This is a genomic window from Pseudomonas profundi (assembly GCF_008638305.1).
In the GTDB taxonomy this organism is placed as follows: Bacteria; Pseudomonadota; Gammaproteobacteria; order Pseudomonadales; family Pseudomonadaceae; genus Halopseudomonas; species Halopseudomonas profundi.
In genome coordinates, this window is sequence record NZ_VTPZ01000007.1 from 1 (window position 1) to 57,671 (window position 57,671).

At 58.4% G+C, this 57,671-nt stretch carries 49 protein-coding genes and 1 tRNA gene (1 of these 50 running past the window's edge); 29 read left to right on the forward strand and 21 right to left on the reverse strand.

Going from position 1 to position 57,671, the window contains the following annotated elements; genetic code table 11:
• Window positions 1-57 precede the first annotated feature (57 nt).
• A tRNA-Glu gene (locus tag FZE95_RS10755) sits at window positions 58-133 on the reverse strand.
• A 341-nt stretch (window positions 134-474) separates the two neighbouring features.
• Here FZE95_RS10755 and FZE95_RS10760 point away from each other — a divergent pair.
• Both FZE95_RS10760 and FZE95_RS10765 read left to right on the forward strand, forming a co-directional pair.
• Complete coding sequence (locus FZE95_RS10760; protein WP_150300863.1) at window positions 475-1,245, forward strand: hypothetical protein; 771 nt, start codon at window positions 475-477, stop codon at window positions 1,243-1,245.
• A 106-nt stretch (window positions 1,246-1,351) separates the two neighbouring features.
• Window positions 1,352-2,026 carry a glutathione S-transferase family protein gene (locus FZE95_RS10765; protein WP_150300864.1) on the forward strand — a complete coding sequence of 225 codons (675 nt, stop codon included), beginning with the start codon at window positions 1,352-1,354 and terminating at the stop codon, window positions 2,024-2,026.
• 12 nt (window positions 2,027-2,038) lie between these two features.
• On the opposite strand, the gene FZE95_RS10770 is transcribed toward FZE95_RS10765, so the two are convergent.
• Window positions 2,039-2,920: an ATP-binding protein gene (locus tag FZE95_RS10770; protein WP_150300865.1), complete on the reverse strand. Its 882-nt coding sequence runs from the start codon at window positions 2,918-2,920 to the stop codon at window positions 2,039-2,041.
• A 128-nt stretch (window positions 2,921-3,048) separates the two neighbouring features.
• Between FZE95_RS10770 and FZE95_RS10775 the strand changes: the two genes are divergently transcribed.
• Window positions 3,049-5,427, forward strand: a complete 2,379-nt coding sequence (locus FZE95_RS10775) for a response regulator (RefSeq protein WP_190324550.1) — start codon at window positions 3,049-3,051, stop codon at window positions 5,425-5,427.
• Here FZE95_RS10775 and FZE95_RS10780 read toward each other — a convergent pair.
• Both FZE95_RS10780 and msrB read right to left on the reverse strand, forming a co-directional pair.
• Window positions 5,424-5,915, reverse strand: coding sequence for a glutathione peroxidase (locus FZE95_RS10780; protein ID WP_150300866.1), 492 nt, complete (start codon window positions 5,913-5,915; stop codon window positions 5,424-5,426). The two genes, FZE95_RS10775 and FZE95_RS10780, sit on opposite strands and share 4 nt — an antisense overlap.
• A gap of 18 nt (window positions 5,916-5,933) precedes the next feature.
• Window positions 5,934-6,332: a peptide-methionine (R)-S-oxide reductase MsrB gene (gene msrB, locus FZE95_RS10785; RefSeq protein WP_150300867.1), complete on the reverse strand. Its 399-nt coding sequence runs from the start codon at window positions 6,330-6,332 to the stop codon at window positions 5,934-5,936.
• Window positions 6,333-6,451: 119 nt separating this feature from the next.
• Between msrB and FZE95_RS10790 the strand changes: the two genes are divergently transcribed.
• The 3 genes from FZE95_RS10790 (at window position 6,452) to htpX (ending at window position 9,149) form a co-directional block, all read left to right on the forward strand.
• Entirely contained in the window at window positions 6,452-7,663 is a 1,212-nt protein-coding gene (locus FZE95_RS10790) for a pyridoxal phosphate-dependent aminotransferase (protein WP_150300868.1), read from the forward strand.
• 21 nt (window positions 7,664-7,684) lie between these two features.
• Window positions 7,685-8,122: a hypothetical protein gene (locus FZE95_RS10795; protein ID WP_150300869.1), complete on the forward strand. Its 438-nt coding sequence runs from the start codon at window positions 7,685-7,687 to the stop codon at window positions 8,120-8,122.
• Window positions 8,123-8,258: 136 nt separating this feature from the next.
• Window positions 8,259-9,149, forward strand: coding sequence for a protease HtpX (gene htpX / locus FZE95_RS10800; protein WP_150300870.1), 891 nt, complete (start codon window positions 8,259-8,261; stop codon window positions 9,147-9,149).
• Between the two features lie 411 nt (window positions 9,150-9,560).
• Here htpX and FZE95_RS10805 read toward each other — a convergent pair whose 3' ends face one another.
• On the reverse strand, window positions 9,561-10,694 hold the full coding sequence (locus FZE95_RS10805) for an ATP-NAD kinase family protein (protein WP_150300871.1): 1,134 nt from the start codon (window positions 10,692-10,694) through the stop codon (window positions 9,561-9,563).
• A 122-nt stretch (window positions 10,695-10,816) separates the two neighbouring features.
• Between FZE95_RS10805 and FZE95_RS10810 the strand changes: the two genes are divergently transcribed.
• On the forward strand, window positions 10,817-11,011 hold the full coding sequence (locus FZE95_RS10810) for a PA1571 family protein (RefSeq protein ID WP_223825031.1): 195 nt from the start codon (window positions 10,817-10,819) through the stop codon (window positions 11,009-11,011).
• Window positions 11,012-11,016: 5 nt separating this feature from the next.
• Here FZE95_RS10810 and pdxB read toward each other — a convergent pair whose 3' ends face one another.
• The gene (gene pdxB, locus FZE95_RS10815) at window positions 11,017-12,162 is read right to left on the reverse strand and encodes a 4-phosphoerythronate dehydrogenase PdxB (protein WP_150300872.1); all 1,146 of its coding nucleotides are present in this window, start codon (window positions 12,160-12,162) and stop codon (window positions 11,017-11,019) included.
• Between the two features lie 81 nt (window positions 12,163-12,243).
• Window positions 12,244-12,780, reverse strand: a complete 537-nt coding sequence (locus FZE95_RS10820; protein ID WP_150300873.1) for an elongation factor P hydroxylase — start codon at window positions 12,778-12,780, stop codon at window positions 12,244-12,246.
• A gap of 63 nt (window positions 12,781-12,843) precedes the next feature.
• On the opposite strand from FZE95_RS10820, the gene FZE95_RS10825 reads away from it, so the two are divergent.
• Window positions 12,844-14,253 (forward strand): MATE family efflux transporter, encoded by a 1,410-nt coding sequence (locus FZE95_RS10825; protein ID WP_150300874.1) that lies wholly within the window; start codon window positions 12,844-12,846, stop codon window positions 14,251-14,253.
• 71 nt (window positions 14,254-14,324) lie between these two features.
• Window positions 14,325-15,401, forward strand: a complete 1,077-nt coding sequence (locus FZE95_RS10830; protein ID WP_150300875.1) for a DUF3080 family protein — start codon at window positions 14,325-14,327, stop codon at window positions 15,399-15,401.
• 11 nt (window positions 15,402-15,412) lie between these two features.
• On the opposite strand, the gene tusA is transcribed toward FZE95_RS10830, so the two are convergent.
• A complete protein-coding gene (gene tusA / locus FZE95_RS10835; protein WP_150300876.1) occupies window positions 15,413-15,649 on the reverse strand; it encodes a sulfurtransferase TusA in 237 nt (78 codons plus the stop codon).
• Between the two features lie 188 nt (window positions 15,650-15,837).
• On the opposite strand from tusA, the gene FZE95_RS10840 reads away from it, so the two are divergent.
• Window positions 15,838-16,122: an antibiotic biosynthesis monooxygenase family protein gene (locus FZE95_RS10840; protein ID WP_150300877.1), complete on the forward strand. Its 285-nt coding sequence runs from the start codon at window positions 15,838-15,840 to the stop codon at window positions 16,120-16,122.
• Window positions 16,123-16,187: 65 nt separating this feature from the next.
• Here FZE95_RS10840 and rlmM read toward each other — a convergent pair whose 3' ends face one another.
• Window positions 16,188-17,276, reverse strand: coding sequence for a 23S rRNA (cytidine(2498)-2'-O)-methyltransferase RlmM (gene rlmM, locus FZE95_RS10845; protein ID WP_150300878.1), 1,089 nt, complete (start codon window positions 17,274-17,276; stop codon window positions 16,188-16,190).
• Between the two features lie 32 nt (window positions 17,277-17,308).
• Complete coding sequence (gene metE / locus FZE95_RS10850) at window positions 17,309-19,633, reverse strand: 5-methyltetrahydropteroyltriglutamate--homocysteine S-methyltransferase (RefSeq protein ID WP_150300879.1); 2,325 nt, start codon at window positions 19,631-19,633, stop codon at window positions 17,309-17,311.
• Window positions 19,634-19,743: 110 nt separating this feature from the next.
• Here metE and FZE95_RS10855 point away from each other — a divergent pair, with 110 nt between their 5' ends.
• The 5 genes from FZE95_RS10855 (at window position 19,744) to FZE95_RS10875 (ending at window position 25,107) form a co-directional block, all read left to right on the forward strand.
• Window positions 19,744-20,667, forward strand: a complete 924-nt coding sequence (locus FZE95_RS10855) for a LysR family transcriptional regulator (protein WP_150300880.1) — start codon at window positions 19,744-19,746, stop codon at window positions 20,665-20,667.
• A gap of 372 nt (window positions 20,668-21,039) precedes the next feature.
• Window positions 21,040-21,855, forward strand: coding sequence for an alpha/beta hydrolase family protein (locus FZE95_RS10860; RefSeq protein WP_150301039.1), 816 nt, complete (start codon window positions 21,040-21,042; stop codon window positions 21,853-21,855).
• A gap of 335 nt (window positions 21,856-22,190) precedes the next feature.
• On the forward strand, window positions 22,191-23,000 hold the full coding sequence (locus FZE95_RS10865) for an alpha/beta hydrolase family protein (protein WP_150301040.1): 810 nt from the start codon (window positions 22,191-22,193) through the stop codon (window positions 22,998-23,000).
• 236 nt (window positions 23,001-23,236) lie between these two features.
• Window positions 23,237-24,109: a poly(ethylene terephthalate) hydrolase family protein gene (locus FZE95_RS10870; RefSeq protein WP_223825032.1), complete on the forward strand. Its 873-nt coding sequence runs from the start codon at window positions 23,237-23,239 to the stop codon at window positions 24,107-24,109.
• 374 nt (window positions 24,110-24,483) lie between these two features.
• Complete coding sequence (locus tag FZE95_RS10875) at window positions 24,484-25,107, forward strand: QsdR family transcriptional regulator (RefSeq protein ID WP_150300881.1); 624 nt, start codon at window positions 24,484-24,486, stop codon at window positions 25,105-25,107.
• Between the two features lie 11 nt (window positions 25,108-25,118).
• Here the strand turns inward: FZE95_RS10875 and FZE95_RS10880 are convergent, their stop codons facing one another.
• The gene (locus tag FZE95_RS10880) at window positions 25,119-26,714 is read right to left on the reverse strand and encodes an ATP-binding protein (RefSeq protein ID WP_150300882.1); all 1,596 of its coding nucleotides are present in this window, start codon (window positions 26,712-26,714) and stop codon (window positions 25,119-25,121) included.
• The gene (locus FZE95_RS10885) at window positions 26,711-27,466 is read right to left on the reverse strand and encodes a response regulator (protein ID WP_150300883.1); all 756 of its coding nucleotides are present in this window, start codon (window positions 27,464-27,466) and stop codon (window positions 26,711-26,713) included. The genes FZE95_RS10880 and FZE95_RS10885 overlap by 4 nt, the downstream gene beginning before the upstream one ends.
• 346 nt (window positions 27,467-27,812) lie before the next feature.
• On the opposite strand from FZE95_RS10885, the gene FZE95_RS10890 reads away from it, so the two are divergent.
• Both FZE95_RS10890 and FZE95_RS10895 read left to right on the forward strand, forming a co-directional pair.
• A complete protein-coding gene (locus FZE95_RS10890; protein WP_150300884.1) occupies window positions 27,813-30,665 on the forward strand; it encodes a ribonucleoside-diphosphate reductase subunit alpha in 2,853 nt (950 codons plus the stop codon).
• A 237-nt stretch (window positions 30,666-30,902) separates the two neighbouring features.
• Complete coding sequence (locus FZE95_RS10895) at window positions 30,903-32,117, forward strand: ribonucleotide-diphosphate reductase subunit beta (RefSeq protein ID WP_150300885.1); 1,215 nt, start codon at window positions 30,903-30,905, stop codon at window positions 32,115-32,117.
• Window positions 32,118-32,321: 204 nt separating this feature from the next.
• Here FZE95_RS10895 and FZE95_RS10900 read toward each other — a convergent pair whose 3' ends face one another.
• Window positions 32,322-33,071 (reverse strand): class I SAM-dependent DNA methyltransferase, encoded by a 750-nt coding sequence (locus FZE95_RS10900; protein WP_150300886.1) that lies wholly within the window; start codon window positions 33,069-33,071, stop codon window positions 32,322-32,324.
• A gap of 401 nt (window positions 33,072-33,472) precedes the next feature.
• On the opposite strand from FZE95_RS10900, the gene FZE95_RS10905 reads away from it, so the two are divergent.
• Both FZE95_RS10905 and FZE95_RS10910 read left to right on the forward strand, forming a co-directional pair.
• Complete coding sequence (locus FZE95_RS10905; RefSeq protein WP_150300887.1) at window positions 33,473-33,829, forward strand: hypothetical protein; 357 nt, start codon at window positions 33,473-33,475, stop codon at window positions 33,827-33,829.
• Window positions 33,830-33,958: 129 nt separating this feature from the next.
• On the forward strand, window positions 33,959-35,008 hold the full coding sequence (locus FZE95_RS10910) for a DNA topoisomerase IB (protein WP_150300888.1): 1,050 nt from the start codon (window positions 33,959-33,961) through the stop codon (window positions 35,006-35,008).
• A gap of 169 nt (window positions 35,009-35,177) precedes the next feature.
• Here the strand turns inward: FZE95_RS10910 and FZE95_RS10915 are convergent, their stop codons facing one another.
• Window positions 35,178-35,462 (reverse strand): hypothetical protein, encoded by a 285-nt coding sequence (locus tag FZE95_RS10915; RefSeq protein ID WP_150300889.1) that lies wholly within the window; start codon window positions 35,460-35,462, stop codon window positions 35,178-35,180.
• Window positions 35,463-35,813: 351 nt separating this feature from the next.
• On the opposite strand from FZE95_RS10915, the gene FZE95_RS10920 reads away from it, so the two are divergent.
• From FZE95_RS10920 to FZE95_RS10955, 8 genes are all read left to right on the forward strand, one after another.
• Window positions 35,814-36,467, forward strand: coding sequence for an ABC transporter ATP-binding protein (locus FZE95_RS10920; RefSeq protein ID WP_150301042.1), 654 nt, complete (start codon window positions 35,814-35,816; stop codon window positions 36,465-36,467).
• A gap of 22 nt (window positions 36,468-36,489) precedes the next feature.
• Window positions 36,490-39,024, forward strand: a complete 2,535-nt coding sequence (locus FZE95_RS10925; RefSeq protein WP_223825034.1) for an ABC transporter permease — start codon at window positions 36,490-36,492, stop codon at window positions 39,022-39,024.
• A 153-nt stretch (window positions 39,025-39,177) separates the two neighbouring features.
• Complete coding sequence (locus FZE95_RS10930; RefSeq protein WP_150300891.1) at window positions 39,178-39,594, forward strand: hypothetical protein; 417 nt, start codon at window positions 39,178-39,180, stop codon at window positions 39,592-39,594.
• Window positions 39,591-40,445, forward strand: a complete 855-nt coding sequence (locus FZE95_RS10935) for an aldo/keto reductase (RefSeq protein WP_223825035.1) — start codon at window positions 39,591-39,593, stop codon at window positions 40,443-40,445. The genes FZE95_RS10930 and FZE95_RS10935 overlap by 4 nt, the downstream gene beginning before the upstream one ends.
• A 54-nt stretch (window positions 40,446-40,499) precedes the next feature.
• Window positions 40,500-41,186, forward strand: coding sequence for a DUF6064 family protein (locus FZE95_RS10940; protein WP_150300892.1), 687 nt, complete (start codon window positions 40,500-40,502; stop codon window positions 41,184-41,186).
• Window positions 41,187-41,233: 47 nt separating this feature from the next.
• Window positions 41,234-42,490 (forward strand): MFS transporter, encoded by a 1,257-nt coding sequence (locus FZE95_RS10945; protein WP_150300893.1) that lies wholly within the window; start codon window positions 41,234-41,236, stop codon window positions 42,488-42,490.
• A 187-nt stretch (window positions 42,491-42,677) separates the two neighbouring features.
• A complete protein-coding gene (locus FZE95_RS10950; RefSeq protein ID WP_150300894.1) occupies window positions 42,678-43,994 on the forward strand; it encodes a type II toxin-antitoxin system HipA family toxin in 1,317 nt (438 codons plus the stop codon).
• Window positions 43,991-44,476: a helix-turn-helix domain-containing protein gene (locus FZE95_RS10955; protein WP_223825036.1), complete on the forward strand. Its 486-nt coding sequence runs from the start codon at window positions 43,991-43,993 to the stop codon at window positions 44,474-44,476. Before FZE95_RS10950 ends, FZE95_RS10955 begins: the two co-directional genes overlap by 4 nt.
• 241 nt (window positions 44,477-44,717) lie before the next feature.
• Here the strand turns inward: FZE95_RS10955 and FZE95_RS10960 are convergent, their stop codons facing one another.
• The 4 genes from FZE95_RS10960 to FZE95_RS10975 all read right to left on the reverse strand — a co-directional run bounded on the left by FZE95_RS10960 (window position 44,718) and on the right by FZE95_RS10975 (window position 53,179).
• Entirely contained in the window at window positions 44,718-45,704 is a 987-nt protein-coding gene (locus FZE95_RS10960; RefSeq protein ID WP_150300896.1) for an LLM class flavin-dependent oxidoreductase, read from the reverse strand.
• A gap of 109 nt (window positions 45,705-45,813) precedes the next feature.
• The gene (locus FZE95_RS10965; protein ID WP_150300897.1) at window positions 45,814-46,530 is read right to left on the reverse strand and encodes a hypothetical protein; all 717 of its coding nucleotides are present in this window, start codon (window positions 46,528-46,530) and stop codon (window positions 45,814-45,816) included.
• 595 nt (window positions 46,531-47,125) lie between these two features.
• The gene (locus FZE95_RS10970) at window positions 47,126-52,207 is read right to left on the reverse strand and encodes an AAA family ATPase (RefSeq protein WP_150300898.1); all 5,082 of its coding nucleotides are present in this window, start codon (window positions 52,205-52,207) and stop codon (window positions 47,126-47,128) included.
• Between the two features lie 201 nt (window positions 52,208-52,408).
• Complete coding sequence (locus FZE95_RS10975) at window positions 52,409-53,179, reverse strand: HNH endonuclease (RefSeq protein WP_150300899.1); 771 nt, start codon at window positions 53,177-53,179, stop codon at window positions 52,409-52,411.
• A 131-nt stretch (window positions 53,180-53,310) separates the two neighbouring features.
• Here FZE95_RS10975 and FZE95_RS10980 point away from each other — a divergent pair, with 131 nt between their 5' ends.
• Window positions 53,311-54,366, forward strand: a complete 1,056-nt coding sequence (locus tag FZE95_RS10980; RefSeq protein ID WP_150300900.1) for a hypothetical protein — start codon at window positions 53,311-53,313, stop codon at window positions 54,364-54,366.
• 243 nt (window positions 54,367-54,609) lie between these two features.
• Entirely contained in the window at window positions 54,610-55,437 is an 828-nt protein-coding gene (nadE, locus tag FZE95_RS10985) for an ammonia-dependent NAD(+) synthetase (protein WP_150300901.1), read from the forward strand.
• Window positions 55,438-55,468: 31 nt separating this feature from the next.
• Here the strand turns inward: nadE and FZE95_RS10990 are convergent, their stop codons facing one another.
• From FZE95_RS10990 to eat, 3 genes are all read right to left on the reverse strand, one after another.
• On the reverse strand, window positions 55,469-55,774 hold the full coding sequence (locus FZE95_RS10990) for a ribbon-helix-helix domain-containing protein (protein WP_150300902.1): 306 nt from the start codon (window positions 55,772-55,774) through the stop codon (window positions 55,469-55,471).
• A gap of 36 nt (window positions 55,775-55,810) precedes the next feature.
• The gene (locus tag FZE95_RS10995; RefSeq protein WP_150300903.1) at window positions 55,811-56,392 is read right to left on the reverse strand and encodes a DJ-1/PfpI family protein; all 582 of its coding nucleotides are present in this window, start codon (window positions 56,390-56,392) and stop codon (window positions 55,811-55,813) included.
• A 187-nt stretch (window positions 56,393-56,579) separates the two neighbouring features.
• Window positions 56,580-57,671: the 3' portion of an ethanolamine permease gene (gene eat / locus FZE95_RS11000; protein ID WP_150300904.1), read on the reverse strand. It continues 315 nt past the right edge of the window; only the last 1,092 of its 1,407 coding nucleotides appear in the window; its start codon lies beyond the right edge, outside the window; its stop codon occupies window positions 56,580-56,582.

A 57,671-nucleotide genomic window follows, 5' to 3' on the forward strand; every position in this document is an offset into this window, starting at 1 on the left:
ACCTTGGCAAGGTCGTGCTCTACCAACTGAGCTATTCCCGCAAAACTGACGCCGAAGTGGCGTCCCCTAGGGGACTCGAACCCCTGTTACCGCCGTGAAAGGGCGGTGTCCTAGGCCACTAGACGAAGGGGACGTATCCGGACTTCACAGTGCCGAGGTAATTAACCCTGGCTACTTGCTGCTCCCGTGTTTCAATGTTCGCTGCAAGTGGCGCGCATTTTAGGCAGGGTCCGGAGAACCGTCAACCCCCCAACCTGATATTTTTTCAGGTTTTTTTCGTGCGCCGCGGAATCTCAGGGATTGCGGGCAGGCGGGCCTGGTTCAACGCTACCCTTCCCTCCCTGAACTGACGAGTCTAGTTATGCCTGTGATGATTTGCGAACTGCGACACAGAAATTCCTGCTTGCAACGTTTCCTGTTTAGTTCGATGCTTGGGCTTCTACCACGTACATCACCAAGGAAGAGAGATCGATCGTGTCCCCTTTAGTCATTGGAGCCCTGGTAGCTGGCGGCGTGCTGATCCTTATCAGCATCGGTTTCATCAGCCACAGCCTTGAACGCGCACGGCTAGAGCGCGCCCGGCAGACTGCCGAGCTGAACGCTCGCATCAGATACTGTTCTACCCTCAGCGGTGAATTGCCCGGCCAGTTCATGACAGTCGAGCTGAAGTCCCTGCTGCTGACCATTGAAGAATATCTGTTAACGCAACTCCTCAAGCTGGACCGGAAGAACGCCAAGGCTGACAACCAGCTGGCCATGGTCCGCCAGCAGCTGACCACCGGAGACCTGAGTATCGGCAACACGCCGATAGCCATCACCAGCGAAACACAGGCCCGCGACGTTCGCCTTCTGCTGGAAAACCTGCACAAGCTGCTTTCCCAGGCTCACAAGGATGGCCTGCTCGACAGCGCCACCCTGCAGCAATGGGTAGCCAGGATCCGCCAGCATATCGTTGCGATCAACCTGGAAATGTTCCAGTCGCTAGCCAACGAAGCTCTGCAACAAGGCAAGCCACGCGTAGCCAAATTGCAGTATGAGCGCGCAGTAGCGTTTCTTCAGAAGCAGAACGATCCAGCCTTTGCCGAGCTGCTTGCGCAGATGAGACAGAAGCTCAGAGAGGCCGAGCAGGCTGCCATCCGCACCGAGCAGACTACCGATCCGGCAAACAGTGAACTGCTCGCCGGATTGGACGCGCTTGAAGAAGACGATGAAGCCTGGAAAAAACGATCCGTGTACGATGATTAACGCCGTTAAGTACCGCGTGCGCGTGTTGCTGATGATCAGGATGTAGCTACGCACGCCATGTGAGACTTCGGTGGCCTTTTCCATAACAAGATAACGGAGCCCCCGCATGGCACTGACCCTTTATGGCGCGATTCTGTCTCCCTTCGTTCGCAAGGTCCGCATCCTGCTTGCCGAGGTCGGGCAGGAATACGAACTGGTCACGGTCAATCCCTTCGGACAGCCTGACTGGTATTACAAGATCAACCCGCTTGGCCGCGTCCCGGCCATACAGGATGGCAATCTTACCCTGGCCGACTCTGCTGTTATCGCCCAGTACCTGCATGAAAGCCGCGGCAGCTCGCTATACGGCACGAATCCGGAGCAGGCTGCCAGGATCCGCTGGCTGGAAAAATACGCCGATTATGAAGTGGCGCCCTTTGCCACCTTTACGGTGTTCTACAACCGGGTTGTCCGGCCACTCAAGGGCGAGACGACCGATGAACAACTGGTGAGCACAGCGTTCAACGAGACGCTGCCGCCGCTGTTTGATTATCTGGAGGCGCAACTGGGCGATAACGAATATCTGGTCGGTGAGCGCTTCAGCATGGCCGATATCGCGGTGGCATGTCAGCTGATCAATTTCGGACACGGCGGCGAAACGCTGGACCCGCAACGCTGGCCCGGCCTGGCTGGGTTACTCGAACGGGTCAGCACACGCCCCAGCATTGCCGATCGCCTGACCGAGGAGCGCGGCCTGCTGGCCAAGATAGCGGCGCGCTCGGCCCAGAAACAGCCCAGCTGAGATGGATCGAACCTAGAGCAAAGCCCGCCCTACCCACGAGCGGGCAAACTGGTAGGCGCAACGCCCGTTGCGATTCCCCCGCGCCAACGCCCAGCGTATTGCCTCCTTTTTCAGCTCCTCAGTCCAGTGCCAGGTCAGGTCATGCTCGCTCGCCAGCGCCGCGAGCCAGTGCTGAACCACTTCAAGATAATGCTCCTGGGAGAACGGATAGAACGACACCCACAACCCAAAGCGGTCCGATAGCGCGATTTTCTCCTCGATCGCTTCACCGGGGTGCAGCTCGCCATCAACCATCGCAGCCCCTTGATTATCGCTCCGCTGCTCGGGCAGCAGGTGCCGCCGGTTGGACGTGGCGTAGAGCAGCAGGTTGTCCGGTGTAGTTTCCAGGGTTCCATCGAGTACAGTCTTCAAAGTCTTGTATGCACTGTCATCCGCCTCGAACGCCAGATCGTCGCAGAACAACAGAAACTGCCAGGGCAGCGATCTTACCTGTTCAATCAGCGCAGGCAGATGCACCAGGTCATTCTTGTCGATCTCGATCAGACGCAGACTGCGACCTGCATATTCATTCAGCAGCGCCCTGATCAACGACGACTTCCCGGTACCACGCGCGCCCCACAACAAGGCGTTATTGGCAGGCAGCCCCCCCACAAACTGCTCGGTGTTGGCCCGCAACAGCTCTTTCTGGCTCTCAACGCCGACCAGATCGGCAAGCCCGGTATGCTTCCCGACGGTCAAGGGCCGTAGCCAGCCTCGATCCCCCTGACCCATCCAGCGGGCGGCCAGCGTCACCTTCCAGTCAATGGCTTCCAGAGCTGGCGGGAGTGTCTTTTCGAAGCGATCCATGAAACTCGCCGCACGTTTCATGAACTCTCCGGGAGTCAATTCGTTCATACCTGTATTCCTGTTCAAGAGAAATGACTTAGCATGCCACGTCTAACGCGAACGACCGATACCATCCCATCACCAGGCAGCGGGGAACCAAGCTAATCTGATGGCGAAAGCACACCGCAGGATGACCCGTGAACCATATTCGCTTTACTGATCGGCTTTCATTCAAACAGGCGCGACAGGGCGTTCTGGCGGCTTTTATTCTGGGCACCCTGCTAGGGCTGATCCAGGTAGCGCTGGATTACCGGGCCGAAGAGGAAGCTATCGACCATGAAATCGCCGCGCAGATAAACGTCAGCCTCGGGCCTGCATCACGGATCGCCTACAACGTTGATACCGAACTCGCCCGCGAGCTGACCATTGGCTTGCTGCAGTCCCCGCCAATCGTACGGGCCGAAATAATCGATGATACCGGCGTCGCCCTCGCCAGTGTGAATCGCCCGATGATCGAGAGCCGTTACCGCGCAGTCAGCGACGCACTGTTCGAGCCGTCACGCAATTATTCACAACCGCTATACATTGAACATGCGCCTAACGAGCTGCTCGGCCACCTGGTAATTGAAGTGGACACCTTTCACCAGGGTGCAAAATTTCTCCGCCGCGCAGGCCTGACACTGGTCTCGAACTTTATTCTGTGCCTGGTGCTATCGCTGATACTGGTGGTGCTGTTCTACGGCATGCTGACCAAACCGCTGGTGCGGCTGATTACCGACCTGCTCGGCATGACCGGCGAGCATGAACGTAGTCGGCTGCCCTGCCCTGCTGGCCATGAACGGGACGAAATTGGCGCACTGGTCGAGGTCATCAACCAGCAGTTGCAGAGCATCGACGTCAACCTTCGCCAGAAGCTGCGTGCCGAAGACCGGCTCCGCCAGTATCTCGAAGAACTTGAAACCATTGTCGAGGCACGCACTACCGAACTGCAGAACGCCAACCGTCAGCTGCGTTTGTCCAACCAGGAGCTGGAGCGCTCCCGCCAGGAGGCATTGGAAACCGCTAGCTCCAGGGCCGCGTTCCTGGCTGCCATGAGCCATGAAATACGCACGCCTATCAATGGCCTGCTGGGCATGATCGGTCTCGCCCTGGACAGCCCCCTGAACGACGAACAACGCCAGCAGCTATCCATTGCCTATGACTCCGGCAAGATCCTCGTTGAGCTACTCAATGACATCCTCGATCTATCCAAATTCGAAGCCGGAAAACTGCAACTGGAAGAGATCCCCTTCGATCTCGGTGCCCTGCTGGAAGACACAACCAGCCTGCTCTCCCAAAACGCTTACAAGCGCGATATCGAGCTCAGCTGCCGCATCGACCCAGCGCTGCCCGGGATAATGCTGGGCGATCCCACCCGTATTCGTCAGATCATCAGCAACTTGCTCTCCAACGCGTTGAAATTTACCGAGCAGGGTCAGGTCTCCGTTTACCTGGCCCTCCACCCTAACCGGGGCGGGCAACAATGGGTGGACATCAGCGTGCGCGATACGGGCATCGGCATCCAGACGGAAGCACTGGAATCGGTGTTCGCCCCCTTTACCCAGGCCGACGCACAGATTTCCAGACGCTTTGGCGGGACCGGGCTCGGCCTGGCTCTGTGCAAAAGTCTGGCAGACGCCATGCAAGGCACTCTGAAAGTCGAGTCGGAGCAAGGCCAGGGCAGCACCTTTACTGTGAGCCTACCGCTCAAAACGCACAGCACCGAACCCACCTTCGCTCTGCCTGCCCCGCGCAGCGTGTTGATATGGAATCGTCTGGGACGCCTGCAAGGCAGTTTTCTGCTCGAACAACTGGAGCACTGGGGGATGCGCTGCGCGGTAATCAATTACAGCGCCCAGGTTGAGCCACCGATGAACAACCCTCCCTTCGATCTCTGGCTGCTGGACAGTCCCCACGTCGCGCATCAGCTCGCCGGCCAGCGCATGGAGATACCGCGCTTGCTGGTATGCCCCTATACAGGCTGGCTGAGTTCAAGCGACGCGCGCGCCGCAGGCGTACGCCAGCATGTAGCGAGTCCGCCCGGGCGTGCCCGCCTCGCACGTGCAATCGATGATCTGTTCGCCCAGCCCCAGCTCAACGGCGAAGGAGCCGCACTGGCGCAGGCGCAAACCGGTCACACGGTGCTGCTGGTGGAGGATAACCTGGTCAATCAGATGGTCGCCAAAGGCATGCTGGGCCGCCTGGGCTACGACGTAGCCGTTGCAGAGCACGGCGAAGCCGCGCTCCAACAGCTGCATGAACATGAGTTCGATCTGGTGCTGATGGATTGCAACATGCCGGTCATGGATGGTTACCAAACCACCCGGCGCATCCGTGAGCAAGCTCAATGGGCGTCCTTGCCGGTCATCGCGCTGACAGCCAACGCATTGGAAGAAGACCGTGAGCGTTGTGCCGCGGCCGGCATGAACGATTATCTGGTCAAACCCTTTAAACGGGAGGACTTGCAGACCATGATGGACAAGTGGCTCGGAAACAACGACAGCCGCGCCAGTCTGGACAAAACGACTAGCACCTAGGCGAGCAGCGACTCGATATCCCGCGCTAGCTGCTCGGGCTTGGTAGTTGGAGCATAGCGCTTGATTACCCGCCCCTCGCTATTCACCAGGAACTTGGTGAAGTTCCATTTGATGCGCTTGCTACCAAGCAGACCGGGCGCCTGGGATGTCAGATGTGTAAACAACGGATGCGCTCCCCTGCCATTCACCTCGACTTTGCTGAATAACGGGAAAGTGACACCGAAGCGCATCTCACAAAACGATGATATGGCCTGTTCGTCCCCCGGCTCCTGCGAACCAAACTGGTTGCAAGGAAAACCGGCTACGCGCAACCCCTTGTCGGCGTAGGTCTTCCAGAGCGACTCCAGCCCCTTGTACTGAGGTGTGAAGCCGCATTTGCTGGCTGTATTGACCACCAGATAGGCTTTGCCGCCCAGCTCCGCCAGGCTGGTCTGCCGGCCGTCGATGGTTGTGCAGGGAATGTGCAACACGTTGTTCTTGTTATGCATTGACGTTCTTCCGTTGAGTTATTCGTTACGCGGGTGCAGCTTCAATGCCACCGAATTAATACAGTAACGCAAACCCGTCGGCGGCGGACCATCCGGAAATACATGGCCGAGATGCGCATCACAGCGCGCGCAAAGCACCTCGGTGCGCATCATTCCGTGACTGGTGTCCTGCTGCTCGGCAACCGCTTGTCCATTGATTGGTTCGTAATAGCTCGGCCAACCGCACCCGGCGTCAAACTGGGTGGCGGTATCAAATAATGGCGCATCGCAGCAGATGCAGTGGTAAACGCCCGGCGTCGTATTGCTGTTGTAGATGCCGGTATAGGGCCGCTCGGTGCCCTTGAGACGACACACCTGGAACTGCGACTCGTCCAGCTGTTCACGCCAGTCCTCTTCGGACTTGATGATCTTATCCATATTTCCTCCTAACACTTGCGTTTATCAGACTTTCCCGATTATGGCTGCACGACGTATCATGCTGTCTCATTTTTATGGCTTCGCGCTACGTCAGCCTTCAGGAACCCAAGGGAAACATCATGCAGGTTAGCAAGTCCAACAAATTGGCCAACGTCTGTTATGACATTCGCGGGCCCGTCCTGCACCACGCCAAACGGCTGGAAGAGGAAGGTCATCGGATCCTCAAGCTGAATATTGGCAACCCTGCGCCCTTTGGTTTCGAGGCCCCGGAGGAAATTCTCCAGGACATCATTCATAACCTGTCCACAGCCCAGGGCTACAGCGATTCCAAGGGTCTGTTTTCCGCGCGCAAGGCGGTCATGCATTACACGCAGACCAAGAACATTCCCGGCGTAACGATCGAGGACATCTATCTCGGCAACGGCGTATCCGAGCTTATCGTCATGGCCATGCAGGGCCTGCTGAACAACGGCGATGAAGTGCTGATCCCGGCGCCAGACTATCCATTATGGACCGCCGCCGTCAGTCTGTCCGGCGGCAAGCCGGTGCATTATCTGTGCGACGAGGAATCTGACTGGTATCCCGACATCGAGGATATTCGCAGCAAGATCACGCCCAACACCCGCGCACTGGTCATTATCAACCCGAACAACCCCACCGGGGCTGTCTATTCTCGCGATATGCTCGAGCAACTGGCGCAAGTTGCCAGGGAGCACCACCTCGTCCTGCTCGCCGACGAGATCTACGACAAGATCCTCTACGACGGCGTCGAGCATGAATCCATTGCAGCGGTTGCGCCGGATGTGTTCTGCCTGACCTTCAACGGCTTATCCAAGTCTTACCGGGTGGCCGGCTTCCGTTCAGGCTGGATGATCATCAGCGGCCCCAAAGCCAAGGCTCATAGCTATATCGAAGGCCTGGATATTCTGTCCTCGATGCGCCTGTGCGCCAACGTACCGGCGCAGCATGCCATACAAACCGCTCTGGGCGGCTATCAGAGCATCAATGATCTGGTGCTGCCTGGTGGCCGGTTGCTTGAACAGCGCGATACCGCCTGGGAATTGCTCAACGACATTCCCGGCGTCAGCTGCACCAAGCCCAAGGGGGCGCTCTACCTGTTCCCCAAACTGGACCCCAAGGTCTATCCGATCCATAACGATGAAAAGATGGTGCTGGACCTTCTGCTCAAGGAGAAAATCCTCATTGTCCAGGGCACGGCGTTCAACTGGCCGTGGCCGGATCACTTCCGCATCGTGTCGCTACCGCGCAAGGATGATCTGGAAGTCGCGATTGGCCGGATTGCCAATTTTCTCAAGGACTACCGCCAGTAGATACTGCCGGGCGAGGCGACCATGGCCGACCTGCACATCGACGATTTCTACCGGGACGTAGCGGGCATTTTGCTGAGCCTGTACAACAGCTTCCCGTCGCCGAGCATCCTTTTCGTTGAAGACCTCATCGGGCCCCATGAGCCCGATGCCTTTGGCGTTCCGGCGCCCCGTCACCTCGCCTGCTTCAACGCGATGTTGTGGATGGCTGACGAAGGCTTTCTGCGTTATAGCGACAGCATTCGCCAGGAAGGCCTCGATCAATGCAGCCTCACCGAGCGCGCCTTCCTGATGCTCTCGACACCTGCGGCCGACTGGCTGGATGAAGCACTGCCTGCAAGCATCGCCCGGCAACGTGCCACACCCGCCCAGCGGCTTCGTGACGCCCTTGCCAGCCAAAGCTCTACCGAGCTTGCAGAGATCGTTCAGCGCTGCTTTGCACGGGCTTCGGTACGCCGCTGAGCGATACACGATTTGAAATAGACTGCCGATTGAAAGCCGGACGGATTCGCCCAATATACCCACCAGCAAAACCGGGTTCGGATTGCGTATGAAGCAGGATGGAACCCTTATCGAATATCAAAGGAGTTATGAATAGATGATGCGCATTGTGCTGTTTCTGGCGACTAACCTGGCAATTATCCTGGTAGCCAGCGTTACGCTCAGCCTGCTGGGAGTTGGCAGTGTTCATGATGGTCAGGGCGGCATGAATTTGCAGTCGCTGCTCATCTTCTGCGCGGTCTTCGGTTTTGCGGGCTCGTTCATATCCTTGTTCATGTCCAAGTGGATGGCCAAGCGAGGCACCCGCACCCGGGTGATCGACACCCCGCAAACCCGTCAGGAACAGTGGTTGGTCGATACCGTCGCCGAACTGGCGCAGAAAGCCGGCATTGGCATGCCCGAGGTGGGTATCTTTCCGTCGCGCGCACCTAACGCCTTCGCAACCGGCTGGAACAAGAACAACTCCCTGGTGGCGGTTTCCGAGGGCATGCTGCAGCGCTTCAGCCCCAACGAAATCAAGGCCGTCATGGCCCATGAGATCGGCCACGTAGCCAACGGCGACATGGTCACGCTGACGCTGATCCAGGGCGTAGTGAATACCTTTGTGATGTTCTTTGCGCGGATCATCGGTAACTTCGTCGACCGCGCCGTATTCAAGAACGAGAGCAGCGGACCGGGCATCGGTTACTTTATCGCGACGATTTTCGCGGAACTGATTCTGGGCATTCTCGCCAGCATCATCGTCATGTGGTTCTCGCGCCAACGCGAATTCCGCGCCGACGCAGCCAGCGCGCAACTGGTCGGGAGCGGCATGATGATCGCAGCGCTTGAGCGCCTGCGTGCTGAACAAGGCATACCGGTAGAAATGCCCGGGGAGATGACCGCCTTCGGCATCAACGGCAACCTGAAGAATGGTCTGGCAGGTCTGTTGATGACCCACCCGCCGCTTGAGCAGCGTATTGCAGCGTTGCGTGCAGGTAATTACTAAAACCCCCCATCGGGTCGGCGAGCTTTGGGCTCGTCGGCGGTTTTGTTGTAGACGCCGAGCTGGCGTAGCGCAGGCGCACTACACCCCCAGGAGTGCGCCCGGCACGGCCTGCGTTTGCCTGGGGTTGGCGTGCGCCTGCGCGCCGACAGGGTTTGCTTTGATCGCACTGGCATTGGCGTAGCGCAGGCGCGCTACACCCCCAGGAGTGCGCCCGGCACGGCCTGCGTTTGCCTGGGGTTGGCGTGCGGCTCGGGCCGCGTTCGGTCGCGCCGACGAGGTTTGCCTGNGCTCGGGCCGCGTTCGGTCGCGCCGACGAGGTTTGCCTGGGGTTGGCGTGCGCCCGCGCGCCGACAGGGTTAGTGTAGACGCCGATCTGGCCTAGCGCGGACGCGCTACACCCCCAAGGCAAACCTACTCCGCCTCAGCCTTCCAGCTGACCGGATAGAGCATTTCCTCGCGATATCCGCTTAGCACCCGACGCAACCCCGTCAGCCGCTGATCAAGGTCCGCATCGCCGGTGTCGACCAGAAACGGCCGGCCCTGCAGTGTTTTGAGCTTGGTTTTGGTAGCCACCACCAGCAGATTCTCGGGACCTACAGCTTCCAGTACGCGCGGTGAAATCTGTTGGTTGCCACGCCCGAGAATATGCCCCTGCCCGCCGATAGCCGTCACCAGAATCCGCCATTCACCTTGATGGACCAACTCCCACAGCTGCGCCTCGGTGGCATCCGCCAAAATCAGCTCGCCGTTGCGCACCACATCGACACCCAGCAAGGTGCCTTGCAGTCCCATGGCTTCAAGCAGACCCAGGTTGGTCGAGCCAGGCCCGAAGATCCAACCCTCCACTTCATCCTGCATCTCCTGTAACCAGGCGGCTACATCGTCCAGTACCAATGTTTCCTGTTCACGACCGCCCTGTTTGACCTGCTGGACGAAACGCCCCTCCTCCGGGACCGACAGCTCGCCATAATGCCGCGTGCGCACCAACCCCTGACGGAAGGCGTCTTCGTCGATGTCACGTACCTCTGCTTCACCCAGTCGAACCAGCTCACCCTGCAGCAGCAGCGCAACCAGCTCACCGGCAGCGCGAGGATTGACCGCATACACGCCCGAGTGGATCTTCACCCCCGCCGGGATGCCCAATACCAGCTGCCCCGGTCTGATGCTATTGCATACATCACGCGCTGTGCCGTCACCACCGGCAAATAGCAGCAGATCAATATCACGCTCCTGGAGCAACCTGACCATGCGTTCGGTGTCGGCTGCGGTGGTTCCTGCACCGGAGAGTTCGCCGACCACCTCATAGTCGAAGCCCATGCTGGCCAGCAGATCTTCGCCCATCGCGCCCGGCGCGCAAAAAAACTGCATACGCTCCCGCCAGGCTTCGATGCGCTCCAGCGCCTGGCGTACGCGCTCGTGCGCGCGGGGCTCGATTCCCATGGCCAACGCCTGATGCGCGACACCATCGGACCCCTTCAAAGCCGCCTGACCGCCCAATCCTGCATACGGATTGATAACCAGGCCCAGTTTAAAAGCCTCTTTCATTGGAATTTTCCTGGCCGTTTCGCTGTCACAAAGTTGCCACCTTTATGCCATACCCTGCCTTCGAGGGTCAGTTGCTAAGAAGTGTCGACCCATCATGCCGGATCGAGAGGAGCACCAACGACATGAGTTTACACATGCTGGACACCAGGAACGCTTGCCCGGACGAGAACAACCTGAACACCGAGCCCGCCGGATACGTCATCGATGAACAGGGGCGCGAGATCGCCATAACCGAACAGATGATCCAGCAGGCCTGCGCGGAACTGGATCAGCATTGGCGGCCTGTCAGCCCATCGATGAGCGAAAGCAGGGTCTGAAAACGCTAGGGCTTGAATCCCGCCGCAGCCAGCCTGGTGGTCACCGCGCGCTCCATCGGGGCGTCGGTGTTGACGCGATAGAACGAATTTTCCCGTCGCAACGGATAGTGTTTACGCAACAGGTCAAAACCGCTGCGTATATCGCTGTCTGACTCCGCCTTGCCCAGCATGGCTCTGAACCGCGCATCATCGTCACGCACGTCATATACCAGGCGCAAGGCCCGGGCTAGCAGCCATTCCCTGGGCGTCGCCGCACTGACACTGAGCTCTCCACTGCCCTGGGATGGCGCGATATCCTCCAGGCGAATAGCAATCTTCTCACCGAAAAAGCGGCATAGCGCCTGGTAAATCTGCTCGGTGCCACGCAGCTTGCCGTCCAGGCTGTAGCCTGCAATGTGCGGCGTCGCCAGGGCGCAGAGAGAGGCGAGTTCAGGGTCGACGCGCGGCTCATGTTCCCAGACATCGAGCGCTACCTGAAGGTCATCTCGACGTTCAAGCAGCGACTTCAATGCCTGATTGTCGATGACCGGACCGCGGCTGCTGTTGATCAACCAGGCGCCTGGACGCAATCTGGCCAGGCAGTCAGCATCGAACAAATAGCGGGTTGGATACCGACCCGAATCAGTAAGCGGTACATGGCAGCTGATCACATCAGCCCGCTCGATCAGGGTATCCAGATCGACATAACCGGACTCCTGCTCTGACTGCGGCGGATCACAGAGCCGGCACTCCACACCAAGCTGGCGCAGCGTCCGGGCCAGACGGCCACCCACCTGCCCGGCCCCGATTATCCCGACCACCTGCTGTTGCCAATCGATACCGGTACGCTCGGAGAATGCCAGCAAGCAACTCAGCACGTATTCCACCACCCCCCGGGCATTACACCCCGGTGCGCTGGCGACGCAAATTCCGGCCTTTGCCAGCCCGTGCAAATCGAGGTGATCGGTACCGATGGTGCAGGTGCCGACGAAGCGTACCGAGCTTCCGGCCAGCATGGCTGCGGACACCTGCGTCACAGAGCGCACCAGCAGGACGTCTGCATGCCGCACCGAAGACGCATCGATTTCACGTCCAGGCAGGCGCGTGACACGTCCGAAACCGGACATGAATTCATCAAGCAGAGGGATATTTTCGTCAGCAACAATATGCATGGGGAGTTCCGGTTTGCGCGGGTTGCTCATTGTCGGTCGCCGCTCGCTCGCCTGTCCAGAGCCCTTGCCGCAGGGTCGCCGTTATATGCGATCGAGTCTAAAGGCATTCGCGGTGAGCTGGACACCCGGCCGGTAACAATCCAGCAGAGCCTGGATAAAGCGCTGCGGCCGTTCGGACACACCCTCTGCCAGACAGGCATGAACCTGAGCCACCACCTTTCGTTTGAAAGGCAAAGGGTCGGTCGGCTCGCCGCTGAGGTTATCCAGGCTGACACGGAACGGATGGCCTGCGGCTTCGCAAAACAGCCACTCCAATGCCTGCGGTTTGACTTCAACCTGCTCGAATGCCTGCTGCTGCTGGACCGTTCGACCATCCGGTGCGTACCAATATCCGAAGTCGGGCAGCAAACGCCGCTGTGGTCCCGCGACGCACCAGTGCGAGATCTCGTGCAGCGCACTGCGGAAGTAGTCGCGGGTGAACAGAATGCGGTGATGCGGGCTGGTTTCGTCTGCTGGCAGGTATTCCGGCTCTTCGGCACCAGGCACAAGCACAGTATTGAAATCATTGAGAAAACAGCGCTCGAACAGCTGAACCAGTTCCTTACAATCGAAATTCATTAGCAGGTGGACAATATCGGGCAAATTGATAGGATGGGGCGCTTTTCCTCAGACCATGCCTTCATGACAATCGCTGAACATACCGGCCGGTGGCATCGCAGTGTAACAGAACTGCGCAGCCTGACCTGGCTGGCACTACCTATTATCGCGGCGCAAATGTCGCACACCCTGCTCGGCTTCGTCGATACCGCGATGGCTGGTCGAGTCAGCGCGCTTGATCTGGCGGCGGTGGCGCTCGGCAACGCATTCTGGGTGCCCACTTTCCTGTTCCTCACCGGCGTGTTGATGATCGTCACCTCGAAGGTGGCTGCAAGCAGCGGTCCGGCCCAGATTGGCGAAACCGGTGCTCTCGTGCGCCAGGGCGCATGGCTGGGCGTCGCTGTGGGCGTGGCCTGTGCGGCCTTTCTGTGGTCGGTCGAGCCTGTCCTGCATGTAATGGATGTTCAGGACGACCTGATCCCCTTGACCATGGGCTATCTCAAGGCCGTAGCGCTCGGCTTTCCCGCGGTAGCCATTTACCAGGGTTTGCGCGGGTTGAGCGACGGCCTGTCACGCACCAAGCCGACTATGCTGATCGGTTTCGCCGCCCTGGTGCTCAACGTGCCGCTTAATTACATCCTGGTGTACGGCAAACTTGGCATGCCCGCTTTGGGCGCGATCGGCTGCGGTATCGCCACGGCAGTGGTTATGTGGTTCATGCTCGGTTGTATGCTGATCTACCTGAAACGCTCCCCGGTCTACCGCGCGAGCAAGCTATTCGAACGCTTCGACTGGCCGCGCTGGCCAGCTCAACGACACCTGTTGGGCCTGGGCTTGCCGATCGGCATCGCCTTGTTCGCCGAGACCAGCATGTTCTGCGTAATCGCCTTGCTGATCGCAGGTCTGGGCGCTGAAGTGGTCGCGAGCCATCAGGTCGCACTCAACTTCTCTTCCATTACCTTCATGGTGCCCTTCAGTCTGGGTCTGGCAATTACCGTTCGGGTCGGGCATAACCTTGGATTGAATGGCGCTCGCGCCGGCTTGTTTGCGGCCAAGGCCGGGATCCTCGCGTCGCTGGTATATGCCGCCATTGCCGCAAGCCTGATGCTGGCCCTGGCAGACCAGATTCCATTGCTCTACACGCGCAACCCGGAGGTCATCGCCCTCGCCTCCACACTGTTTTTCTACGCAGCGCTTTATCAGTTCTCCGACGCGGTCCAGGTCGCCTGCGCGGGTGCCCTACGCGGGTATCAGGACACTCGATTGCCCATGTTGCTGACCATGATTGCCTATTGGGCTATCGGTTTGCCGAGCGGCTACATTCTTGGCCTGACCGATATCTGGGGCCCTGCGCAGGGTCCCGCCGGATTCTGGCAGGGCCTGATTCTGGGATTGACCGCTGCGGCCGTGTTCCTGTCGATCCGCCTGGCAATCGTCGGGGCACGGCGTAAACGCTACCAGCCTCACGGCGTCGGCCTGGCCGGTCGCGAATAACCCTCCACGTCTGCATCGCCTGCACTGCCATACTGACTACATCTGTTACCGGGCATTTGTGGAGATCTTCGATGCTGCGTGTTGTGGTCGTCCTGCTTGTTTGCGCGCTTGCGACTGGCTGTCAGCGCGCGCCTGAAGCAAGCAGACAGATGGACAACTATCTCGACCGGGTCGGCCGCGTTCTTGGTCAGGACTGGCAGGCCTGGGATCAAGATACATTGAGCCAGTACCGGCTGCCGGCGCGCCGAAGCCGTATGCAACCGGTGCCTCAGCTGCGCCTGGGCATGCTCGATCTGGTGGTTGAGTCGAACCAGTGCCCCGCCCTGCAGCAGACCGTCGCACAGCGTAACAGCAGCCTCGGCAAGGTGATGCCCGGCAGCCATCTCCTGGCCTACGAGGGCGAGCTGTTGCGCAATCTTGACGCCTGCCTGGACATCATCAAAGACGACGCCGAACGCGGTGCGCTGCACCAACAGCTCAGCGAGATCGCCGACATCAAACGGGCCAGTCTGCCCACCGCATTCTGGAATGCGCTGAACGCGAGCCCTGAGTTCGAGCACTATATGCGCTTCAATAATGAACCGCTGCCTGTCAGTCAGGAGCCGCTAACTGATCATGCCGCGATAGATGCGTTGCTCGATCTGGCTGCCATAGGCCAGGCCCTGCCCGCTCGACTGCCGCCAGCGCAGTCAACGCTCGAACCCCTGTTCGAAGCGCTACAGCGTAGCGACCACAGCGGCCAATTGATTCATAGCCTGTCTCGCCTGAGCCATACCCTGGACCAGGCGACCGCCATGTTACGCGCCAGGCAACCTGCCTTCCTGTGTCCTATGGGTCAACCAACGCAACGTTCGCGCACGCTACTGACTGTCTTTACAGCGTTCTACGCCGGTGACATCCAGCCGCAGATGGCCCAGGCGCAGCGACTCGGCCAGGCCTGGCGGGAAGCCATTTTGCTGTTAAGCCAGACGGCGGAAATTCCCAGCGCGACCGCACAGTATCTGCAGCGTCTTGCTGGTGAGGACAATTCACTCTGGGAGCGTTATCAACGCAGTATCCAGGCGCATAGCGAAGCCTGGCAGGATGTGCTGGGCGCCTGCCAGCAACGTCCGGGACAATCCGGCTGGGACGCCGGGCGACGAGAATAGCGCCGTCTCTCTCAACTCTTGCGTATCAGGTACCGGTAGGTACCCTCCTGCACATCCTGCTCAACCAGCTGGTGACCGAGAAAATCACAGAAGCGCGGAATATCGCGCTGGGTAGAAGGGTCGGTGGCAAGCACTTCAAGCAGCTCGCCAGCGCTGATATCGCGCACTGCGTTGTGCAGCATCATCACCGGTTCAGGGCATAGTAGCCCGCGGGTGTCGAGGTGATTCATATCGGCTGGCTCGGTCATAACACTCTCAGCTTTCCTTCGTTGCACACAGGTTTGTTCAGACCAGAATTTGGGCGCTTCAATGCGAATCAAAAAATGCTTCGCGGATTACAGCGGAAAAGATTATCGGAAAAAAGCCTGTCTCTTGCCAGCAGCGCCGGCAGAGACAACACTATGGGTGACGGGACTGAAATCACTAAGGAAACTCCATGATTAAAGTGTTGATTGAGCGTGTAATTGCCGAAGGCCTGGAAGACCATTACGAAGCCGCGGCACGCAGAATCATCCAGCAAGCCATTCAATCGCCAGGGTTCATTTCCGGTGAATCATTCCGGGACCTGGAACGACCCAACCATCGCATCGTGATGGTCACCTGGCAGAATCGTCATTCCTGGGAGCGCTGGGAAAACTCCGATGGGCGCAGAAACAGCCTCAACGAGTTCAGACCCATGCTGCTGGAAGACGAACGAATCACCCTGCTCGAGCCGCTTTAATCGTCAGCACGCTAATCGTCAGGCCACTTGCCGGCTCGCAGCAGCCGGCGAATGAGCCGTTCGACTCACTGTTGAACTGACTGCACCCTGTAGCTGCCCGCATGCAACACCCGCACATGGCAGGTCACTTCTTCACGGTCGGAGTACAGCTGCTTGCAGGAGATCGTCGCGCGTATGCCCGCCTCGTCCAGCGCGGACTGAACATGATCCATGCACTGCAGCACCTCGTAGTAACGGCGCTTCATCGGTAGCTTGAAGTTCATGATTGCTTCGCGGCACCAGCCCCGCGATACCCAGCGCGCCAGCAACGAGCTGCTGCGCGCTGGTTTGTCGACGATATCGCATACCATCCATTGCACCGGCACCTTCGGCTTGTACATATAGCCGTCGGCCTCGACGTGTTCGACCTGACCGCTATCCATCAGTTTGCGATCCATGGGTCCATTATCCACCGCCACCACCTTCATGTGCCGGTTGACCATCTGCCAGGTCCAGCCGCCGGGTGCAGCGCCCAGATCAACTGCGAGCATGCCGGGCGCCAGACGACTGTCCCATTCTTCCCGGGGGATGAAATGGTGCCAGGCCTCTTCAAGCTTGAGCGTCGACCGGCTGGGTGCCTCGCGCGGCACCTTCAGGCGTGGAATACCCATTGGCCAGGGCGCGGCGTTATCCGCCCAGGACCAGCCGACAAAAATCCGCTCGCCGCTCTCGAAACATACATGCAGTCGTGGCGCATCGGTTTTCGTCGGGCGGATAAAGCGGGTCTTCAGCAAAGCTGTTTCCAGCGGCTTGCCAAGCTTCTTGGTCAGCGCGGCCATTGCCTTGCCGTCGTTGGTATCGGCCGTTTCCAGCCACAGGCTGGAAGCCAGCGGCCCCTTGGAACAGGCGGTGATGATGGGAGCGATGCGGTCCTCAACCGACACATCGAGCCAATCGCCAAGTGCCCACTGTCGAACGAAAATCAGATGACGAAAGCTCAGCTTGCGCATCAAGGTGGCGGCATCGCCTTCACCCGGACACACAAAGCGCACCAGCGCCGTGCCTTCCTTCGTGACGGCATAGCCTGCAATACCCTTTGCGGCTGACAACTCCTGCATCTCGGCAGCGGCTTCGCCCTCGAATCCCGGCCGACAGTGCAACAACAATTCCTGCATGGAAAACCCCAGATAAGTAATCGGTCGCTACTTTACAGGGTACTACGACGCGGAAGAAGGAAATTAGGATCCGCTACCGCTTCCTGTTGCCGCAGTTGACGGGCGGCATCGACCATCGCTTTCAGTGCAGCCCGGGTTTCGGTCCAACCCCGAGTTTTCAAGCCGCAATCGGGATTAACCCATAAGCGTTCCAGGGGGATGACGCGCGCCGCCTTGCGCAACAACCGCAGCATCTCATTGCACTGCGGGATCCGTGGTGAGTGAATGTCATACACCCCCGGCCCTATCGCGTTCGGATAGGCAAAATCGGCAAAGGCGTCCAGCAGCTCCATGTCCGAACGGGATGTTTCGATGGTGATCACATCCGCATCCATGTCCGCGATAGCGCCCAGAACATCGTTGAATTCGCTATAGCACATATGCGTATGGATCTGCGTGGTATCGGCTACACCACTGGCGCTGATGCGAAACACCTCCGACGCCCAGCGCAGGTAGTCGCCCTGCTCGGCCGCACGCAACGGTAATCCTTCCCGATAGGCAGGTTCGTCAATCTGGATGATGTTGATACCGGCGCGCTCGAGATCAACCACTTCGTCACGAAGGGCCAGCGCGAGCTGCCGCGCACTGACTTCACGGGGCACGTCTTCGCGCTGGAACGACCACATCAGCATGGTTACCGGGCCCGTGAGCATGCCTTTAACCGGGCGCTCCGTCAGGCTTTGCGCATAGCGCGCCCATTCGACCGTCATTGCACGCGCTCGGCTGATGTCACCATAGATGATCGGCGGCTTCACGCAGCGCGATCCATAGCTCTGGACCCAGCCGAATCGGCTGAAAACGTAGCCTTCGAGCTGCTCACCGAAGTACTCGACCATATCGTTGCGCTCGGCTTCACCGTGCACCAGCACATCCAGATCCAGCGCCTCCTGCTCGGCAATCACCTGGGCAATTTCCGACTGCATGGCGGCTACATACTCCGCTTCAGAGAGATCACCCACCTTGAACGCCCGGCGCGCGGACCGGATCTCGGCTGTTTGCGGAAACGACCCGATAGTTGTGGTGGGTAACAGAGGTAGATGCAATGCCTGCTGCTGAACCGCCGCGCGGACTGAATAGGCCGAGTGCCGCTGGCTGTGCTGCGGCTGGGTGCCTCGAAGTCGTGCCGCGACCGCTGAATTATGAATGCGGCCTGAGGCGCAACGTGCTTGCTGAATCTGATCGGACAGCTGAATAGCCGCCACCACTTTGGGCTCGGAGGGGTTATTCAATGCCTGGGCAATCAATGCTGTTTCGCTGACTTTCTGCACAGAAAAGGCCAACCATTCGCGCAACTCTTTGTCGAAATGGTTCTCGCGCTCAAGATCAACCGGAGCATGCAAAAGCGAACAGCTGGGCGCCACCCACAGTCGCTCGCCCCATTTTTCCTCTGCACTGCGTAACGCCACCAGCGCAGCAGACAGATCGCAACGCCAGATATTACGGCCATTGACCACGCCCAGCGACAGCACCTTGTAGCTGGGCAGACGATCCACTACCGCCAACAATTGTTGGGGAGCGCGCACCAGGTCTACATGCAGACCATCAACCGGCAGAGCGCAGGCCAGGCCGAGATTGTCATCCAGCGCGCCAAAATAGGTGGTCAGCAGTTTGCGCAGCGGTGCCCGTTGCAGCAGGTTATAGGCGCTCTCGTATGCCGCTTTCCACTCCGCTGGCAAGTCGAGTACCAATGCCGGCTCATCAATCTGCACCCACTCGACGCCCCGCTCCGCCAATCGCTCGAAGATCTGGCAATACACCGGTAGCAGGCGTTCGAGCAATTCCAGGCGATCAAACTCGACGCCCTTGGTCTTGCCCAGCCACAGATAACTGAGTGGGCCCAGCACCACCGGTTTCACTTTGTACCCAAGCGCCAGCGCCTCGTCGACCTCATCGAACAACTGGTGCCATTGCAGGCTGAACTGCTGATCCTCGACAAACTCCGGGACCAGATAGTGATAATTGGTATCGAACCACTTGGTCATTTCGCAGGCAAAGGTGTCGCTGCCCGCAGTGCTAACGCCACGCGCCATGCGAAACAAGGTGTCCAGATCCGCTTGCTCTGTGGCACCGAACCGGGACGGAACGGCACCCACCATCAGGCTATGCGTGAGAACCTGGTCATACCAGGCGAAATCGCCTACCGGCAGCAAGCCCAGCCCTGCGTCTGCCTGTATTTGCCAGTGCGCCGCACGCAATTCGCGGCCCGTCTGCAGCAGGCTCGCCTTATCCAGCGTGCCGTTCCAGTAGGCTTCCAATGCCTTCTTCAATTCGCGGTCGCGTCCTATCCGGGGAAACCCCAGGTTATGGGCCAATGCCATGGCAATCTCCAAGTCTTTTAAGCGAGACGCATAGGATCGGCCGCAACGGATGCTGAATCAAACTCATCGTGCTAACGTTAAACTTCTAAATTATTCATGATGAGCCAAGCATGCTTGAGATCCGCCACCTGAAGACCCTTGCCACCCTGCGCGAAGCCGAAAGCCTGGTTGAAGCATCTGAACGATTGCATCTCACGCAATCGGCTTTATCTCATCAACTGAAAAATCTTGAGGAAGAGTTGGGCCTGCAGCTGTTTGTGCGCAAGACGCGCCCGGTGCGCTTTACCAGTGCCGGATTACGATTGCTGCGCCTGGCGGACAACCTGTTGCCGCAATTGCGCCAGGCCGAGCGCGACCTTCAGCGTCTCGCGGGCGGACAGGCCGGACGCCTGCATATGGCTATCGAATGCCACAGTTGCTTCCAATGGCTGATGCCGACTATCGACCAGTTCCGCAATGCCTGGCCCGAAGTGGAGGTCGACTTTGCTTCCGGGTTCTTCTTCGCCCCGCTGCCGGCGCTGGCCCGTGGAGAACTCGATCTTGTGGTGACCTCCGATCCCCAGGATATTCCCGGTATCACCTATGTCCCGCTGTTTACCTATGAGGCACAGCTGGCGATCAGCAACCAGCACCCGCTGGTCAACCGCGCGTTCGTGGAGCCGGTGGACCTGGCTGGTGAAACCTTGATCTGCTATCCGGTGGATCGTGAGCGACTGGATATCTTCAAGCACTTTCTTGAGCCTGCCGGCATCGAGCCCGCCGCCGTGCGCAATGCCGAGATGACGGTGATGATGATGCAGCTGGTGGCGTCCGGCCGCGGGGTGTGTTGCCTGCCCAACTGGGCCATGGCGGAATATCTGCAACGTGGCTATGTCAGTGCGCGACCGCTCGGTTCTGAAGGGCTATTTGGCACCTTGTATGCAGCCGTGCGTGACGACATGCTCGACAGCTCATATATGCAGGATTTCCTTCTCACAGCCAAGGACATCTCCTTCGCCACCCTCGACGGGGTGACTGCCAAGGCGCTCGCCTGACCTGTTTTGAAATTCGACTGGCAGCTAAACGCAGACGTTAGAAGCTGTGCAGGGCTATGGAGGGCCGGGCTCCATTCCGGCCATGGTGCTTGGCGGCTACACCGATGTTCGGGATGGGCTCAACCGTCCATTAGCGGTGGGCATGGTGTTTCTCTGACGGCGCTCACATTTTTCCGCCGCCACTCCCCCAATCAGGCGAGATCCAGCATTGCGCTGATCAATATACATTGATCCGATCCAGAGCCTGACTTGGGTCTCGACCATAGCGCTCGGTAAGCAGTAACAATAAGAATCGACAGGGTTCCAACGATGAACGCTTCCTTGCACAAATTTACCGCTGTTGCTTTTGGTCTGTTGTTGTCTTCTGGCGCCATGGCCTACAACCCGACGCCTCCAACCAATCCTGATCCCGATCCGAATCCGGGTGAAGGCTCTGGCTTTCCATCCGTATCGGATTTCAGCCGCTCTGGCTCGTTCTCAACCACCAATGGTAACGAAGGCCCGAACTGCACCATCTACCGTCCGCGCACCCTCGGTGATAACGGTCTAAAGCACCCCATCATTCTCTGGGGTAACGGCACCGGGTCCTCGCCAAGCACCTATAGCGCCTTGTTGACTCACTGGGCCAGCCACGGTTTTGTCGTCGCAGCCGCGCGTACCTCCAATGCAGGCTCAGGCGAAGAGATGATTGATTGTCTTGATTATCTGGTCGAGCAGAACGGCCGCAGCAGCGGCACCTATGGCGGCAAACTCAATGTAAACCGCGTCGGTACTGCCGGCCACTCCCAGGGTGGTGGCGGCACCATCATGGCCGGGCAGGACAATCGCGTCACAGCGACCGCGCCGTTTCAGCCATACACCATCGGCCTCGGTCACCGTTCATCCTCACAAAGCAACCAGAGCGGGCCAATGTTCCTGATGACTGGCGGTGCGGACACCATTGCCGCTCCCTCACGTAATGCTCAACCAGTCTTCAATCGCGCCAACGTTCCTGTTTTCTGGGGCGAGCTGAATTCGGCCAGTCATTTTGAGCCAGTGGGCAACGCAGGCGGATTTCGCGGTCCCTCTACTGCCTGGTTGCGTTACCACCTGATGGCAGACCAGAACGCACGCAGCACTTTCTACGGCAACAACTGCACACTGTGCTCTGACCGCAGCTGGACCGTTCGCCGTAAAGACATTAACTGATACCCGCGTTTCACTTTGTTCCTCTCTTTACGGCTGCTTTGGCAGCCGTTTTTTTAGCCCAAAATCCAGCTCTCGCGGCCTGACTGCAAGCATCTCTTGTGCGCCGTTTCGCAAAATTCACCCGAAGGTGTCTCATATTCACCCGAACAGGCGACTGTGTATCAAATTGGAAAGCGCTAGGGTTTGCTCCGTGAATGCGAAACAACGTCGTTGGAAGTAGCTGCAGGCTCAATGATGAATCCCCATAAGAAAGCTAAGAAAGAGAGATCACCATGAAAGCACCACTGTTGAAACTGACGAGCGTCGCCATTGGCGTCCTACTTTCGGCCGGAGCCATGGCCTACAACCCACCTGGCGGCGGAGATGGCGGTGATAATGGCGGAGGCGGTGGCGACTTCCCATCGGTTTCCGACTTCAGCCGGTCTGGTTCCTTTTCGACCACTAACGGAAATGAAGGTCCGAGCTGCAGCATCTACCGTCCGCGCACCCTCGGTGAAAATGGACGTCAGCATCCGATCATCCTCTGGGGCAACGGCACCGGCTCCAGCCCAACTACTTACCGCTCACTGCTAGATCACTGGGCGAGCCATGGCTTCGTCGTCGCCGCGGCACGCACCTCCAATGCCGGTACCGGCCGCGACATGATTGCCTGCCTCGACTATCTGGTTCAGCAGAATGGCCGCAGCACAGGTACTTATGCCGGCAAGCTGAACGTAAACCGCGTGGGTACTGCAGGGCACTCTCAGGGAGGCGGCGGTAGCATCATGGCTGGTCAGGACAGTCGCGTGACCGTTACTGCACCCTTCCAGCCCTACACCATCGGGCTTGGCCACAGTTCATCCTCGCAGAGCAACCAGAACGGTCCAATGTTCCTCATGACCGGTAGCTCGGACAGCATCGCCTCACCAACCTTGAATGCCGCTCCGGTATTCCGCCGCGCCAACGTGCCGGTCTTCTGGGGCGAGCTGTCACGTGCCAGCCACTTCGAGCCTGTGGGTGACGGCGGCGGGTTCCGCGGTCCATCCACAGCATGGTTCCGCTTTCATCTGATGAGCGATGGCAACGCCGAGAGCACCTTCTACGGCAGCAACTGCGGCCTGTGTAGTGATCGCAGCTGGGACGTAGAGCGCAAAGGCATCAACTAAACTGAGGCATCGGCACTCGAAGCCGGTTACCGAAAGGTAGCCGGCTTTTTTATCTTTGGTTGGCAGAACGCCACTACGCGGGCCGTGATACGGGACACAAAACAGGCCGACTTCACCCTTTTGGGCGAGTGAATAGTCATTCACTGGTCGATAGTTTCTTACTCGCAGCGAGCGCAGCAGTTGTCAGGGATGATCTTGAGCTCAGTTCAACCCTTACAATAATGCTAAGAGAGATCATGATGAATTTACCCGTAATGAAGCTTTCCGCTTTCACACTCGGTCTTGCGCTGTCTGCCAGCGCATTGGCTGGTAACCCACCCGGCGGCAACCCTCCAGGCGATCTGCCGGTAGACTCGGGTTTTCCCGCAGTAAATGATTTCGCAGCGGACGGCCCTTTTGCTACGACCGCCAGCAGCGAAGGTCCCAGCTGCCGGATCTCGCGCCCGCGCACACTCGGAGAAGATGGCCTCAAGCATCCGATCATCATCTGGGGTAACGGTACGGGTGGCGGCGCAACAACCTATGCCGGCCTGCATGAGCACTGGGCAAGCCACGGGTTTGTCGTCGCAGCAGCCACCACGGCCAACGCCGGCAGTGGTGAGGAAATGATCGCCTGTCTCGACTATCTGGCTCAACAAAATGGCCGTAGCGGAGGCACCTACGGGGGCAAGCTTGACCTCAACCGTATCGGCGCATCCGGCCACTCCCAGGGTGGTGGCGGCACCATCATGGCGGGCCAGGATCCGCGGATTACGACCACGGCCCCTTTCCAGCCATACGTACTTGGCCTCGGCCACGAGTCGTCCTCGCAGCGCAACCAGAACGGCCCGATGTTCCTGATGACCGGTAGCGACGATACACTGGCAGGCTCAGCATTGAATGGTCGCCCCGTCTTCCGCAATGCTAACGTCCCGGTATTCTGGGGCGAGTTGCAGGGTGTAGCGCACTTTGAACCTGTGGGCGACGCCGGCGGCTATCGCGGCCCGTCAACTGCCTGGTATCGCTATCAGCTAATGGGCGATCAAAACGCTGCCGGCGTTTTTGAAGGCTCCGACTGCACGTTGTGCACCTCACGCGACTGGGAAGTTCAGAAGAAAGATTTCAACTGATATCAGGCTTCGCAAAGCCCCAACCCAGCGTGACCGAGAGCCGGCTATCATTCGATAGCCGGTTTTTCTTTTCGCTTTCCCGACCTTGTCCAGCCTAGCTCCCGGTAGCAAAAAGCAGCACTCAGCGGTGACCATCAAGTCTGCCCCTGACTGTTCGCCCAGCAGACATATCCGTGTTCCGGTTAAAGGGGATACAAATTCAGTCTCGCTTATCGCTAGAACACGAAGCTCGTATTTGTCCGCAGACCGCGCAACAAAACAAGCGAAGCCTGATTTGCTACCTGCTCCAGGTGCGGGACACTTCTATTCTTGGTATCAGCCTTGCTACTATAGGTGTCAACAATGACAATCACGTGATCAAATAGGCAGTCCATATGAGCAAGCCCAACACCCCGCTGGCCCTGGCACTCTCGCAGCGTAAATCAGATGAACGCGCGACACCGTTGAGCGCCTTTCGCATGGCCAGGCGATGGTGGCTGGAGGGCCGCAGACTGAATCTATCGTTGCTGGCAGAAGAGCTGGATATCGGTCGCGCGACGCTGATGCGCTGGGTCGGCAATAAAGACCTGTTGATGGGCGAGATACTCTGGTCGCTCTACAAGGAAATTTACGACGAGTCGATCGAGCGCGCCCAGGCGGACCCCAAACTCACGGGGATCGACTTTCTATCCCAGATCTATAACGACATCAACGTCGCTCTGATCGAAGCCAAGCCGTTGCACAACTTTCTGCATTCCGAGCCCCAATGGGGGCTGCAGCTACTCACTTCGAACATTGCCGGCTTGCAGAATCGCCTGATCGAAACCTGGCGCAAATTGTTCGAACACGAAATAGAGGCCGGCAGGATAAACCCGGAAATGGACGCCGAAAGCCTGGCGTACTTCATTATCCGTATCGGTGAGAGCGCCATTTACTGCGACCTTATTTGCGGCCGCACGCCTGATGCGAAACAGGCCGACACTGCCTTTCGGCTGCTGGTGAATGGTCATAGCCGATAGGGTTGATCGACCTAGCTCCGGCGTAATGGCCAATCCAGAATAAAGGCCGCGCCTTCCAGCGTTGTGGAGCGTTCAACCCGAGCGCTTCCCTGATGCCAGTAAACAATCCTGCGCACGATAGCCAACCCCAGCCCGTAACCGCCGGATGAGCGAGTGCGGCTATCATCCAGGCGCAAAAACGGCGTAAAGATCTGTTCCCGGAATTCTTCAGGAATACCCGGGCCGTCATCCTCCACCATGATGATGCAGCGCTCGTATTGCACCTGGGTGGTGACCAGGACGCGACTCTTCGCATAGCGCATCGCATTGTTGACCAGATTGGCGACGGCGCGCTGCAGATAGCGCGATTCGGCTTCGACGTACCGCGCCCTGCCCATCGAATGATCATCGTGGCGGACCTCAAGCTGCTGATTCAGCGGAGCCAGTTCGCTGACCACCTGCTCGACCATTGCCGGTACATTGGTGCGTTTGAATGTCAGCTCGGGCGCACCCTGATCCAGCCGCGCATATACCAGGATTTCGTCTACCAGCCCATCCAGCTCGTTCAGATCGGCATCCATCCCCTCCACATACTTTCGCCGATCCTCTGGTTTCACCGCGGTATCGACCATTTCCAGGCCGAACCGCAACCGCGCCACGGGGGTGCGCAACTCATGGGACACCGCGCCAATCATCTCCTGTTGGATGCGCATGAGACGCTGGAGGTGTGTGGCCATACGGTTGAATGCCCGTGCCAGACGGCCCACCGCATCGTTTCCCCTGGCGTCGACGCGAGCGTTCAGGTTGCCCGCGCTGATATGCGCCGCCGCAGACTCCAGCGTCAGCAAGCGTCTTTCCAGCTGCCGGACCAAGAGATAGATAAGCAAACCGCATAGCGCCAGCATTAACATGCCAGTGACCAGAAGCAGCCCTGCCGGGTATTCGTTCATTTGATACAACGGACCCAGACTCAGAATCCATTGGGTATCCGGGATTTTCAGGTAGAGCAGCACCGAGTCGCCGTCGGGCCCGAGGGTCATTACCGTATCGCTTTCCTCCAACCGGCGACGTTGGTCGGCATCCAGATCGGCTTCGCGGATCGGCGTTAGGCGCAGCGGATACCCAAAGCCCTTGTCGCCCCTGAGCTGTTGCAGCCGACCCGGCATATCTCCTTCTGGGTGACGAACCAGTTCATCGGCCACCAGAAACAGCGTCGCCCTGCCTAGCTGCTCGGAAATCCGGTGGATGGCCGCGGTTAACACAACACCTTCATCGACACTCACCATGGCATAAATACGCAAACGCGGATTGCTCGATGGCTTTACCAGCACGCGGCCCTTGAGCAACCGGGACCAGGTGCTGGCCTCAAGATTGAGGTTGTCGAGGTGCTTGAGCTCAAGGGGTACTCCAATCAGTCTGGTCCATGCCGCCAGCGCACGCAGGCGTTCGGCCTCGTCCATTTCTTCAAGGTTGTCGGCCATCAGCCTGAACGTACCCGTGGCAATGCGTTCGCGATATTCTTCAGTGCGCATATCGTTGACGAACCAGATGGCCGCCAACCCCAGTAGCAGCACAGTAATCAGCACCGCCAGGATGCCGCCATATACCCGAAAAAAGATGGAGTTCACGTGTCGGCCGGCTCAGGCGCGACAAACAGATATCCCTTGCTGCGAACGGTTTTTATAATCCGCGGCTGATCCGGATCATCGCCGATCTTGGGGCGTATTCTTGAGATGCGGACATCAATCGAGCGGTCCTGCCCGTCATATCCGATGCCGCGCAGCGCGACAAAAGTTTCCTCTCGGCTCAGCACCCGCCCAGCGTTGCTCGCTAACAGCCAAAGCAGATCAAACTCGGCACCGGTGAGGTCAATCAGCTCAGATCCAAGCCAGGCTTCGCGACGCGTGCTGTCGACAATCAGAGCACCGAATTGCAGCCTGCTCGGTGGCTGACTGACTTGCTGCTCGACCTCACCCCGACGGCGCAGTAACGCGCGGATCCGGGCCAGCAAGACCTGTGGCCGTACCGGCTTGTTTACAAAATCATCCGCGCCAAGCTCCAGCCCCTGAATGTGGTCCTTGTCATCACTGCGAGCAGTCAGCATGAGGATCGGTCGGGTGTAACCGGCGTCACGCAAACGCTTGCAGATGGACAGACCATCTTCTCCCGGCAGCATCAGATCCAGCACAACCAGATCAGGCACATGCTTGAGCACACGCTCGACCGCCTTGCTGCCGTCCGGCTCTATTGCTGTCTGCAGTCCCTGAGCGCTGAGAAAATCGGCAATTAGCGAAGCAAGCTTCAAGTCATCCTCGACAATCAGAATGCGTTCATTTTCGTCCACGTGTTCCCCCGGTCGCGTTCTAGGCCAGCGCGGCATTGTAGCATCAGCGCGGTGCCGTCCAGCACCGGTCAGACCATCCTTCCAAAACACAACATATTGTAGGTCGCGCAAACATGTCGAGCTTCACCTGACAGCACCACTGAGCCGCCAAGGCCCGATCAGCGCCCCAGCATATTTTTCCAACCGAGACTTGCGCCAGAGATATAACCACACTATCTTGTGCCACCTAGGTAAACGATCACTACATATACACATGAACACCTAAACCCAGATTGCACAGAAGCTGAGCTTTAACGGAGTTCACTCGTATCTGGAAGCCCGATCGCCATCGCAGACCGGACCGACAACACTACTAGATATAGTGAGACACAGGAGCACGCATATGCAGCCCTCACCGACCACCCACACGAATCTTTCAACCGATGCACCGGCGATCGAAAGCGAACATGACAAGGATCTGATGGTTACGGCGCCGGGAGCCCTGCGGGTAATCAAGCGTAACGGCGCGCTGGTCAGCTATACCGATGACAAGATCAAGGTCGCCATCACCAAAGCCTTCCTCGGCGTTGAGGGAAGCCAGGCCGCTGCTTCAAGTCGCATTCATAACGTGGTCGATACGCTGACAGAAACCATTACCGCGACGTTCTGGCGGCGCATGCCCTCCGGCGGCACCCTGCATATCGAAGATATACAGGATCAGGTAGAGCTTGCGTTGATGCGTTCAGGCGAGCAGAAAGTCGCCCGCGCCTATGTGCTGTACCGTGAAGAACATGCCCGCCAGCGTCAGGCGCGGCAGGGTAATGAACCGGTAGAGGCGCATCCGAGCATTCGCGTCACGCTGGAAGACGGCACCCAGCAGCCGCTGGATCTGGGGCGTTTGCGCATTTTGATCACCGAAGCCTGCGAAGGTCTGGCCGAAGTCGACGCCGCGCTGATCGAACGCGAAACCCTGAAAAACCTGTACGACGGCGTCACCGCAAGCGATGTGAGCACCGCCCTGGTAATGACCGCCCGCACGCTGGTGGAACGCGAGCCGAACTATAGCCAGGTGACAGCGCGCCTGCTGATGGACAGTTTGCGCGCCGAAGCGCTTGGGTTTCTCGGTGTGACCAACAGCGCCACCCATCACCAGATGGCCGAGCTGTATGCCAGAGCCCTGCCCGTCTATGTCAGCACCGGCGCCGAACTGGAACTGCTCGACCCGCGCCTGAAAGACTTTGATCTGGATGCCCTCGGCGCCGCCATCAATCATGAGCGCGATCAGCAATTCACCTACCTGGGCCTGCAGACACTTTACGACCGCTACTTCATCCACAAGGACGGCGTGCGCTTCGAGCTGCCGCAGATATTCTTCATGCGCGTCGCCATGGGTCTGGCAATAGAGGAACAGGACCGCACTGCCCGCGCCATCGAGTTCTACAACCTGCTCTCGCGTTTCGACTACATGGCGTCCACGCCTACGCTGTTCAATGCCGGCACCCTGCGCCCGCAGCTATCCAGTTGTTATCTGACGACGGTCCCCGACGAGCTATCAGGCATCTATCACGCTATTCATGACAATGCCATGCTCAGCAAATTTGCTGGCGGCCTGGGTAATGACTGGACCAACGTGCGCGCGCTGGGGGCTTACATCAAGGGCACCAATGGCAAATCCCAGGGTGTTGTGCCGTTCCTCAAGGTGGTTAACGACACCGCCGTGGCGGTAAACCAGGGCGGCAAACGCAAGGGGGCGGTCTGCGCCTACCTGGAAACCTGGCATCTGGATATCGAGGAGTTCCTTGAGCTGCGCAAGAATACCGGTGACGACCGCCGCCGCACCCATGATATGAATACTGCCAACTGGATCCCCGATCTGTTCATGAAGCGCGTATTCGACGACGGCCAGTGGACCCTGTTCTCCCCTTCCGACACGCCCGACCTGCATGACCTGACCGGCAAGGCCTTTGAACAGCGCTACACGCACTACGAAACACTGACCGAGCAAGGCAAACTCAAACTGCACAAGACCATCCAGGCCCGCGACCTCTGGCGCAAGATGCTCAGCATGCTGTTCGAAACCGGCCACCCCTGGTTCACCTTCAAGGACGCCTGCAATCTGCGCAGCCCGCAACAGCACGTCGGCGTCGTGCACAGCTCCAACCTGTGCACCGAGATCACGCTGAACACTTCAGCCGATGAGATCGCCGTGTGTAATCTGGGCTCGGTCAACCTGCCGAACCACATGACAGACGGCAAGCTGGATACCGCCAAGCTGGCTGCCACGGTCAAGACCGCCGTACGCATGCTGGATAACGTCATCGACATCAATTACTACTCCGTGCCGCAGGCGCAAAACTCCAACCTCAAGCACCGCCCGGTCGGCCTCGGCATCATGGGCTTTCAGGATGCGCTCTATATGCAGCAGACGCCTTACGGTTCGGACGCTGCCGTCGCCTTTGCCGACCAGTCCATGGAGGCGCTCAGTTATTACGCCATTCAAGCCTCGTGCGATCTGGCCGAAGAGCGCGGCAGCTACGCCAGCTTCGACGGCTCACTGTGGAGCCAGGGCATTTTGCCGCTGGACTCGCTGGACATCCTCACCGAGCAGCGCGGCGCCCACTATATCGATGTCGACCGCAGCCAGACCCTGGACTGGAAGCCGCTGCGCGAGCGTGTGAAACAAGGCATGCGCAACTCCAACATCATGGCCATCGCGCCGACTGCCACCATCGCCAATATCACTGGCGTGTCACAGTCCATCGAGCCGACTTACCAGAATTTGTACGTCAAATCGAACCTGTCCGGCGAGTTCACCGTGATCAATCCCTACCTGGTCCGCGACCTCAAGGCTCGCAACCTCTGGGACCCGGTCATGGTCAACGACCTGAAGTTCTATGACGGCTCGGTGCAGCAGATCGACCGCATTCCCGCCGACATTAAAGCGCTCTACGCCACCGCTTTTGAAGTGGATACCAAGTGGATCGTTGAAGCCGCCAGCCGCCGCCAGAAATGGATCGACCAGGCTCAATCGCTCAACCTGTATATCGCCGGCGCCTCTGGCAAGAAACTCGACACGACCTACCGCATGGCCTGGTACCGCGGCCTGAAAACGACCTATTACCTGCGTGCGATGGCTGCTACCAGCACCGAGAAATCCACGGTGGAGACTGGCAAACTCAACGCAGTGTCGTCCGGCCCAGCACCGGTCCCCAAAGCCTGCTCCATTGACGAACCAGATTGCGAGGCTTGCCAGTAAACAGATCAGCGCTATCAGCCCTGGGGGTATAAGCACATGCGCGCCGCCAGGTCTGCGGCTGGAACAAATCCTGTCGGCGCGCCGGCGCACGCCAACCCCAGGAAAACCGGCGCATCCGAACGCGGCCCAGCTGCCCCCTGGGGGTGTAGTGCGCCTGCGCTACGCCATGCGGTAGCGAACACGCCAAGCAGTGCCCAAGCGCACCATTCAATGACACAACAGAACAGGAGCTAACCCATGCTCAACTGGGACGACCAAGACAACGAACACACCAGCGCCGCGCCGCTGGAAGCATCGAATTCAACCTCGACAACAGCGATCACAGACCGCGCCCGCCGCGTTGCCAGCGAGGACTCGAACGCCGTCGCCCGTGCCAAGGCGGCTCTGGACGAGCTCGATATTCAGGAGGGTCTGGAAGATCTTCAAGGCTCCGCTGCAAGGGTCAACGTCGACGCCAAGCGCATGATCAATTGCCGCGCAGACCTCAATCAGCTTGTCCCTTTCAAATATGACTGGGCCTGGCAGAAATACCTCGACGGCTGTTCCAACCACTGGATGCCGCAGGAAGTAAACATGACTGCCGACATCGCCCTGTGGAAAAACCCCGAGGGCCTGACTGACGACGAGCGCCGCATCGTCAAGCGCAACCTGGGCTTCTTCTCCACTGCCGATTCCCTGGTCGCCAACAATCTGGTACTGGCTGTATACCGGCTGATCACCAACCCCGAGTGCCGCCAATACCTGCTGCGCCAGTCCTTCGAAGAGGCAATCCACACCCACGCCTACCAGTACTGCGTCGAGTCATTGGGGATGGATGAAGGCGAGATTTTCAACATGTACCACGAGATTCCCAGCGTCGCGAAGAAAGCCGCCTGGGGCCTCAAGTACACCCGCTCCATCTCCGATCCGACCTTCGAGACCGGCACCCTGGAAACCGACCGGGAACTGCTGCGCAATCTGATCGCATTCTATTGTGTACTGGAAGGCATCTTCTTTTACTGCGGCTTCAGCCAGATCCTGTCCATGGGCCGCCGCAACAAGATGACCGGCGTCGCCGAACAGTTCCAGTACATTCTGCGTGACGAATCCATGCACCTGAACTTCGGTATCGATGTGATCAACCAGATCAAGATCGAAAACCCGCACCTGTGGGATGCCACTATGCAGGACGAAGCCGCGCAGATGATTCTGCAAGGCACCCAACTGGAAATCGAGTACGCCCGCGACACCATGCCCCGCGGCGTCCTTGGTATGAACGCGGTGATGATGGAGGACTACCTCAAATACATTGCTAACCGCCGCCTGACCCAGATCGGCCTGAAAGAAGAATACCCAGGCACCACCAACCCCTTCCCGTGGATGAGCGAAATCATGGACTTGAAAAAGGAGAAGAACTTCTTTGAAACGCGAGTGATTGAGTACCAGACCGGCGGGGCCTTGAGCTGGGATTGAGACACCGGTGAAGCCCGGGCGTCCTACGGACGCCATCGCGGCGGCGGTTCGGCGTTCCGATTGCCCCAGACTCGCACTTCCCCGGCGAAAACCCTCAGCAGCAGAGGGTACCACGAACCCTGAGGCACCGGGTCAGAGTTTGGGTCTTCCTGAGCCTGCCTAGCCTTGCATAGCGGGTGTTTTTTCTATCGTGCGCCCGCTCGTTCACGCTTCACGCTTCACGCAGACGAATATCGCGTTCCCGGATGCTCCTTCCCAGGGAAGGATCGTCTCGTAATCATGCTCAAACACCTGAACATCGAAATACGGCTGCAAAAGCTCAATCAGTTCGCTGAAACTCACAGCCACCATACTGTGCTCGTCCTGCCATACATGGCTTTCATCCGCGGCCGTTCTTTCAACGCGGAGCTTCAACGACTGCTGCTCGCCGACTCCCGAATAGTGCCAGCCGGAGCTAAAGCTGAATAACCCATCAGCGTGCGCAGCCGTGTGCGATACGCGCGAGTCGTTGTCGATCATGCGCTTGTCGACAGCGTTGAAGCAGAACAGCCCACCTGTCACCAGCGCTGCATGCACACTGGCGATGCACGCCTGCAGTCTCTCGATCCCGGCACTGTAATGAATGGAATACAGGAAACAGGTAATCAGGTCGACCGGCTGGTTCAGCGTGAAGCCACACATATCCTGTACAGAAAAGGTGGCCTCCGGGCAGCGAATCAGCGCCAGGTCCAACATCGGCTGATTGATGTCCAGCCCACTGCTTTGATAGCCAGCATCGAGCAGATGCCGCACATGCGGCCCGGTCCCGCAGGCCAGATCGAGATGCGTCTTTCCAGCGCTACCGAATAACCGATGCAGCCGCTGAACACCCTGGCTCTGAGAGCTGTAGTCAATATCCGCACACATTAAATCGTAGTAACCCGACAGATCGGTATAGATGGCGTTTCTGGGCATGATGGCCTGATGCGTGAGGCAGCCTATTGGGGCGCGAATCATATCCCGGCCGCACGAAAAGCGCTCGCACATTGCGCGGTCCAAACCAATGTCGTATGGCTTATGCCGCCGGCTGTTTCCCACCGCGACAGACAAAATAAACAATCCCAGCAATAACAAGCGCAACAGCCGCAACAACGTCTGCCATCACCACCCTGCGGATCGGCTCATTGAGCTCCCCCACGTACCACGCAATCCACTAATGCATAACGATTTGCTCAGTTCCATCGCGCGCCCATCAGAACGAGAACCCATCGAGCCTTCGCACGACTGAGCAGACGACGCCCAGCCAACAAAAAAGGAACCCGAGACGCGCAAAAGTCTCTGCTGCTATATGCCCCAGCGAAAAGAGGAGTCGCGAAATGAAATTGATCTACGTCTGTGCCGTCATCGGGTGCCTGCCTGCAGTCGCCCTGGGTTCACCGGAGATACTGCTGGACAAGGAGCTCAATGAACTGGATGTCCGAGCCTGGGTTATTGAACCGCAGGAGACCTCTGCCCCGGCGACATCAGACAACCTGAAACACCTGCGCCTGACCAACAATCACAGCAGCGCGGTGCAATGCTCGCTCAGGCCTGAGCCGGCAGAGGACTCATGGACCTTCTTTCCCGACGCGACTATCCAGCCGGGCGAGGACGCCGAGTTGCAGATTGGCGGCGACTATTCCACCGAAACCATCCGCGTAAAATTGGTCTGTAACGACGAAGACTTGCTTTAGCTTCTACGCATCCCAGGGAAAATAGACAGAGCCGGGCTGCTCCTTCTGTTTCAGAACCTGTTGGCACCACTGGCAAACGCAGCGGTCAATCAGATATACCCGCCTGATGTGTAGACAGGGAAATGACCCATGCCCGATTCCGCGTTGCAAGCAGACCTGCCTCGCGACTTACGTTACGTCGACGACACCCAGCCCGGCATCAGCCGCAAGAAATACCGCGGCACGTTCAGATATTTCGATGCCAAGGGCGAGCGCATTACCGACCCCGATGAAATCAAGCGCCTCGACTCCCTAGCGGTGCCGCCCGCCTACACTGACGTGTGGATCTGCGCTGACTCGCGCGGCCATCTGCAAGCCACTGGCCGCGACGCCCGTGGGCGCAAGCAATACCGCTATCATCCGCGCTGGCGGGAAGTGCGCGACGCCGACAAATACTCGCGCCTGCAAGCGTTCGGCAAGGCCCTGCCCAAACTGCGCAAGCAACTGGAAGCGCAAATCGCCGAGCCAGGATTCACCCGCGAAAAGGTGCTGGCCACGGTGGTGATGCTGCTGGATGCCACGCTGATCCGCGTCGGCAACACACAGTACGCCCGGGACAATAAGTCCTACGGACTCACCACCCTGCGCACCCGCCATGTCGATATCAAGGGCAGCGCAATCAAGTTCCATTTTCGCGGCAAGAGCGGCGTGGAACACCAGGTCAGCGTAAAAGATCGGCGCCTGGCCAGGGTGGTTAAACGTTGTCAGGAACTGCCGGGGCAGGATCTTTTCCAGTATCTGGACGAAGACGGCGAGCGCCATACCGTCAGTTCCTCCGATGTCAACGACTACCTGCACAGCCTCACCGGGGCCGATTTCACCGCCAAGGATTACCGCACCTGGGCCGGCACTGCGTTGGCGCTGGCCGTGCTACGGGAGCTGGAATGGCAGCCCGAATCGCATGCGAAACGGCATGTGGTGGCCGTCGTCAAAGACGTTGCCAAGCAACTGAGCAACACCCCCGCAGTGTGCCGAAAATGTTATATCCACCCGGCCGTACTGGAGCATTTCAGCCTGGGTGAACTGACCAAGCTGCCCAAGCCGCGCGTACGCAAGGGGCTGAAAGCAGAGGAAGTAGCGCTGGCGATGTTTCTCGAGCGGCTGGCCGCCGATATGCCAGAAAAAGCCAAGGCGAGTTAGGGCGCCAACCACGTTGATCGCAACGCCTCTTCGGCGCGGAGCTAATACGTTTCGAAACCAACTCGACAGCCAGGTCCGCACCATTTGAACCGAAATGCGACGAGTTCAGCCTTCGCCAACAAAATAGAATATGGCATTTCAGTTTTCCAGCCTGAACTCCATGGCTTTGTTAGCCACTAAGGCTCCATCTTGATGACGACGTAGGATGGCCATTCACCTTCACGCTTTCATGCGAACTCAATTCATTGATGCCAAACTTTGACGAGTTCGCCTTTAGATATTTACCGAACTGCGCATTCCACGAATCTTTGACTGGCACTCCCTTATTAGAATGAAATCCGCCCATGTAAAGCTCGATGATATCTGTCGTGAGAGCGCTAGCCTCGTTCCTCTCACGCATCTCGGCAAGAACCTGTTGAAGCCTTTCTTCGTTGATATCGATATGGTCTGTCATAACTACTCCTGATTTTGGCTAGCATCTGGCACTAGTGGCGGCGGGCAGTGTTAATCGGCCCTGCTTTAAGTCGCTCGTGATTTCACTTTGCAATGAAAGCCTAGCACAGCGTTAATACTACGCTCCTTGATTTGATTGACGTGCCTGTGAACATAGGGGAGACCCTGCAAGCCGCCCAGTCGGAAACTGGATATACCCGCAACGCACTCTGGGCATTCTCGGCAAGAATGTCGCCACGAGGGCTAGTATTTCAAACGCGTTGCCTGCAGAAGTTCGCACCGGACATGGCATAGTGTCAGCCCGTGCCCCCTAGGAACAACAACAGGAGCCTCTGTGTCCACCAGCGTGCAAATGAGCGGTATTCACCTCAGTTACTCCACAGAGTCAGGTACCGTTGCGGTGCTTAACGACGCCTCGCTCAATGTTCCACCCGGCGAGTCCCTGGCGATTACCGGCCCCTCCGGCAGTGGCAAGACCTCGCTTCTGCTGTTGCTTTCCGGTCTTGAACGACCCGACCAGGGCGAGATACGGGTGGGCAGCCAGCGCCTGGGCGACATGGACTCCAATGCGCTGGCCGACTGGCGCAGCGAGCACCTGGGTATCATCTTTCAGTCATTTCATTTGCTGCCGGGGCTCAGCGCGCTGGGCAACGTCAGCCTGCCGCTGGAGATTGCCGGGCAGGCCAATGCCCGCGAGCGCGCCCTGGCCATGCTCGAAGCTGTGGGGCTGAGCCATCGACTGCAGCACCACCCCACCCAGCTTTCCGGTGGCGAACAGCAGCGTGTGGCTATTGCGCGCGCACTGGTGCATCAGCCAAGCCTGCTGCTGGGCGACGAGCCAACCGGCAACCTGGACCAGATAACCGGTGAGAAGGTGCTGACGCTGCTGTTCGACCTGCACAGGCAAAGCCAATCCACCCTGGTGCTGGTAACCCACGACGAGCGAGTAGCCGAGCGCTGCCAGCACCGGGTCAGAATGGATGCAGGGCACCTGCATGCGCTCTGAGGCCTCTAACAAAGCGCTGTGGATGCTCAGATTTGCGGTTTCAGATCTGCGCTCGCGCATCTCCGTGCTCAAGATCTTTCTGGCCTGCCTGATACTCGGCGTCACGCTGGTGGCGGCCACAGCCAGTCTCTATCGGGTGATCGAGCAGAGCCTGCTGGCGGATACCCGCGCGCTCCTGGGCGGCGATGTCGAACTGGATTCCAGCGAGCCCCTGCCGGATGACGTGCTCGAATGGCTCCGGACCAGCGGCACCATCTCGCTGGTGCGCCAGCTCGACACCATGGTCACTGACGCAGACGGCGAGAATTTTTTCAGGGCCGCGATACTGATCCCCGATGCAGCCTACCCGCTGTACGGCGAATTACAGCTGATGCCAGAGCAACCCCTGGCCGCGGCAACTGCACAACAGGACGCGCTCTGGGGCGCAGTGGTCGACCCCCTCCTGGCTGAACGCCTGGGCCAGACCATTGGCGATCAGATACAGATTGGCGCGGCGACCTTTCGCATCAGCGGCCTGATTCAGACACAGCCCGATCGCAGCCTGAATGCCAACTGGCGCGGTTTGCCGATCATCATTTCTGACGAGGCGCTGCAGGCCGCTCAGCTGATACAACCGGGCAGCCGCATCGACTATGAATACCGGGTGCAGACCGACCGCGACCTGACTCTCTGGCTGGATGAATTCGAGCAGGCTTTTCCCGATACCCGCTGGGACACCACCACCTTTGCCGAGCGCAGCGAGCGCCTGGCCGAACGGCTGGACCACATTGCCACGGCGCTGATCCTGATCGCCTTCACTACGCTGTTTATCGGCGGCCTGGGGGTCGCCAACAGCATCCATGCCTACCTGGATGAAAAACTCGGCACCATCGCCACGCTGCAAACGCTAGGCCTGCGGCGCGGGCCGCTGGTGCGCATCTATCTGCTGCAGATCGGCATACTCGGCAGCCTTGCCGGCCTTATCGGCGGTGCCATCGGGTTGGGGTTGTCTGCGGTAGCCCTGAGCCTGGCCGGCGATGCCTTCGCGGTATCCGAATCGAGCGGCGCCAGCCAATGGATAAAGATGTGGCTCCTACCCTTGCTCATGAGCTGGCTGTTTGCAGTGCTGACCGCCTACGTCTTCGCGCTACCAGCCCTGGCCAGAGCCCTTGCTGCATCACCGGCCGGGCTGTTCAGAGGCAAAGTCCAGGCCGCCAGCCATGAACCTCGTATTTGGCGCATAGCCAGCTATATGCTCCTGGCTGTGTACATCGGGGCCCTACTGCTTTGGCTGCCTTCTTCTCAGCTCGGCTTTCTGTTCCTGCTCGCGCTGGTCGTGCTCTGGGGCTTGCTGGAAGGTCTGATCAAGGGCCTGCGGCACGCTGCCAAAGCGCTGGAAAACGGCGGCTTTGCTGATCGCAATTTCGCCCGGCGGCTGGCTCTGGCCAATCTGCACCGGCCAGATTCGCCGTTACGGGCAACGCTACTTTCGCTGGGTACGGCGCTGACACTGGTCGTCGCTTGCACCCTGCTCGTCAGTACCCTGCTGCGCGCGCTGGAATCCACCATACCGGCCGAAGCACCCGCCCTGATCCTGTATGACGTTCTGCCTGATCAGACTGACAGGCTCCAGGCGGACCTCGAATCGCTCGACTCTTCCAGCCAGACCGAACTGCTGCCCCTGGTACGGGCCCGCCTGGCAACCATCAACCAGGCACCCATCGCCGAAGTGCTAGCGGACGACTCGCAAGCCAGACGCGAAGCCATGGGTGATGAATACAAACTCAGCTATCTGTCCGGCAACCCGGAAGATCTGGAGCTGATAGCAGGCGACTGGTGGACGGTACCTGCGCCGCAGGGCGAGCCCGCCTTTATGGCCATGGAAGATCGGGAAGCCAACAAACTCGGGCTTACCGTTGGCGACCAGGTGGCATTTCTGGTCCAAGGCCAGACCATAGCCGCCGAAATTAAAGCCCTCTATCGGCAGAAAGGTTTGCAAACCCGGTTCTGGTTCGAAGGCGTACTGCAAGATGGCGCACTGGATGCGCTGATCGGCCGTTACGTCGGCGTTGTCTACCAGAGCGACCCGGCCGCAAAACAATCCCAGCAGTGGCTGGCCAGGAACATACCGAACGTAATGACCCTGCGCACCGCCGACTGGCTCGAAACCGCGGGTGACCTGCTCGGCAAGGCCACCGCTGGCCTTGCCGCCGTCGCCCTGGTCAGTCTGACTGCAAGCCTACTGGTACTGTCCAGCGTGGTCAGTGTCAGCCGCAGGCGCCAGCTTTATGAAGCCAACCTGTTACATTGCCTCGGCGCCAGGCACCGGGCTATTCGCCTCGCCATGCTGCTGGAAACAGGGTTGCTTACCTTCATTTCGACCCTGTTCGCTACCGCCCTCGGCGCGCTGATTGCCCTGCCGCTGGCGGCCACGCTGCTCAAGCTGCCAGCAGGTGATCTATGGTGGCTCGGAGCGCTGGTGGCGGGTGCGGTCAGTTCGCTTGCGTTATTGGGCGGGCTGCTCCCAACGCTAAGGGCGTTGCAGATGAATCAGGCAATGTTGTTGCGGGAGGGTTGAGCGATCAGCCATATCACAAGCCAAACGACGCGGTGACGACAAACGAGGTGCGCCAGCCTGGCTCGTGAGTATCCAACGGGTACTCACGAGCTAGACTGCATCAGAACCAGAAATCAAACAGTCAGGTCCCGACGGCCTGGGACAGGAGTCGTTATGTCACCGCCCTCCCGACAACCTTCAAGCGCCTGGATCCGCTTTCTCGCCCACCTGCTGTTCATCCTCGCCGCCTGGACGCTGTTCATCAAATACCTGTTTCCCATTGGCTATGCTTTGGCCTACGGGGAGCCCTGGGCGCGCTATATCTATTGGGATCTGTGGCCACTGGCCCACATCTGGCTGGGTTGGGCGCTGTTGGCGCGGCCTCGTTATACGCGTGCCCTGGCCGTTGGCATGTCCATCATTGAAATTCTCATCATCTGCACCCTGTTCGTCCGTTTTCTCGCCGACCCGGAGTGGTCGATCTGGCGCACCAACTGGTTTGTTAATAAGGTGTTCGTGCTGACATGCTTTGTTCTGGTGTTGGCTTCCACGGTGCCGATTCATAAAAACATGAAGGAGCGACCGCTATGAACCATCGCATCACGCGCAGACAAAGCCTCAAGCTCATCGGCGCGACACTGGCCGCCATGCTGCTGCCGTCGATACGCCTTCGCGCCAACACTGGCGGGCCGCAGCAGACGCTTCCGGTCATCGGCCTGGGTACCTGGCGCACCTTCAATGTCGGCAGCGATCCGAAGTTGCTCGATGCCCGCACTGAGGTGGTAAAGGCGTTCTTCGAGCACGGCGGCGGCCTAATTGATTCCTCGCCCATGTACGGTTCGGCGCCGGACGTGATGGGCTATGCGTTACAGCAGCTCGGCACGCCCGAGAGTCTGTTTTCTGCAGAGAAGGTCTGGAGCCCGGCCGGGGGATCGGCCCGCGAGCAGGTAGCCGAACTGCAGGACCGCTGGAACCTGGAACACTTCGATCTGGTGCAGGTACATAACCTGACCGACTGGCGCGAGCACCTGGCAGCGCTCAAGGAGATGAAAGCCGAGGGCGCAATCGGGCATATCGGCATCACTACCTCGCACGGGCGCCGCCACCGAGAGATCGAACAGATCATGACCACGGAGGACATCGATTTCGTTCAGCTCACCTACAACATCGCCCAGCGCGAGGCCGAAGATAGGCTGCTGCCCCTGGCAGAAGAACGCGGCATCGGCGTGATCGCCAACCGGCCTTACAATGGCGGCAGTCTGATCAAGAGCCTCAAGCGCCGTAACGAGCCACTGCCCAAGTGGGCGCAAGCGGAATGCGGCTGCAACACCTGGGCAGACTTTTCTGCTGAAGTTTATCGTCAGTCACCCGGCGATAACCTGCGCCATCCCCGCGACCACCCAGGTCGAACATCTGCAGGAAAACATGCGCGCCGGTCATGATCCCATGCCCTCCCCTGACGCCCGGCAGCGGATGGCAGCCTATATCGAGTCGCTATGAACGACTGGGCGAGCTACCGACTGCAGGACTTCATTCCCTTCACGGCGGATGTCTACCTCCGCCTGCTTGAACGCATGGGCGAGACCTTCTGGCCGCTGCACCTGCTGACCCTGGCGCTGGGCGCAGCCGCGCTTGTGCTTGCATTTAAAGACCACACACGGCTCGCCTGCCTGCTGCCCGCCCCGCTCTGGGCCTTCGTCGCCATCGCATTTTTTATGCAGCGCTATGCAGAACTCAACTGGGCCGGGGACTATGTTGGCTACGCGTTCATCGCCCAGGCCGTGCTACTGGCACTGATGGGGCTGACCGGGTTTGGCCTGGATACAACACCGCGCCGCACAAGCCCACCGGTCGTCATCGGCGCAGCAATTACCCTGTTCGGCCTGGTCATCCTGCCGCTGATGGCGCTGCTCACCGGCAGTTCCTGGTACCAGGCACAAGTGTTCGGCATCCACGCCGATCCCACAGCAATCACCACCTTGGGCCTGGCGCTAATCCTGCTACGCAGTTTGGCGCTCTGGATTGCAGTTATCATCCCGGCGCTCTGGATGCTGGTCTCCGGTCTCACGTTGCAGGTGCTGAGTACGTCCGGGGCCGGTGCATTGTTCGCCATTCTGGCAATCGCATTGCTCGGTGTAGTCTGGAAGAGCATTGAGTCCTGGTCGGCCCACCACAGCGGATAACTGTTAATCTGAGCGGCTGCGAAGTGTCAGATTAGAAGAGAGCCTCGATGTCCCAGAATGCAAACCGACCGAACATGGTGCTTACCGTACTGTGCGGCACCCTTACGTCCCTGGTTGTGATCGGGTTCGCCCGGCTGGCGTTTGGCATCATCCTGCCAGCGATGCGCGCGGACCTTGGCTTGTCCTACCAGCAGGCCGGGATTCTCAGCACCGTTACCGCCCTGTGTTATGTGTCCTTCGTGCTGGCCGGGGGCCTAGCGGCTGCTCGCTGGGGCGCCAAGGCCTCGGTCATGTTTGGCATGCTCACGGTATCCGTAGGGTTTCTGGGTCTGGCGATGGCCGCAAACTTCTGGCTGGTGATGTTCCTGATGGGGCTACTGGGGTTCGGTACCGCCTTTGCGTTTGCGCCCATGGTGGCCCTGCTGGCGACCTGGTTTCCCGATAAGCGCGGGCTGGTGATTGGCTGCATGACCAGTGGCGTGGGTGTCGGCATTCTGGTGTCCGGTGTCCTGGTGCCCTTTCTGTTCAACCTATTCGGCGAGCAGGGTTGGCGGGTCAGCTGGGGCGTGTTTGCTGGCGCAGCGCTGCTCGTGGCGACACTGATCGGCCTGTTCGTACGCAATCCCCCAAAGGCCACCGCCAGCACCACTGGCAGCCTGCCCTCGGATGACAAGTGGCGGATCTACCGCAACCCCCGCATCCTGATCGTGGCCACCACCTACGGCATCATCGGCCTGGGCTATATCGTCCAGACGGTGTTCATGATCAGTTTCATGGTCGAAAGCGGCCACAGCGAAGCCATCGCAGGACGCTTCATGGCAATGATGGGCCTGATGTCCATCGCTGCCGGTCCGCTATGGGGATGGGTATCTGATTTCTGGGGCCGGGGCAACGCGCTGTCGATGTGCATCTTCCTGGTGATCGTGGGTATGGCGTTGCCCCTCATCGACCAATCACTGCCCTACTTCTTCGTCCATTATCTGGTGATGGGCGCTTCGGTCAACGGACTCTTTGCGATGATTCAGACCAGCGCTACGGATCAGGTCGCGCCCCGCTACATCCCCATCGCGTTCAGTTTCGCGACCTTGTTCTTTGCCTTCGGCCAATTCCTCGGCCCCGCCATCGCCGGCTGGCTGATCGAAACCACCGGCGGCTTCACCGCCGCGTTCAGCTTCACCTTCGTGGTGTTGTCGGTGGGCTTTGTCCTGACGCTATTGATCCGCCGCTTTCCCAAAGAGTGGGCGGTTGGGGAGCCGAAGACGGAGCCGGTGCAGTCTCCTGAAGGCTCGGGAACAATTAGATGAGCAAGGAGCCCCGTCTCCAGCGGGGCGTAACTGAGCGGTATGCTCACTGCAGGCACGTTAGACAATCCATCGTCGGCATTAAATTGCCGAATTCGCGCAGAATAAGGCCAATTACAGATTTATATTGCCGATTAAGCCCGCATGACCTAGATTAGTCAGCATCTTAATGCCGATTGAGTTCGCCGTAATGTTCGAAGCGCTAACCATACAAACCTATGTAAACGGCCAATGGCACGACGCCCTGGATCTGAGCATCTCAGGTACGCAAGCTGTTGCGGACACCCGCGTTACGACTTCGTATAAGACAACATATCTGCATGATTTCTTTGACGTGATAGATAGCGTTTTCGAACATGCCGTCAGCTTGAACTTGCCGGTCAACTGGAGCCCTGAGGATACCAGAGGCTTCCCAGCCTTCATTCTCGACATCATTCCTGCTGGTCATGCGAGGAAGTCACTGATCAAGCGATTTAATGATGAAAAGCCCCCAGAGATAGATCTTGATCTGTTTCTACTGGGGAGATGTACGCCATCGCCCATCGGCAACCTACGTATCAAAGAGTCCGTTGAGGCTCTTGAGGACACCGGGGCTGAAGCCTTCGCTCGCCAGGAAGTGGTTGAGCGTACCAATGATTTTCTTGAGTACGCTTACGAGGCTGGGGCTGCACTGGGTGGCGCGACTGGCGCTCAGGGCGAAGCACCAAAGCTATTGCTGACCGAGGGGCGTGACGGAAAGCTTTACGCTGATGCCATGCTTGATGATTCTCGCGTGCAATCACACGCATTAGTTAAGTTCGCTCGGAACAAGGTGACGGAGAACGACAAGAACATTCTTCGCGCTGAGTACCAGTACTACAAAGCGGTGTCGCGTCTGGGCTTGAATACCGTTTCGACTCATGGTTTGAGCCTGGAAGAAGCCGAAAGGCCCAGTCTTTGGATGCCACGGTTTGACCGCATCGTGAATGGAGGGAGCGTCGAGCGTCTCGCCGTTGAATCCGTCTACTCCTTACTCGGTAACACAGAGCCTGGATCGAGACTCAAGCATGAGGTTGTGTTGTCGAAGCTGATTGAGTTGTGGTGCTTAAGCGGGCAAGCCGATGAGGTGCCAGAGCTGATCTTTGAATACATACGTCGAGACCTGCTCAACCGAATTCTGGGCAACAGCGACAACCACGGTCGTAACACATCCATATTCCGGTACAGGGAAAGGTTTGATCTGGCCCCGATCTATGACCTGGCCCCGATGGTTTTGGATGCAGATGGCGTAACCAGGGCGACAAAATGGGAAGCCGAAAAGAAAGGGAGCCCAAGGTGGCGTGAAATTTGTGCCGGTTTCCCGGATTGGTATGCCCCGGATTATCTGTATGAGCGTATCCGTGGCGCTGCCAATGAGTTCAGAGCGCTGCCGGATTTGCTCGTAGATATGCCCCTGGATATTCGTCAGTCAAAGGCTATCCCAGTGAATAATCTGGACTCGAATTTTGAGTTATGGGAGCTGCTATGAAAGCCACGACCGGAGAACTGCGTAAACAACTGATCGAAGAGATCATTCAGCTGCACACTGATGGTGAATTAACCCTCGGCATGGCTATTCGCAGGCTTCGTTTGGAGGTTACTGGTTTCGATCAGGAAACCTTTGCTCAAATGTGCGGCATGTCCACCAGAGCGCTGTATCAGTTGGAAACAGACAAAGGTAATCCGACGTTGAGTACCGTCGATTCGATATTGCGTAAGTTTGGGCTACGGATGGGGCTCATGGCTGCGATGCCTGCACACAGAAGGCGCGTTATTGCTGGCGAACGCAGCAGCGTATCTCAAATTGTTAAAGGTGAGGTCGTAAATCGCAAGGTCACCCACGCCATTTCAAGGGGGGCGAAGCCTAAAGGGACAGCGGGGAACAGACCTGCAGTTGGCACGTCGCGCAAAATCGCCAAAAAAGAGACTCAAAAAGATGGGCCAACCAGCGAGGGCGATGTCAGTCAGTAGTTGCGAGTAACGTTGTCGAGGGGCCCGCTTCTGGCTCGCAAGGCGCCGCAACCTCTATCCCGCGCATCGAAAACACCGCTATTCACTTCACCGGGTCGGCCCTCCTCAATTCAGGGTTTACTGGATTGCCGAATCCGAACGAGGCCGGCAACCCAAACGCGCTCCTGGGGGTGTAGCGCGCCTGCGCTACGCCGATGCTCGTCTTCACCTTGGACATCCCGCACACCGCTAGCTTCGGCCATCAACCGTCCTGCAGAGCCTCTGCAATGAGCTGCAGTGACATCAGCCGCTTCTCCGGATCGAAGATATCGCAGACGATCATCAGTTCGTCTGCTCCGGTGTCCTTGATGAGCTGTTGAAGGCCGCGGCGGACGCTTTCTCGGCTACCAACGACGCTGCAGCTGAGCATCTGCCCTGCCTGAGACTTTTCCTGCGGCGTCCAGTAGGTCTCGATATCCTCGATCGGGGGCTGCATCAGGCCGCGCGTCCCGCGAAAAAGGTCGGTGAACGACATCTGCTGTGAGGTAGCGAGATAACGTGCTTCTTCATCCGTCTCGGCTGCGATCACGTTGACCCCGACCAGTGCGTAGGGTTTGTCCGCCTGCGCCGATGGTTTGAAGGTCGAACGATAAACATCCAATGCCTGGTGAAGCGCCTGGGGTGCGAAATGCGATGCGAAGCCATAAGGCAGCCCCAGGGACGCCGCCAACTGCGCACCGAACAGGCTGGAGCCCAGAATCCAGAGAGGCACATTGGTGTCCACGCCAGGGATAGCCTCGATGCGCCGTCCGGCCTTCCTGGGCCCAAGAAACTCCTGTAGCTCTTGAACATCCTGGGGGAAATTCTCGGCGTTGGCCGGGTTGCGGCGCAAGGCGCGCAACGTCATCTGGTCTGTCCCAGGCGCACGGCCCAGCCCGAGATCGATGCGTCCGGGAAACAGGGTTTCCAGGGTGCCAAACTGCTCTGCGATCACGTAAGGGGCATGATTGGGCAGCATGATGCCGCCAGCGCCCACGCGGATACTGCTGGTCCCGGCGGCAATGTGGGCAATGACGACCGAGGTGGCCGCCGTCGTCACGCCAGGCATATTGTGATGCTCGGCCACCCAGATGCGGCGGTAGCCCAGACGCTCAGCGTGCTGAGCCAGGGTGCGAGCCTCGTTGAGTGCGGTACGTGGGTCTGCCCCTTGACGCACACGCCCAAGTTCAAGAATAGAAAGCGGGATCATGGAACGGTTTCCTTTGATAAAAAGTCGCCTGCGGGCAGGCGAGCTGTAAGACTGGGATTCAAGGCAACTGGATAAGCACAGCACAACCAGCCAAGCGGGCCGTATAGGGCTAATCCTTGTCCAGGCGGATGGTAGAGTCCACCGAAAAGTTGGAGTCGTTCAATTCGTTCACCTTTTTGCCCAAGACGCGACGGTGCAGGAACGAAATACCCTGCCGGGTACGCCAGGACGTAGGAGTCAATGTGCTCCCAGCATGGTCGCTTTTGATGTTGAAGTCTCGAGTGGCGCTAATCGGCCGGGGTTCCGGGCCGTACAGAGCGATAATCTGGATACTCAGAGATTCCAATTGTATGTCACCCTCGGGGCAATAGCCCCGCATCGGGATGCCGGCATGCCGCGCCAGGCGGTTGACGAGGCTATGAAACGTACCGATATGCATATACTCACCCGAGAGGAGTGGGCCCTGTCGAGTATTCTCACGAACGTTCTCGGGCGTCACCGATACAGCTTTCCGATTGCCCTCTTCATCCTCACGCTCCTCAGTAGCGGACTGTTCGAAATCCGTGACATCCATTGTGATATAGCCCGCCGAGGTTTTGAGAGTAGCGAGAAGATACTCCACATAGATCGCCTCCTTGCTCATGTTGCTGATGATGCACAGCCCGTCCAGATCCTTTTGCCTGCCGCGGTTGATGATCACCCGGGGCGTGCGCTGCCGGCGAAAGCCGAAATACAGCAAATGGGCGTATATCAGCCAGATAAGCATCGTAGCGATGTTGACGCCGATCTGGATTATCGTCTGGTTTGCTTCGATCCACTCAACCATGGGCTAAACGAAAACTCCTCGATTAACAAATGTCGGGCAAGATGCCGTGCGCGTATGACAATGAAAATTGTGATTTCGTGCACATTTCAAGCACGATGTTATCGGCCTGGGCTGTCCACTGCTTGGTGATGGGCGCTTCGGTCAACGGACTGTTTGCGATGATTCAGACAGTGCCACGGACCAAGTGGCGCCCCGCTGCATACCCATCGCGTTCAGTTTCGCGGCGCTGTTCTTTGCCTTCGGACAATTCCTCAGCGCCGCCATCGCCGGCTGCCTCGCTGGCTGATCGAAACCACCGGCGGCTTCACCGCCGCGTTGAGCTTCTGCTCCTTGGTGCTGTCGGTGGGCTTTGTCCTGGCGCTACTGATCCGCCGCTTTCCCAAAGAGTGGGCGGTTGGGGAGCCGAAGGGGGTGTCGATCCAATCCTCTGAAGGCTCGGATGCAGCGAGATGAGCAAAGGAGCGACGGGTGCGAATTTGACCAATCGCTAGTTGCCTTGAGCGGCAGCAAGCGACCAGAAGTGATCATCGGCTGTCTAGGAAATCCGCGGCGATTCACCTTTCAGCCAGTTCATTGATGAAAAAGATAGGGAGCATCAGATGGCCGGTGTTACGAAGTCGTCGCGCATTCTGAACGCTGCGGATGAGCCGCTTTCGACAAGTACGTCGAGCACATGCAGAATCGCCTCGCGTAGGGTAGGATCACGCTTGAGTTCTAGCGGGCGTGAGTAGACATGCCGCTGGAGCAGGCTTTCGAGTATGAAAACGGTGTTGGACTCGCGCAGCATGTCAGAGCTACTTCCCCGCCGGAGTGCATTTGCGATGTGCTCAAAAGCTGCTGGCATGGAGTGCTCGCCGATGTGGTAGAGAAAACGGGCGTAGCTGTCCAACACGATCGAGACCGGCGGCAGCGCATTGAACAGCAAGTCGACGTTATGGGCATAGCCTTCTAGGCTCCGCCAGTGTCGGACATCGTCCTTCCACCACGAGGTCAGGAAGATCGTCGAGAGCACCTCGCCACCGTATGGATGCTCGCCATCCAGATGGGCAAGCCACTTAGCATGCTTGATCCTTTCGGCAAACAGGTTCCACAGGAACCAGTAATGCTTCGTGTTGGGATTGCGGTCCTCGCTGCTGGTGAAGCCTTGGATGACGTTGTGGACTTCGCGTGGGTGCCTGTCAACCGCGTCGAGGATGGGCTGAAGGACTTGCTCTGCATCGGCGTCTGACGCACGCATCACAAATTGCTGAATGCAGTCAGATATCGACTGCTCCCAGTGGAAGTTCCGGTCACGCCGGTGGGGGGAGCGGTCGTGCTCGCGATTCCAGCAGTCGACCAACTCTTGACTGGCGCGCCTGTGCGCAGCCACTGCCAGAGGATTGCTGGGCACTTGGCCGAAAATCACGAGGACCTTCGCGGACGCCTCGGCTCCGAATACCTCCGTGATGTCGAATCTGATGTGCTCATCTTCGGCGATTGTTTCGTCTTTCCAGAAGCACCGGCGAACCTCTGTGGCTGCGGTAGCGGCGATTGTGTCCAGCGCGTTCCGCTTGTCGTAACGCTTCTTCACCTCGGCCTTCCAAGCGCAATCGGCAATAGCGGCCTCTTTCGCGATGGCGTTTACGGAACGAAGGGCAAGGGCGGGATTCGCAGCCCAAAACTCGTCGTCAATGCCCCAAGTGGCATACGAGCGGACTTCGTCGATCGGGTGGGTTAAAGCAGTAATAAAGGCCTGTCGTACGCGCAGTGCTTGGGTTTGCTTAACCGGCTTGGACAGGAGCAGAGGTACCACGAAAGCACACGGGCGATCTGCGAGCATTGAAAACCGCTGCGCGCGGTTTATGGTCTCCCAGTTGTCCGCGCCGCTGGAAATTTCGGAGCAGATAATATTGCTGCACCAGTCCTGCTCTTGCGATGACATCTCCTCCCAGTGATCGCGGACACAAACGGCGGCGACGAAACCGGGGGCGTTTCGACTGCTGTCCGGGTGTTCGGTTGTATGGTCCATCTCCTGCGCACCTGACAGCTTCTCCCTCCATTGGGCCGGGTCAGCAGAGTCAGAGTCGCGCTGGAATATCTGGAGACCCCAATTGTAGATGGCTAGCCGGGCATTCATTTCTCCCGCCCCCCGTGCGCTCTCATCAATGAGTTGCTGCACTTCGGGGGTAGCAGCTTTAGGTTCGAGGCTGATGTAACTCTTCGAAGGCTCTTTGTCTTCCTCATCGAATGTCGTGGTCAATGCTGGTTGGGCTTTGGCTACGACATACTGGCGCAAGTCCATCCGATGAAGGGCAAGTTGCCATATGAGGTCGTCTTCGTTGCGCTTGTCCGACGAAGGGAGGGTTGCGATGTACTTGTCAATGGTCGCGTGGACCCGTTGGGCCAGAGGGCCGAATTGCAGGTTTGCGATAGCCACCTCGAGGTCATGTTGACGATGCGGTAGCTCGTTCGATGTCTTTCTCTCCTCTTCATAGAGTTTGTTTTGGGCGTTCAGAGTAGGGAACATTCCTGCAAGCATCGACGTCTGGCGCTCGCTGGCCATTCGACTGCGATCAATCAAGATGTAGTCCTGCACAGAAAGCAGTACTAGAAGTGCCTCTCCGGATTGGAGAGGATGGGCGGTTGCCACGCTTGCGACGACCGCCGCTAGCGCTGCCGAATCGCTGCGCTGCAGGATCTCGAGTAGTACTGCGTCTAATCCCGTGGGATGGGACTTTGCATACTCAAGCAGCCATTTCTCGAGAGCCATTAGCAGCGACTGGAGAACATACGGGCTGACACCCAAACCACGGTACATCCCCCAAAGCCGTTGATTCACCCACTGTTTTCGGGTCATCCCGTCTGCGAACGTTAGTTCAGCTTCCCAAGCGGGCTCTAGACGGTCACGAAGAGGTGGATGCGCGTACCACTCGGCGCTGTGATTGAAGATATCTATCAAGAAATCGAGCCCCATTCTCGGGTGGCGCGTGATCAGGTTGAGCCACGGCCCCCTAAAGGCGCTGGCAGGGAAGAAATCGTGGTTCAGGTATCTCTTGATGCCAAAATAAAGTTCGATGTCTAGGGATGAGCGGCCGAAGGACTCCCCGCCCAGATACTCCTTCGTCGCTAGAAAAGCATCCATTGCAATTGAAATTAAAAGATCCGGGAGGTCACGGGCTGCAGGCGCACCATCAAGGCCCGCAAGAAGTATGTTGCTGAATTCTTCGGAGACGGGGTCTCGGCGGCGTCCTTCCTTGATCTGCCCGCGCAGAACGGCTTCGAATCGCCTAGGGTCGGCTTTCGGGATCTTGGCAATAACCTTGAGAACGCGTTTACGGGTATCGCCCCTTCTGTGGTTCTCAACGCTCGGGAGGAGCCAATAAGCAATTCCGGCGATGTGATCAGCACCTTCGATGTCCGGCGTCCACCAGCTGACGCCGCGCACGGCATCCTCGATCAACGCAAGAAGCAGTGGAGAGTCTTCCTGTCCGAAACTTCCAATGTTGCGATGAATCAGTCCTACAACGCTCGCCCAGACCTCGCCGTCCGGTATGCTCAGGATGGAGCTGTGGCCGCGCACTCCGGCAAGCCAGGCTGGCGATGTCATACAGGCAACGCGCAGTAGGTGGATCACCCGCTTGAGTATGGCGCGGTCATTGGCGAGCAAGGCGGCCTCGTGTCGGGCCAGGAATTCTGGTGCAGAAGGTGCCTTCAGCAGTGATACCAGCGTATCGTCTCGGAATTGAGCGGGCACATCGGCTTGCGTGATGGTTGCTCTGAACAGCCGATCAGCAGCGGGCGCGTCGCGGTCAACCAGTTCGGCAATCCACTTCCGGTATGAGCGGCGTACCGCTGGGTGCGGGCCAATAGCGGAGGACAGCGTCTTGAACGATGTCTCATCCGTGAGGTGCTGTTCCTCAATCCATTGGAGGATGGCCCAATCCTCAAGCACATCGTGCGCTGTAGCAACAAGCAGAGGTTTTCCGTCCGGCGAAACAACGAGGGAATCCTGTTTAAGACGATCGATGGCTGCAGCATTAAGTCCTGTAGCGAGCACATGATCTGAAAGTGCGCGCGCCCTACGTACAGCCAGCACCTGCAAAGCTTCTTCGCGTAGACGCGGCATACCGTTGGCGGGACTGTGATCCTCGCGCACGATCTGTCGCCAAAAGACAGCTCGGAAATCACGCTCGCTCTCTGGAAGTGGACGTCCCGTGTCCCAGGGAATCTGGAGTGCCTTGTCGATAAAGTATGGGTTGCGAAGGATCTCGCGCAGAGGCGGACTGCCCAAGGGGACCGCCAGCGACGGAAATGCCGTCTGGAGCTCCTGTAGTTCGGAGTCGTCGAGCGGCGGAACCTCGATGACTGCGTGGTCAATTCCCGCAGGCTGGAGGAAGCTGGCTTTCACCTGCTCTACGGAATAGTCTCGACAGGTCATGACGATGCCGAGGCCGTCGTCGCCCTGAGCCAGCGTCATCAGATCACTGAAGGCGTCGCGTGTTGGTTTTTCGAGCAGGCGTTCGACGCTCTCGATGACGAGCACCTTGCGGTCCTGCGCGCCGAGAATGGCCTGTAGCTCTGTGGCGCGTGCAGGAATCTGACTGCTGTGCAGTGTTTCATCAATGTGAGCGACGGCGAACTCCTCAACCCGGAATCCGAAGGTGAAGAATTCGCGAGAGAGAAAAGACACCGCCTCCTTGCCAATGACAGACTTGCCACTACCAGCGGGTCCCGCGATCAGGACAACTTGCTTCGCTTCGAGGGCTTCAAGAACTTTCTGGATAATCCCAGCGCGCTGCAGGTGAAAGGTCGGTCCAATCGTTTTGCGGATTTTCCTCAGGACGAAATCCGTATGGTTTCGCAGGGCTGTCAGTACGTGTTTCTCTTGCGTTCCCACCTCGCTGTATGACTGGACAAGAGCATCTGGAAGGTCAGTGCGTTTCAGGCTTCGAGCGGCTGGATTGGCGTCGCTGGTAAAGGACAGAAGCCTGTTCCAGGCCGCCGTCGCGCTTGCGAGCGGATCTGAGTCAGTGGACTTGAGAGCGAGCAGTGTCTTGATATGAGCTTCGGTCTGACGGGTCGATGTGTGCAGATCGAGGCTCAGGACGTGTAAGACACACAGGAAGGGCCACAGATCTTCGGCAGTCACTGGCGTGTCTTCCAGTGCGCTGACAATCGTGCAGAGTTCGTTGCACTGGGAGACTGACTTCTTGGAGATGAATCCGTAGAGAGACAGTCGCCGCTGGAATTCTTTGCCATCAGCGGCCCCCCTGGCGCAGTCGAGCAGCCCAGCGAAGTTTTCGAGGAGTGTGTTCGTGCCACGTAGAGTGACGAGGACAAAGCGATCGTACTGGGGGTTGAAAGGGTCGGCTTTCTTGAAGTCTTTCCAGAAATCGCCAACAGCTTTCTTGCACTCATCGTCGGCAGCACTGATCGTGAGGCTGCGCTTCACTTGCCCGACAAGTTGTGCCGGTGCTTCACCTTCCCGCTCGCAGACTACGAGGAAGTCATCCGTATTGAAACCGAGATGCTCTGTCTGGAAGTGGACCTCTGCAACACTTCTATCAGTCAGTATCGGCGGGATGCTGCGGACGAGCAGTTGCGCCAGCCAATAAGCCTCAACATGCTGCTCGAAGTAAACGCCTGCGCCCCCGGTGGCAGCTGGACTTGAAACTCGCTCTTGATTTTGACCATCCATAGTGTCCACCTAATATGGTAACCATCCCCCTAATCGGGGCGGCAGCTGCGTTCAAAGCCTGCCTCGATAACTACATCATGCGAGCGCTCAAACGGCCCGCGCTACGCTCCAACCGATCAAGATAACAAGAATGTAGGAATATCATTAGTTTAGTGGGGTCCCTACTGAGAGTATGGGCCGCTATCGGCCAAAAGCATCCGTTTATCTAAGAAACACATTCTCCCGATGCCATCTAACCAACCCGCGATCCGGCATGAACCGCTCAGGCAACACGATTTCGCTCCCCTCAATCCCCACCAACGCAGACCGCGCAAACGAATCAGCGGTTGCCTTTGCCTTAAGTTGATCACTAACCATAACAGTGAATTCATCAGACAGCGCGATAAGCCCCTGATCGAACGCCCGGTCATGGAGAGCTGAAAGACACAGGCCATTTGCCGGATTTAGTCGGTTCGCGGTGTCGACACTCCAAGGGACGATATGGCTTGCCAGGAGTAGTCGCGGTTCGCTCAAGCCAGACATGCAGCATTTGCCGCCGTAGCTTGCCAGTACGGCTTTTCGAAAGAAGCTCTGTCGAACTCGTATGCGAACCTGCGCCTCCCGCGTTTCGCCAAAATAGTCGGCGGCGGCTTCAGCGACCTCTGGGGCATCAGCTGGCGAAACGTCTTCAGACGATGCGAGTAGCGCACTACACTCGTCTACCAGGCTCTGCCAGTCGTTATTGAATTGCTCCCAGATGACTCGGTCGAGCTTTGAGGCGCCGGACAAGCCCTTCCGTCCCGTTCCGGTAATCGCAGGGTCTAGGCTGGCGAAGTTGACGAGTTTCATCGCTACCGATGAGGGCGTCCTGCCTAGGCGGTGTGCCAGGCGAATGATGTCTGGGTTACCCCGATGAAGGCGACCAAACGGAAGTTGGCAATATAAATAGAAAGCTAATTTGACTTCATCGGCGGCCCAGCGTACTTGCGACAAAACGGACTCCTTTCTCGTTTCGTAAAAAAAACCCTCAGCACCGCAAACAACGGCGTAAGGCATCACCAGGATAGCTCAGGGACTACTGCTAAGGATATGATCCTCGCTCGACACATCAGCAAGGAAGCCACATGCAAAAATGGAGCGATCGCCCGCCAAGCGAGGACGCGATTGACGTTGTACTACGAGCCTCCCCCATGCTCCTCAAAAAGCATGGCGCTTTGCTTGCGAAAGCGTTCCCTCCCCTTGCAGGGTTTGGCATCTTTTTGCTGTATCTCTATCGAAATCACTTCTACCCCAGCTTCGATTTGTTCCAGTTCTCGTCGTTGTTGCTGGCGGCTGCGTGCATTGGATTCGCTATCGTCGGCGCAGTGATCTTCACAATGGTCGCACCGGGCGCCGCCATTTTTCACTGGTGTCTGAACACTAAGAAGATCAAGGAAGACCTTGCGTATGCGATCCCATACTCGCAAGGGGCACGTAGCAAAACCGTTTGGCAACTCGTGGGGTTAGCGTATTTCGGTCCGTTCTGCATCGCAGGGCTCGGCCTAGTGTCAGTGCTGATTCTTGAGCCAGGCCTTTTCAATATTGCCGCTTTGCTATGGCCGGCACTCGTCGCGCTAGGCTTCGGCGTAGCGCTCCAAATCCTGTTTGACCTGCCTCGTTGGAGCTTCTTCAGTTACAGCTGGTCGGCTTATTTATCGCTGTTGATTTTTGTGCTCCTGCTTTCGATCGCCCTTCAAAGCAGCTTGCCGATAATCGAGAAGCTGAGCGTTTTCTGGCAGTACCCGATCCTGTGGACCATGCCCCTGATCATCGCCTGTATGGTCTCGATCTGTTCAATGGCTCACTTTGCAGGCTGGAGCGCCGCAATACATTTCGGCTTATTCTTCGGACTTCTTGTGGCGGGCTATAGCGGCTTGCTCACAACGCTGCCCGAAAAGACGGTCAAAAGCTTGGGTCTCGGCGCATACGAAGCGGAGATGATCGTCCTCGATCCGGCCTTTTGCGACCGTGATCTCAGCGAACTTGGAATACCCGACGACTGCACGCTGCGAAACGTACACGTAGTTTGGTCGTTCGGCGAATCGATCGTGCTCCGCCCCTCGCTTGATCAACCGCGCCACGTTCAGATCCCGGCTGAGTTTGTCCGATCTCTTGTTCGCTCCACTGTCAGCGATGATTAGCGCAATTCAATGCTTCGCTTGATCATGAAGATGGTGAGCGCCCCGATCCCAGCCACGAGCTAAACGTCTCCCGGGACTAGACCTACAAGGAGACCTTCGAGGAGGCCGAAATCCTCAAAAAGCACACCTCGGCGTGAGGCTTGCATGGCAGATGCTCCGTCTTGGTGTCGGCACTAACCTCGTTTATCGTGTCGAACTATCAGGCCGTTGAACACTTCCGTACCGAACATCAAGGAGACAAGCATGAACACTGCATCAAGTCGGGGCTCTGAAATTCGCAGCGCACTGCAAGTGAACCCTAACCTCAAGGGAACCGCTGAGCTTAAGCGGGAGATCGAGCGGCGTGTCGATTTCATCAAGGACACTGTGCGCCGCTCCGGTACGCGGGCGCTGGTGTTGGGGATCAGCGGTGGTGTGGATTCAACGACTGGGGGCAAGCTGTGCCAGATGGCTGTCGAATCCCTTCGTCAGGATGGCTACGAGGCGACCTTTTACGCCATGCGCTTGCCGTATAACGTGCAGGCGGATGAACACGATGCGCAGGCGGCACTGGATTTCATCAAGCCGGATCAGCTACGCACGGTAGACATCAAAGAGTCGGTCGATGCGATGATGGCTTGCTTTGCTGACGAGCCCGCTGAGCCGGCCAAACGTGATTTCGTCAAAGGCAACGTTAAGGCCCGCGCCCGCATGATCGCCCAATATACGCTGGCCAACTTCGCCAATGGCCTGGTGGTCGGTACCGATCATGCTGCCGAGGCAGTGATGGGCTTTTTTACCAAGTTCGGTGACGGTGCCTGTGATCTGGCCCCGCTATCCGGGCTGGTCAAGAGCCAGGTGCGGCGTATCGCTGCGGAGCTAGGTGCGCCTGAATCCCTGGTGGGTAAGATCCCCACTGCCGATCTTGAAGAGCTGGAGCCCGGCCGGCCTGATGAAGATGCCCACGGGGTAACCTACGCGCAAATCGATGCGTTCCTGCTGGGTGAAGCCGTTGATGAGGAGGCCGCGAAGATCATCATCAGAAATTACGACGCGACAGAGCATAAGCGTCAGGTGCCCTTGGCACCTTGACCCATACCTGCTTCCAGCTGACTCGCCAGCCTTAGCCCGACGCGGTTCGTACGACCGTCAAGGGCACCGGGCGCGCCTCGCGCTGCGCCAGGTAGCGCGTGCAGCTCACCCGCAGAAACGAGGCGAAGTTCACCACTTCGCCTCGCAGCTCCATGATCTCCTCATACAACTTGGTGATCAGCTGATTGGTGGTCATGCCATCGACCTCGGCAATCTCCTGCAGAATCTGCCAGAACTGATTCTCCAGCCGCAGCGTGGTGACCACACCGCGTATGCGCAGCGAGCGGGAACGTGATTCATACAGAATCGGATCGGCTTTGACGTAAAGCTCACACATACGGCCACCACTTGGCTAAAGAATCATCTAAAACACTTAAAGCGTTATCTGAGCGCCCAGCAGTTTAACGAATGCGGCCAGCCACGCGGGATGCGACGGCCAGGCGGGCGCTGTGACCAGGTTGCCCTGGACGTGGGCCTGATCCACCGGAATGTCCATAAAGGTGCCGCCAGCCATTTTCACATCGGGGCTGCAAGCAGGATACGCGCTGCACTCGCGACCTTTGAGTACGTCAGCCGCAGCAAGGATCTGTGCTCCATGACATACGGCGGCGATGGGCTTTTGGGCCTTGTCGAACTGCTGCACAATCTCGATTACCCGCTGATTCAGACGCAAGTACTCTGGCGCCCTGCCGCCGGGTATTACCAAACCGACGTAGTCCTCGACCTTTACCTTGTCGAAATCATAGTTCAACGCGAAGTTGTGCCCCGGCTTTTCCGTGTAGGTCTGATCACCCTCGAAATCATGGATAGCGGTACGCACCGTGTCCCCTGCTCTCTTGTCCGGGCACACCGTGTCCACCTGATAACCGAGCATGGTCAGCGCCTGAAACGGCACCATGGTTTCATAGTCCTCGGTGAAGTCACCGGCGAGCAACAATAGTTTCTTGGCGGTCATTTTTCGTCCTCCTCTCAATAGTGAGGCCAGCATGCACCGGTATCACGGCCTGCGGGTAACAGGCGGCTACTACAACTGAAATGCTTTGCGCTGAGTGCCATTTATAGTGACCTGCCATAGCGAACCCAATGCAGAAAGGGCTACCTCTCGGCAGCCCTTTCTGGAAGCACCGCGCTAGCGGGAACTATCAGCTCGCAGCCGCCAGATCCAACTCTGCTTCGGCCAGCATGGCAAACTCTTCGTCAGCCGATTTGGCGATAATGTGTTTGCGGCTGTAGCCGAAGTAGTAGGCGCCGCCGATCACGAATAACACCATAGTGTAGAAGAAGGCGCGGGGGTCGAAGGCGTAAACGCCAGTCAATGCGATCAGCGAGAGCACCAGCGCGATGCCGGACGTTACCACGCCACCGGGCGTTTTGTATGGACGCACCAGGTCCGGCTGCTTGATGCGCAGCAGAATGTGACTGAGCGCCATCAGCGCGTAGGAAACAGTCGCGCCCACTACGGCCATCGCCAGCATCAGATCACCCTCACCGCTCAACGAGGCCAGAAAGCCGAAGACACCGGGCACAATCAGCGCCCGCGCCGGCACCTTGCGCCCGGTGGTCAGCGACAGGGTCTTGGGCAGATAACCGGCGCGCGATAGGGCAAACACCAGACGGCTGTAGCCGTAGATGATCGAGAAGAAGGAGGCAACCAAACCCGCCAGCGCCAGCACGTTGACCAGCGTCGCCAGACCGCTGTTGTCGGTGAGCGTCAGCGCGTCAACCAGCGGCACAGCACTGTCGCCCATCAACTTGGCACCCGCAGCGCCCGGCACCAGCACCACCACCAGCAACGCAGTGAACAGCAGAAATACCATCGCGCCGATGATGCCCTTGGGCACGTCCTTGCCTGGGTCTTTGGCCTCTTCGGCCGCCAGGGGCACGCCTTCCACTGCCAGGAACAGCCACATGGCAAAGGGCAGCGCCGCCCACACGCCGTACCAGCCCAGAGGCAGCAGCTCACTCGCGCCTGCGGATTCAGCGGTCGCGGCAATGTCGAACAGATTGTCGACATCAAAGTGCATCACCAGGGCGACTGCCGTGGCGACAATGGCAAACACTGCCAGGCCGCTAATGACCATCATCACCTTCAGCGCTTCACCCACCCCGGCCAGGTGTATCCCTACAAACACCAGATAAAAGGCCGCATAGACCCAGGGACCATTGAAGCCGAGCAACGACTCCACCGCCGAGCCAATGAAGATGACAATGGCAGCCGGTGCCAGCGCGTACTC

Bases quoted from the DNA above. Each gene is read 5' to 3' on its own strand.
- FZE95_RS10925 (WP_223825034.1), top strand. From the start codon at position 36,490: ATGCTCAGATTTGCGGTTTCAGATCTGCGCTCGCGCATCTCCGTGCTC.
- FZE95_RS10810 (WP_223825031.1), top strand. From the start codon at position 10,817: ATGAGTTTACACATGCTGGACACCAGGAACGCTTGCCCGGACGAGAAC.
- FZE95_RS10865 (WP_150301040.1), top strand. From the start codon at position 22,191: ATGGCCTACAACCCACCTGGCGGCGGAGATGGCGGTGATAATGGCGGA.
- htpX (WP_150300870.1), top strand. From the start codon at position 8,259: ATGATGCGCATTGTGCTGTTTCTGGCGACTAACCTGGCAATTATCCTG.
- FZE95_RS10895 (WP_150300885.1), top strand. From the start codon at position 30,903: ATGCTCAACTGGGACGACCAAGACAACGAACACACCAGCGCCGCGCCG.
- FZE95_RS10805 (WP_150300871.1), bottom strand. From the start codon at position 10,694: ATGAAAGAGGCTTTTAAACTGGGCCTGGTTATCAATCCGTATGCAGGA.
- FZE95_RS10905 (WP_150300887.1), top strand. From the start codon at position 33,473: ATGAAATTGATCTACGTCTGTGCCGTCATCGGGTGCCTGCCTGCAGTC.
- FZE95_RS10855 (WP_150300880.1), top strand. From the start codon at position 19,744: ATGCTTGAGATCCGCCACCTGAAGACCCTTGCCACCCTGCGCGAAGCC.
- FZE95_RS10920 (WP_150301042.1), top strand. From the start codon at position 35,814: ATGAGCGGTATTCACCTCAGTTACTCCACAGAGTCAGGTACCGTTGCG.
- FZE95_RS10770 (WP_150300865.1), bottom strand. From the start codon at position 2,920: ATGAACGAATTGACTCCCGGAGAGTTCATGAAACGTGCGGCGAGTTTC.
- tusA (WP_150300876.1), bottom strand. From the start codon at position 15,649: ATGACCGAGCCAGCCGATATGAATCACCTCGACACCCGCGGGCTACTA.
- FZE95_RS10900 (WP_150300886.1), bottom strand. From the start codon at position 33,071: ATGCCCAGAAACGCCATCTATACCGATCTGTCGGGTTACTACGATTTA.
- FZE95_RS10910 (WP_150300888.1), top strand. From the start codon at position 33,959: ATGCCCGATTCCGCGTTGCAAGCAGACCTGCCTCGCGACTTACGTTAC.
- FZE95_RS10950 (WP_150300894.1), top strand. From the start codon at position 42,678: ATGTTCGAAGCGCTAACCATACAAACCTATGTAAACGGCCAATGGCAC.
- FZE95_RS10820 (WP_150300873.1), bottom strand. From the start codon at position 12,780: ATGAATTTCGATTGTAAGGAACTGGTTCAGCTGTTCGAGCGCTGTTTT.
- FZE95_RS10885 (WP_150300883.1), bottom strand. From the start codon at position 27,466: ATGCCGCGCTGGCCTAGAACGCGACCGGGGGAACACGTGGACGAAAAT.
- FZE95_RS10955 (WP_223825036.1), top strand. From the start codon at position 43,991: ATGAAAGCCACGACCGGAGAACTGCGTAAACAACTGATCGAAGAGATC.
- FZE95_RS10790 (WP_150300868.1), top strand. From the start codon at position 6,452: ATGCAGGTTAGCAAGTCCAACAAATTGGCCAACGTCTGTTATGACATT.
- FZE95_RS10915 (WP_150300889.1), bottom strand. From the start codon at position 35,462: ATGACAGACCATATCGATATCAACGAAGAAAGGCTTCAACAGGTTCTT.
- FZE95_RS10830 (WP_150300875.1), top strand. From the start codon at position 14,325: ATGCTGCGTGTTGTGGTCGTCCTGCTTGTTTGCGCGCTTGCGACTGGC.
- FZE95_RS10875 (WP_150300881.1), top strand. From the start codon at position 24,484: ATGAGCAAGCCCAACACCCCGCTGGCCCTGGCACTCTCGCAGCGTAAA.
- FZE95_RS10945 (WP_150300893.1), top strand. From the start codon at position 41,234: ATGTCCCAGAATGCAAACCGACCGAACATGGTGCTTACCGTACTGTGC.
- FZE95_RS10960 (WP_150300896.1), bottom strand. From the start codon at position 45,704: ATGATCCCGCTTTCTATTCTTGAACTTGGGCGTGTGCGTCAAGGGGCA.
- FZE95_RS10930 (WP_150300891.1), top strand. From the start codon at position 39,178: ATGTCACCGCCCTCCCGACAACCTTCAAGCGCCTGGATCCGCTTTCTC.
- FZE95_RS10990 (WP_150300902.1), bottom strand. From the start codon at position 55,774: ATGTGTGAGCTTTACGTCAAAGCCGATCCGATTCTGTATGAATCACGT.
- FZE95_RS10890 (WP_150300884.1), top strand. From the start codon at position 27,813: ATGCAGCCCTCACCGACCACCCACACGAATCTTTCAACCGATGCACCG.
- FZE95_RS10860 (WP_150301039.1), top strand. From the start codon at position 21,040: ATGGCCTACAACCCGACGCCTCCAACCAATCCTGATCCCGATCCGAAT.
- metE (WP_150300879.1), bottom strand. From the start codon at position 19,633: ATGGCATTGGCCCATAACCTGGGGTTTCCCCGGATAGGACGCGACCGC.
- FZE95_RS10940 (WP_150300892.1), top strand. From the start codon at position 40,500: ATGAACGACTGGGCGAGCTACCGACTGCAGGACTTCATTCCCTTCACG.
- FZE95_RS10840 (WP_150300877.1), top strand. From the start codon at position 15,838: ATGATTAAAGTGTTGATTGAGCGTGTAATTGCCGAAGGCCTGGAAGAC.
- FZE95_RS10870 (WP_223825032.1), top strand. From the start codon at position 23,237: ATGATGAATTTACCCGTAATGAAGCTTTCCGCTTTCACACTCGGTCTT.
- FZE95_RS10765 (WP_150300864.1), top strand. From the start codon at position 1,352: ATGGCACTGACCCTTTATGGCGCGATTCTGTCTCCCTTCGTTCGCAAG.
- FZE95_RS10995 (WP_150300903.1), bottom strand. From the start codon at position 56,392: ATGACCGCCAAGAAACTATTGTTGCTCGCCGGTGACTTCACCGAGGAC.
- FZE95_RS10935 (WP_223825035.1), top strand. From the start codon at position 39,591: ATGAACCATCGCATCACGCGCAGACAAAGCCTCAAGCTCATCGGCGCG.
- msrB (WP_150300867.1), bottom strand. From the start codon at position 6,332: ATGGATAAGATCATCAAGTCCGAAGAGGACTGGCGTGAACAGCTGGAC.
- nadE (WP_150300901.1), top strand. From the start codon at position 54,610: ATGAACACTGCATCAAGTCGGGGCTCTGAAATTCGCAGCGCACTGCAA.
- rlmM (WP_150300878.1), bottom strand. From the start codon at position 17,276: ATGCAGGAATTGTTGTTGCACTGTCGGCCGGGATTCGAGGGCGAAGCC.
- FZE95_RS10965 (WP_150300897.1), bottom strand. From the start codon at position 46,530: ATGGTTGAGTGGATCGAAGCAAACCAGACGATAATCCAGATCGGCGTC.
- FZE95_RS10780 (WP_150300866.1), bottom strand. From the start codon at position 5,915: ATGCATAACAAGAACAACGTGTTGCACATTCCCTGCACAACCATCGAC.
- FZE95_RS10970 (WP_150300898.1), bottom strand. From the start codon at position 52,207: ATGGATGGTCAAAATCAAGAGCGAGTTTCAAGTCCAGCTGCCACCGGG.
- pdxB (WP_150300872.1), bottom strand. From the start codon at position 12,162: ATGCATATTGTTGCTGACGAAAATATCCCTCTGCTTGATGAATTCATG.
- FZE95_RS10825 (WP_150300874.1), top strand. From the start codon at position 12,844: ATGACAATCGCTGAACATACCGGCCGGTGGCATCGCAGTGTAACAGAA.
- FZE95_RS10795 (WP_150300869.1), top strand. From the start codon at position 7,685: ATGGCCGACCTGCACATCGACGATTTCTACCGGGACGTAGCGGGCATT.
- FZE95_RS10980 (WP_150300900.1), top strand. From the start codon at position 53,311: ATGCAAAAATGGAGCGATCGCCCGCCAAGCGAGGACGCGATTGACGTT.